The organism is Marinifilum fragile JCM 15579 (genome assembly GCF_001310955.1).
Lineage (GTDB): Bacteria > Bacteroidota > Bacteroidia > Bacteroidales > Marinifilaceae > Marinifilum > Marinifilum fragile.
On the sequence record NZ_BAZX01000024.1, the window covers coordinates 1 to 57671 of the forward strand.

The following is a 57671-nucleotide window of genomic DNA, read 5'->3' on the forward strand; positions in this document are numbered from 1 at the left end:
ATAAAACAAACCCGATTACAACATGTAATAAAGCAGTAACTAATATCCCACTAACTCCAAAGATTTGAGGAATAATAATTTCGGGGAAGAGCATTGCCATACCACTCGCTATTATTACGGGAAAACCAATATACATTGCCGTTGAGTAAATAAATCGCTGTAAGGGGTTGAACTTGTTCTCCATTGAAATTGGGAATGGAGGATTTTGCTTTTTAAACATTCCAAACAAGTAAAACACCGATTGATCGTATAATCTTTTGAACAAACCTTTGGTTTTCATTTTGTATTGCTTTCCATTTGATGTAAATAAGTTTCCAAAAACAAATAGGAGATAGTTAATACTAAGGGCAATACCACAAATGTTATGTAGCTGAACCGATGATTCAAATGATATAAGTAGTGGATTTTCAGGATTAGAGTACTGCATGCTTATCCCTGTAATCAGTAGTACAATAAAAATAGTAGCATTTAACCAATGCCAAATTCTAATCCATAATGGATACAAGTATAGTTTTTCGTTTGCCATAGTTATTTGCTTTTAAAAATTCGAAAAATAGAGTGAGTGAAAATTCCGATTAATACTAATCCAAATATAACTACACTTAAAATATTAAGATATTTATTTCGGTTTGCTCCAATTACATATGATTCATTTATAATAACAGCATTTAAAAAACCACTTCCTTTTCTAGACTCCAGACTTTTATAACGATACAAACTAGCCATAAGATGCGAGTTCTCAGAGTGACATGAGGTACATTCTCTAATTGCACTATCTTTTGCCATTACCACATGACTAACCAAAAGACTATCTGAAAGTTGTGTGTGACATTCAATACATCTCACTTTTTTAAAGTGAAGTTCCTGATTTGGAAGCCATTCATGAGACTTAAGAATATTGATATTTTCTCTCTCGGTTAACAATTCAAATTTGTTTACATCTGCGTGGCAGGATAGACAAATATTATTGTCGTAACTTACAGTCTCACTAATTTTGTCTCCTACGCGAGCCTGAGTTTTGTATGTATGGGGATTGTGGCAACTCCAGCAAGTAAATGCATCTGGCGAACGATTGTAATGCATACTTTCGTAAAAGGCTTCTTCTATTTTTTCAAAATGAAACTTTGCATATTCCGGGTCACCAGCATGGCAATCATTACATACATACATTAATCCCATTCTTAAATTGCCAGCATGTGGGAATGTTTCATATTCAGGGGAATGACAATCTGTACATTTAAACATGCCATGATTCGATTGTTGGTAGGCTAGGGTATCAATTATTCGGTTCGAACACATGGATTCCTTAATTTCCATACCAAAATCCTCATTCATGTATTTGTATGTGCGATGTGCATGACATTGAAGGCATGAATGATTTTTATTGGTTTCTTTTTGAGCGTGTACGCTGTAGGAAAGCAATAAAATTATACATCCCAATATTAATTTTGATAATTTCATAAAGATTAGGCTTATGGGTTTTGCTGATAGGTTGATATGACTAAAAAAGGGTATTATTCATTTTTAATACCCTTTTATAATTGAGATGATTACATCACTTTTTGAATGTTCTCAGATAATTTATCACAGCCCATTGGTCTTTTTTACTAGGAATTTTCTTTTCGTAATTTGGCATTTCGTCTCTACCAATTATCGATTTGTAAAATAATTCTCCATCGCTATGAGCTTGAAATTCAGTAGAAGTAAAATCTCCTGGGAAATGCTTCAATCTTGCAGCTTTTGGACCATCTCCTAAACCAGTATTACCATGGCATGAACGACAATGCTTCATATAAACCATTTTACCTTTATTTACACTAGCCTTGTCATTTGCCAATGGGTTCTCCATTTTTTTGTATTCTGCTGGAATTTCCCAAGGGCCTGCCTTTTTTTGTTGAATTGTAAAAGAAAAGCCTACTAATGCAATGGCAACTAAGATAAAAATCTTGAATGTTTTCATAACTAATTGTTTTTAATGAGGGATATTAGAATCTAACCAATATATTGAAGCCGACTAGAAAATCCCCATCTCCTATTTTATTTTTGTTGTATAGTATATTCCTCTGTGGGGTAATTCCCTCGTAGTTCGACATAAATACTTGGAATACGTGAGTACTAGTACCAATTTCTATACCAAAAGATAGATTTGCTTCCGGATCTTTCTCATCTGAAGCAAATTCTCTCATATCATCAATATTTAGAGGTTGATCATATTCGAAAAATAATGACATCGAAGAACTTACTTTGGCTCTACCTGCCAAAGAAAGAGCAATCTTATCATGTTCAACCAAAGTATCTGTTTTATTAAAATGAGTAAAACTTGGTCCAAACTGTAAGGAGAAATTGTCATTAAATTTGTGCGCTACTAATAGTTGAGAAAAGTACGACATTCTATCCGAGAATTTATAGTCATTTCCAAAAACCGATTTATCTTGAGAGTTGATTGCTAAATTTCCATATACCGCAACTGAAACGGGAATGGAATTTGATTCGGTTTGAGTTAGAACACGATATTTACCATGGAACTCCTGTAATTTAAATTCTTTGGTGTAACCATATCCAATCATAAATTTCTCAGTAATACCATAATTTAAACCCATTCTGATATTCGAAGTAGCATAAATTCCAAAAACATCCTCTAGTCCGTTTTCAATAAGACCAAATCGGTGTTGGATATGTAATTCGAATTCACCAGCAAATGGTGTGGCTACCGTTTGAGTTTCTGCAAGTAAACCAGATTCAAATGTTCCTGTTACTGGTTCATTTGCAAATTCATCGGTTTGCGCATTTACATTTAGTGAATTTCCTAAAATCAGTAAAATAACAAACAGTCCAGTTATAGATTTGAATATGCTAATGTTTTTAGCTTTTTTGTTAATATATTCTGTACGCATAGTCTGTAGTTTTTAGTCGTTGTTAGCACCTCTGGTTATCCATTCAAGAATCAGCTGTTTTTCATTTGCTGATGCTCTTGTACTATGAGATCCTTCTAATAATTTAGTATATATTTCACTATCAGAAGGGTTTTCAGTATTAATATAACCACCATTTACAAGAGAATTATAAGCATTAGATGCTCTCAAATCTGGATTTACAGCTCCATCATGACATTGAGTACAATTGGATGTAAAAATTGGAACAATGTCATTGCTAAAGGAAACTTCCTGATCAGGTGGAATAACAACTTCGTCAAACTCAACAGTGTCGTACTCACAAGAGACAAAGCAGAGCAGTGTCGCTAAAATCGTTAAAAGATTTACAAATTTGCTCTTTTGCATAGTATTAAGATTTTTAGATTATAAACTTTTTTCAGTTAATTAGGGCTTTTCTACTCTCTGCTAAAGGTAAAGATTTGCAAAGTGTGCAGCTATTCTCAGGTGGCGAGATATCTTTCAGGAGAAAAAGGAATTTATCTAATACAAATCGACATTTGTCAACAAAAAACTAGGCTTATAACTGTTATTTTTCTATCTTTAGAACAGATCATATCAACTAGAATTGTTTAATTAGATGTTTGATTTAGAAAAATGAAGTATGTACCCCTTAACCCTCTAACCCTATTATGGCAAAATTTACGAAAACTGACAATTGTAAGAATTGTATTGATTGCAACAAAAAAATTCCCCTATTTCAGCTTCTTTCTAAAGCTGAACTCACAGAGCTTAATACGAGTAGATATGAAGTGAAGTTTAAAGCTGGAGAAACTATTTTTAAGCAGGGAACGTCTGCAACTCATTTGTTAATTCTAACATCTGGATTGGCAAAGTTTTATGTGGAAGGTGTTCAAGAAAAACAATTAATTATTAGGATTATTAAACCTTGGGAAATTGTTGGGCAAGCATCATTGTATTTTGACAATAGGCACCATTACTCTATTGCCGCTTTGGATGATTGTACAGCTTGTTTTATTGAAATAGGATCATTTAAGAAAATGATTAGGCAAAATCCAAGTTTTGCTGAGGACTTTATAACTCAATGTACTCAAAAAGGTGTTTTTTCTTATGAAAAAATGGTTAGCCTATCACAAAAACAAATGCATGGCAGAATTGCTGATGGAATTTTATACCTTTCGAAGAAAATATATGAAAGCAATAAGTTTTCACTGCATTTATCACGACAGGATATTGCTGATTTAACTGGAATGTCGAAAGATAGTGCGATTCGAATACTAAAGGAGTTTCATCATGAAGGAATCATAGAATTGGATGGCAAAAACCTTAATGTGTTAAATGTAGAACAACTAGAAAGAATAAGTGAAACAGGATGAAAAAACGAGAGCTTTTGCTCTCGTTTTTTATGCTTTTAGATCTAAAAGGTTTTTTTCAATGACAGACTGATTTAAGTCCCTTCCAATAATTACAATTTTTGATTCGCGCTTTTCGTCTTGATTCCAGACTTTCCCAACTGTAGCTTGAATTTGGGTATGAACAGACTGTAGGATAATTCTGTTGTCTACACCTGCTAAATTCAAAATTCCTTTTACACGATAAATTGTGTCATGATTGAATTGAAGAAAAGCATCGAGCCACATGCCTATTTTCATTTGATCTAATGGCTCTTCACATTTAAACAACATGTTTTGTACTCCATGCCTATTTTCATTTGAATTATCTTTCATATTGGTTTCTAACCCCAAGATGTGTTGATAAATCTTTTCTGGTTTGTAGGAGAATTGATCAAGAAGCTGATGGTTTCCTAATATAGAAAATTCACTTTGAATGATTTCTGCATGCTGATTTTTCTCTTTGATCAGCTTTAAAACTGATTCTATTCCTTGTTCATCAACCAAGTCTAATTTGTTAAGAAGAATGATATCAGCAACAGCAATCTGCTTGGAAAGTACATTTTCTTTTTTCAAATCCGAACTTGCATTTTTTGCATCCACAAGGCAAATTACACTGTCGAGTTCGAATTGATTTTTGATAATTGGATCACTTACAAAAGAAGCCAAAATACTTCCAGGATCCGCAATTCCTGTAGTTTCAATAAGTAAATGATTGAAATTATGTTTAGATTGAACCAATTTTTGAAGTACAACAAAAAGTTCCTGGTTTAAATTGCAGCAGATACAACCGTTGCTTAGCTCAAAAATATCTTCGGATTGAATATTTTCCACAAGAGATGAATCAATATTTTCTTCTCCAAATTCATTTTCAATAATCGCAAACTTTTTATCTGGGTATTCGGCAATTAAATTATTGAGTAAACTTGTTTTACCAGCTCCTAAAAAGCCTGTGATAACGGTTACGGGTATCTTACTCATACTTCTTAAAACTTTTCCCAATGTACAATCTCGTTTAATGATTTACGCTTTTTGGTAGGAATCGTATCATCGCTAGGATAACCTAATGATAAGATTGCAATGGGTTCAATGTGTTCTGGCAATTGAAAGAACTCTCTACATTTTTCCACATAGAAATTACAAATCCAACATGTTCCCAATCCCAACTCGGTAGCTTGTAAAGTCATATGATCAATTGCAATTGTTGCATCAATATCGGTATGAACTTTACCGTCTTCCTTTCTTTTCCATGCAATGTTATGATCTCCACAAACTATAATATATACAGGAGCTTCTTTAAACCAATCTCTGTGATAGATTTCAGAAAATTTTGCATGATTATCAGGTTCACGTACCACTATAAAATGCCAAGGTTGGTTATTGACAGCTGAAGGAGCAAGCTGACCTGCTTCAAGTATTTTAATCAATTTTTCTTCCTCTACTTCTTTTTGTTGGTATGAGCGAACCGAGTAACGGTTTTCTATAATTGTTCTTAAATCCATGTAATGTAGGTTTGATTCGAATACAAAATTGAGAATTATTTAAAAAGAAGAAAAGAAGAACTTTAAATAATCTATTCTACGTGCCAAGAAACACTCGAATTAACGAGCATTTTAGTAACTTTGCCACTCATTTTTATAGAGAGCTTGGAATGACCAAAGATTTGAAGAAAAATATCATGTACCAGTATTTAATGTTGTTGGTAATTGCCGCAACAGCTGGGCATCAGGGGTGGAGAACTCTGTTTAATAATTTGGCAGTTGATGAAGTTGGAATCAATGGATTTCAAGTTGGTATCATTCAATCGGTAAGGGAAATTCCTGGTTTTTTGGCTTTATTGGTTGTTTACCTTCTTTTGGTAATTAAAGAACATAAACTTTCTGCAATATCAGTTTTATTTGTAGGTGTTGGCGTTGCTTGTACGGGCTTTTTCCCAAGTTTCTGGGGTTTGGTTTTTACTACGCTAATTATGTCGGTAGGATTTCACTATTTTGAGACAACCAACAAATCTTTAACCCTACAATATTTCTCTCTTGAGGATTCTCCTATGGTGTTTGCCAAACAAAAGAGCTGGACAGCAGTGGCAAATGTTAGTATGGGAGCATTCATTTTTGGTATTGCACATGTGATGTCACTTCAAGCGAGTTTTATTTTAATAGGAGCCGTTGTTTTTGCGCTAGGAATTTGGGCCTTTTTTTGGAAACCTGCAGATAAGAATATTGTTCCTCAGAATAAAGGAATGGTATTGCGCAAAAGGTATTGGCTGTTTTATGTCCTAAATTTTTTAAGCGGTGCGAGAAGGCAGATTTTTGTGGTTTTTGCAGTGTTTATGCTTGTTGAAAAATACAGCTATTCAGTGCAGGATATAGCAGTTTTATTTGTTGTAAATAATATCATTACCTATTTTATTTCGCCCTTTATTGCAAAGGGAATAAATAAATTTGGCGAACGAAAAATGTTATCAGCAGAGTATTTTAGCTTGATATTTGTTTTCCTGGGATATGCATTTATCGATAATGCATGGATTGTTGCTGGGTTATATATCATCGATCATATATTCTTTGGTTTTTCAATGGGGATAAACACATATTTCCAGAAAACCGGAGATCAAAAGGATATTGCACCATCAATGGCTGTTGGTTTTACCATTAATCACATTTCAGCAGTTGTAATTCCTGTTTTGGGAGGAATGCTATGGATGATTGACAGACAAATTCCTTTTTTGGCAGGAGCAGTATTAAGTGTAATATCTTTAGGATTTGTTCAATTAATAAAAGTAAAAAAAATCAGTATAAATGCAGACTAATAAAGAAACATATCAATCACTTATTGAATCGTATAATAAAGCTATTCAGGAGAAAAGCCCAAGTTTAATCAGAGAGTTTTTGGCTGATAATTCAGTAGAAAATTTAAAGGACGATGCAGCTTACTATTTGGAAATACTTCAATTGCGTGCAGGTGCATTTTCTTTGTTTGGAGAGTTGAGTGAAGCTGGAGAGGAATATCGAAAAGGCTATTCGTCTTGTTCTAAAAGTGGAAAATGGGTTTATGGATTGAATTGGGCTTTGCAATTTATGGCTGAGTTTTCTTTTAAAAGAGGCGATGAAAAGATTGTAAATGCATGAGTGAAGGAGTAAAGGTTCTTGACCAGGCTTTTCAGGATTTACCAGAAGACAAATATCAGGAGTTTTATCATTTGTGTTTGACAAATGTTAAGGCATTTATGCTGCTAACATCAGGAAAGAGGGAAGAGGCATTGGCTATGTTCAATGACTGCAAGTTTACACCAGTTCCAATTCCGGAATATAATGATAAGGAATCTCTACAAATGCTATTTGCCAACTTTACAAAGGGGTTTGCTGTAGCTATAGAACTTAAAAACCTTGATTTGTTGATGAATCTCATGAAAGTAATTTCTATAGATGATCAGGTTCTATATAGTCAAGGAAATTTATTCCGTGTTTTCTACGAAACTTTGGTATGTGCATTCGATATGAGAGCTGAATTTATTACAGAGTTCAATGCAATGTTTAAAATTAAGGACGCTCTTAACACAATAACTCCAGAGTTTTCAAAATTTTTGGGATTAATTGGAGAACAAGATTTCGATAAACTTGATGAATTCTTCCAAGGATTCGATAAAAAATAGTTATGAGTTCACCTTGTTATTGTGGCAAATCAAATTCCTACGAAGAGTGCTGTGGTGCCATTCATTCAGGAAATAAAAAAGCAGAAACTGCCGAGGAGCTGATGAGAAGTCGTTATTCTGCATTTGTAATTGCTGATATCGATTATATTTTAAACACTTACGCATCGAAAACTCGTCCTGTTAATCAGGCAAAAGAGATTTTAGACTGGGCTAAATCTGTAGAATGGCAACGATTAGAAGTGGTAAATACCAATAAGGGCAATTCAACAGATGATAATGGCCATGTTGAGTTTAAAGCTTATTATAAGGAAGATGGTATCGACCAGTGCTTACACGAAAATTCATTCTTCGAAAAGGAGAATGAGCAATGGGTATATGTTTCAGGGGAGTATCCAAAAGAAATAAAACCAAAGCTGCCTAATCGAAATGATCCATGCTATTGTGGTAGCGGTAAGAAATTTAAGAAATGCTGTTTTGGAAAAATTTAGGGGAATAATTAATTATTCCCCATATTTTTAAGAACTGAAAATGTTTTATCGATATCAGAATCGTGTACAACTAAGGTAAATTCATTGGTTGTAGAAACTACCTCTTCGATGTTAATCCCTGCCCATGCAATATTTTTAAGAATAAAATAATAGAATCCCAATTGCTGTGAATTGGTAGCAGGAAGCTTTAATGTTACCGAAGAGAGCTTTTCACTTTTGGCAACAAGCTCTTCGCCAACAAATGCATCTTCAACCTTTTGTTGTAAGGATCCGGAAACTACAAGGTTCGATTCAAAAACACCTTGTACCATGGTGTAGAAAAATTCCTGATTTGGACCAATGGAACGCAAGAGTTCGGTGTGCTTTTCAATTAAAGTATTTGAGTTTTTATAAGTGAAATCAACCAAATTAGAGCGTACAATAATATCACCTACATTGGTAATTACATCTTTTAAACCTGGATTGATCTTAACCTCAAGGTTTGGAGCCAATCTGTTTAAAGCCATAATTATTGCCCCAATTTTTACAGGTTTTTTTACGGTATCTTCAACTTGATTCTGTATTTTGCGTGCTAAAGAAGAAACGTTAATTAATCCTTCGACCAATGCCTCTGCCAAAAAAGGCTGAGTACTCACGATTTTCTCTACAACTTGTGGAATTGTTATCATGTTTCTTGATATTTGTTGAATTTCATCACAAATATGTTGAAATTATCACAAAATGTAGAATTTTTGAATAAATTTTCTAAAAATTTTATTGATTTATTTACTGCATCTATATTTGCACCCGTAAACCACAACCCTACATTAACCAAGTAGGATTTTAATCAAGGAGAATAATGCTGGTAATCTTCTGATTGAAGATTATGATTTTAGATATACGATTTCAGAAGTTTATCGGGATTATTTTTAATGCTCTTTTAACTGTATAAAAGAATAAAAAGTAAAAATGAGAATGAATTGGCAAGGATCAATTGTAGCGATTGTAACACCTTTTAACGAAGATGGAAGTGTTGATTACAGAGCTTTAGATGATTTGATTGAATTTCATATCGAAAATCAATCGGATGGAATCGTAGTTTGTGGAACCACAGGTGAAGCAGCAACATTATCTAAAGAAGAATATTCTGAGGTTATCAAATTCGTTATTGATAAGGTGAATAAACGCATCCCTGTTATAGCAGGGACCGGATCTAATTCTACAATTGCAGCTGTAGATAATTCTCGTATGGCTGAATCTTTGGGTGTTGATGCTGTATTGGTAGTTTCTCCATATTACAACAAGCCTACCAGAAAAGGTCTTAAAGACTATTTTACTCAGGTTGCAAGTGCAGTTTCAATTCCTGTAATCATGTATAATGTTCCGGGAAGAACAGCTTCTAATATACCAGCTGATTTAGTAGTTGAGCTAGCGAATGAGGTTGAGAATATTGCAGGCATAAAAGAAGCATCAGGAAATTTGGAACAAATGGCATGTATTTTACGCGATAAACCCATTGGATTTATGGTGTTTTCAGGAGATGATGCTCTTGCTTTCCCGGCAGTATGTTTGGGTGCAGATGGTGTGATTTCGGTTGTTGCAAATTTATTTCCAAAAGAGTTTCATGACTTAATACAAGCCGCATTGACAGGTGATTTAATTACTGCACGTGAATTGCATTTTAAATATCTAAATATCATTCAACTTTGTTTTATTGAGTCCAATCCAATTCCTGTAAAAACAGGATTAAGCTTGATGGGAAAAGTAAAGGAAGAGTTTCGTTCACCAATGTGTAGAATGGAAGATGAAAATAAAACCAAGATGATGGTTGAGCTTCAAAAACTTTTGGTACAAACAAACACTTATATGACAGAAATAGAAGAATTGTAAGTAATTCATTGATTATATTTCTCCCCCCTGAAATATATTTAAGAAACCATCTCGTTTGAGGTGGTTTCGATGTTTTCGTACTTTTCTATGATTGCTGCACCTACACTATCTCCCCAAACATTTACTGTAGTTCGGAATCGATCCAATAACCAGTCGATTGTTAGAATGAGTCCAATTCCCTCAATAGGAAGATGAACAGCTTTTAAAACAATCACCATAGTCACTAATCCAGCTTCGGGAATACCCGCAGCACCAATGGCTGCAAGAGTAGCGGTTAAAAAAATGATTATTTGTTGTGCAAAGCTTAAATCAAATCCATACAATTGAGCGATAAATATTGCAGCAACAGCCTCGTAAATGGCAGTTCCATCCATATTTATGGTCGCACCCAAAGGAAGAACAAAATTACTTGTCTTTTTAGATATTTTATTTTGCTGTTGCACGCCTTGTAGTGTAAGTGGGAGGGTGGCAGTGCTTGATGCTGTTGAAAAGGCATTCAGTAATGCTGCAGCGACTCCTTTTGCAAAACTGATAGGATTTCTTTTTCCAATAAATTTAAGGATCAAACACAAAACAAGTAATGCATGGATGGATAATCCTAAAAGTACAGTAAGGCTTAATTTACCAAGCGATATTAATTCAGGTAGAAAGCCTTCATAACCTCCTGCTTTGCCAATACGTGCAGTAATTAATCCAAAAATTCCAAGAGGAGCAATATACATTACCCAATTTACCAATTGCATGATTCCATCGTTTAAAACGGAAAGAAATTGAATGGTTTTCTTCGCCTTTTTGCCAAGAGAAGATAAAGCCGCTCCAAAAAACAAAGAAAAGACGATTAGAGGCAATATGTCCATTTTTGCCATGGCAAGAAATAAGTTGTAGGCTATTAAACCTTGTTGTTCTTGTTCTGAATTTCCAACAATTAGCTGTTTTAAAGTTTCAGATATTGTGGTGCTTTCCGAGATGTACCGATGCGAATCATCAGGCAATTGAATGTTTAATCCATTCCCAGGTTGAATCAAATTGACTAAAATAATTCCCAAACATACAGATATTGCTGTTGTGGAGAGATAATAAATTAGAGTTTTACTGCCGATTTTGCCTAAGCTACGAAGGTTATCCAATTTTGAAATACCAACCAACATAGATAAAATCACCATAGGAACGACTAGCATCATTAGAATATTCAAGAAGATTTCACCAAATATTGAGAATTTTAAAGCCATTTCTGGAAATATTCCTCCAACCAGAAAACCCAATAGAATGGCAATCATAATGCTGATCAAAAGAGTATTAGCACTATCTGAATGTGAGGTACTATTTTTATTTTTTAAAAACATTAGATTTAAATGAAACCAAATGAATAATATTTAGTACAATAGGTTTATAGGAAAAAGAAGCCTAGCTTATTTCTAAGCAAAAAATTAACTTGATTGAAGCATTATTTATAACATAAACTATTGAAATAAGAATGTCAATAAATTTTGATTAAAAAATATGTAAACTGTATTGTTTCAATATATTATGCTATTACTTAAGATTACCATATTCAATGAATAAAGATTTACTCTTTGCACTAATACAAAACCCCAATCTAATTCCAGGAATTTACAATTATTGTGATGGATGGTGTGAGCGTTGTAAGTTTAATGCCAATTGTCTTAATTTTAAGATGATGGAGGAAGGTGTGCCTGATCTAAAATCAACGGAACATGATACGGAAGCAGAAGCTTCATTCGCTATGGAGAATTTGGATGAGATGTTTCAATTGAGTATGGAGTTACTGAATCAGGCTGCAAAAGATTTGGGTATGGAGTTGCCCCAGCAATCTGAGAATTTTGATGCGGAAGAGGAGGAAGAAAAGGATGAGTTGATTTTTAAAGGTCAATTGATGCTTCAAGCGGATAAATATTCAGAATTAGTGGATGCTTGGTTCTCAGATTTCGAGTCACTTTTATACGTGGGGTCTCACTCTTTAAAAGAGATTTTTGATTTTAAGGAAGAAGAGGAGATGAATGATGTGGAATTGCTAGTTTTCGACAAATCAGAAATTATTCGTTGGTTTCAGTTTATAATTCCAAGTAAATTATTCAGAGCACTCCGGAGTAAAGCGAATACCGAAGAAACTGGCAACGATTTTTATGCTCACGATAGTATTGCTTCAGCAAAAGTAGCTTTGATTTCAATTGATAATTCGATTGATGCATGGACAAGTTATATGCATCAATTTCCAGGTGCAGAGGATCGAATGTTACCAATACTGCTGCTTCTTTCCGGATTAAGAACTTTAGTCGAGGAGATTTTTCCAGAAGCAAGAGACTTTGTTCGTCCTGGGTTCGATATTTAAGGAGTGATGGATTAAAAAAGAACTGATCTTTTGCTACTGAAACACTTTAAGGGATTAATAAATAATACAAAGCTTTCGTTTTTATACTAAAACTTTTAGTGATTTGTCGAAAGCCTTTCATAATTTTTTCAAAGCTTCTAATAAATGTATGAAACGTTTGATGATTTTACCAAAACCTTTCGTTTTTATACTAAAACCTTTAATGATTTGTCGAAAGCCTTTCATAATTTTTTCAAAGCTTCTAATAAATTTATAAAACGTTTGATGATTTTACCAAAGCCTTTAATGATTTATGCACTAAATCTATCAACCTAATCAACGTATTTTTTTGGAAATAATAATAATGTGTGGTTTATATTCCTTTGAGGTTTAATTTTAGAATCTTATCCCCAATTGCCAACCAAACCAAAATTGATTTTTTAAAGTACTAACTGCTTTGTCCAAATAATAGTTGCCAAAATAAGGAGAGTTTTTACTTGATAGACTGTTGTTTGCGACCTTCTTTTGTTCTTTATCCGGACTGCAAAAGTTGTAGGATGGTCCTGTTGTGATAACCATTTGATTCGATATCTTAAAATTAAAGCCAAGTTGAGCACGGAAGATGTCTCCAGCAAACACATCATAGTCAGAATCCATATTGAAAAGGGCAGAGCCTGACAAGTCTAGATTTACTGAAAATTTTCGATCCGGATTAGTGGTATAGCCAATTCCATAGGCAGCATTTAAATATTTGCCAGCACCAACTTTCAAAAAACTATATAGATTTTTACCTCCTGTTTTATAAGTGGTATTGATGTAGAATGTTTCATCGGTTGAGAACTCCCATTTTCGGTATCCATTTCTAATGATATTGACCAAACCAATTGGGAATCCATTTTCAATAGTGTCGGCATGGTTGATTAATCCAACCTGAATTCCTCTTAGCTTATAAGTTCGATTGTAAAGGCCAGATAATTGCAGTCCGTTGGTTGTACCTTTTACATAATTGATGGCACCAGAGACCTGAATCCCATCAACTGAGTTGGCCTGATTGTAAGCGCCAGCTACCTGTAGGTTGATTCGCTCTCCACCATGTAGGTTAATTCCTCCACTTACCTGACCATTCCAGCCTTTTAAAGATAGGCTGTCGGCTGATTTTACAGCAGCAGTATTTACGGCTCCACTAATTTGTAATCCTTTTATATCGCCTTTCACACGATTAATAGCTCCTGCCACTTGAACACCATTTATGCTTCCTAAGTTAGTGTTTATGGCACCTGCTACCTGCACACCATTTACATCTTCACCTACAACATTTACAGCACCACCAATTTGTATTCCATTCATTTCTTGACGAATGATGTTGGCTACTGCACCAATCTCTACACCATCGATATTGGCAGAATAACCAGCAATGATATTCAATGAGAATTTGTTAGTGACCAATCCGTTTGTTAGCCGGTTTGTTCCCCATGAGGGAATAAAGGAAACCTGAGCAAATCTAACCTCCTGTACATTTAGGTTGTTGGATACATAGAGCGATTTCTCAGGGATCATCAGATTAACCATGCCCAAATCTTTCAGTTCCTTTTCAGTATAGGCCCAGTTGATTGCTTTGTGTCTTGGACGTAAACTTTGTGAAAATGTTGGGTGCTCCTTGAAAATACTTTCGGCTTCCCATGGGTAAAGGGCAACATTTAATTTCTTTGATTGATCAGCACTAACATAGGCAATGGTATCCTGGTATCCCTTACAGCTAAAATTGATGCCTAAAGTCTGATCTCCTTCCAAGCGCAGAATGTATTTTCCATCAGGATTGGTGATGAAAGATGCTTGTCTGTTAACTTCGTATACAATCGCATTTTCCAGTGGATTCCCATCGGAGTCGGTAATGATACCTGATAATATCCACATGGTATTGCTCAGTCCATCTTTGTTTTTTGCTTGAAGAATGACATGCGATCCAATGACTTTATAGGTAAATCTACCCTGAAACAGTTCATCAAGAATTTCTTCCAAGCTAGCACGTTTGCCTTCGATCGATACCATTTTAGTGGGATCCAAAAGCATGGCATCATAAGAGAAGTTGAAGCCGCCTAATTTTTCCAGAATAAACATGGTTGATTCTGTACTCTGGTTCTTTACTTCAACCAGGATCTCTTTCTCTAAAAGTTCTGAGCCTGTATCTTCAAATTCAGGAAAATACAGGCGATTAATATAGTGATATATGATATTCTATTCATTGGTTTGATGGGCTAAATATCGTGAATATGTTGTCTTCTTTTTGGTAGGATAGCTTGTAGGTGTTTGATATGACTCTAATTACTTCCTCAGCATCATTATCTATGAAGGATGAGGTGTAATACATTTTATTGATTTCAGGAATATCTGATATAATTTCAATATCATAGCAGTCTTCCAATACTTTAAAAACTTCCTTTAATGGTTTGTTTATGAAGGATAGTCTTTTGTCTACCCAGAAGAAGGCTGAAGAGTTGCTGGATACACTTATAATGGTATCCTTCTCATTTGAAATAAGTCCTCCTTCATCCTTCACCAGAATCAAATGAAGTGTATCTGTTTTTGCTTTGTTCGGGCGGAAGAGTTCCACCTTGCCTGAGTTGACATCAACAGCAATGTCGCCATTATTCTTTCGTTTCACTTGAAAACTTGTTCCCAGTACTTTTACACCACCAATTCCTGCATTAACAATGAATGGGCGTAGGGTATCTCTTTTGACCTTGAAGAAAGCTTCTCCTTCAAGATTTACAATTCTTTGATTATCAATCGTAGTTTCATAAGTGATTTTTGAAGATCTATTCAAATAGAGCTTTGATCCATCTGGTAGTAATTCCTGAAGTGTCTCGCTTGTATTGTTAGCAAGTAAGAATTTTTCATTTTGAACAGATTCATCATTGTACCAGTTGAAAATTCCAATTAGAGCAAGAATTGATGCTGCTATGGAAGTATAAATTATGATCTTAAACCTTGAATGTTTACGAATAGAAGGAGAGAGGCCTGAGTCGTGCACATCCATTCGTTTGGATAGGATAGACCAAGCCAGTTTTGTATTGACAGGTATTGGGCGCGGTTTTAGTTTTCCACTTTCCAGCCAAACTGTTTCCAGTTGGTCAAGATGTTTGTGGTTTTCTTCCTTCTCATCGAGCCAATCTATAATAAGCTTTTGTTCCTTCTTGTTGGTTTCACCCAAAAGAAACTTAGTTAATAGGGTATCATTTATATGTTGGTTGTCACTTTTCATGTACAATTAATTTCTATTGGTGTATATAGCATAAGTATAAATGGTATCATTTGTTTCTCACAAGTAAGACAATTGGTAAGGGATTTAACCCTATTCGCCATTGAAAAAATGATTGAAAAACAATACAATCAATGGGAGATAGTCTGCAAGCTCTTCCCGAAGAAATTTCAGGGCCTTTCCCATTTGATTTTCTACCGTCTTAACTGATATTCCAAGATGTTCTGCTATTTCTCTGTATTTTAATTGTTCATATCTGCTCAATATAAAGATCTTTTTTCTCTGTTCGGGAAGTAGGTCGATGCTGGCTCTGATCTTCAGTTCCAGTTCGGAAGCATTTAAAGGATCTCTATCAATTTGTTCATCATACTCTATCTCTTCCTGATTGTACTCTTTATACTTTTCCCGAATGTTGATGTGCTTAATAAGGTTGAGGCTTGCATTTCGAACAGCACGATAAAGATATGATTCCATGGAACTTTCGATGACAATATCCTTTCTTTTGATCCACAATTTGAAGAATGCTTCCTGCACGATTTCCTCCGATGCTTCCTGTTCCTTAAGGAAGTTATAGGCATAGGCACACAAACGACTGTAGTGGTCGTTGAACAGGCTTTCGAAATCTTCTCTGCTAATGCAATCCGTATGTATGGTTTGCTCTGTGGTCAATGTTAAGCTAGTTAGTAGAAGCAAAGGTATATGATTTTTTAAGTTTGATAAAGTTAATATTTTTAAATGCAGAATCCACACAGGAAGAAGTGTACTATCATCCTTGTGTGGTTCAGGTCTTGTTTATGATTGAGCTTGTTATTTCATAGTAATCTAGAAATATAAAATGTAATATAAACTTGGTAATAGGGACAATTGCTCACCATTTTCTATTTCCCGGGTAGCCTTATTATATCGCTCCAAAATTTTCGCCTGATTATTGGTTGCATTTTTCAAGTCCAATTTGAATTCATGACGGATTTTCTTTCGGTTTATTTTATAGTTAAAGGTTAGATTCAAGATGAAAAGATCATCTCCCTGCTTTGAGAATTCACTGTTTTCCTTGTATATGGTTTCTCCAGCTTCTCGACTCTTTGTCAAATCAACAGGAGTATAATATTGACCACCACGATAAGTAATTTTCGCATTCCAGCCAGTTCTGTTTAACCCTTTCTTGCCTACTTTGTATTCCTTTCCAATTAAAAGGTTGGCTGTATAATTTCCGTTGTATCTCGAATTTCGTTCAATGCCATCCAATGCTGTAAATTTTGATTGGTACAACGATCCGGTAAACAGATAATAGAAATTGTTGAAGAAAAATCGTTCCAGCGAAAGTTCAACACCATAGTTTTTACCAGTTCCTTTGTTCACAAAGTCATAATCAGCCAGGCCTTCTTTTATATCTAGAAGTACGATTTTACTTTTAGGATCATTCTCAACAGCCAAATGGTATAAATCCTGATAGTAAGCTTCTGCCTTAAAATGTAAGTTGTGATTCAATTGGTTGTTATATCCAATGACATAGTGTTTGGCTTTACTCATTTTCAAATCTTTGTTGGGCTTATATGGAATATTGTTTTCATTATTCTGTTGAATGAAATAAGTAGAGAGACTTTCTAACTTGCTGTGAACACCGAATCCGAATGATATAGATTGGTTGGAAAGAAATTTGTACTTTAAGCCTGCGCGAGGTTCAATGCTGTAATCATCATTCAGAGCAAAATAACTGGCATGTACACCGGTTACCAGACTCAATTGGGATGTGATTCGATATTTCCAATTTACAAAGGATTGAATGAAATGAGAATTTCCATCTGAATCAACATCAGTAATAAATGAACCTGAATTTTTAAAATCATTCTTGCTATTGATATCAAAACCCAAACGAGTGAACTGTAATCCTACTTTCAAGCTGTTTTTAGCATTTAACTTCGTATTGAACGTAGAATTAAATTTTAGATAATCATGTTGATATTTTTCCTGTAAAGCGGAGAACATCATATTGTCATCACCTAATATTTCAGATTGATACTTACTGTTTGTTGCTGACCATGCAAGTGTATTTTTAAGGTAAGATTTCTTGCCTAGTGATAATAGATTTGTAACTCCAACTATATTTAAATTGGATTCGATTTTATTTTTACCCAATGTAATAGTCTCTTCATCATTTTCTTCTTTATTGATCATGTTACTTTTTCCAAACAAGCCAAAGAAAGTAAATTTACCAGCTTTTTTTGTGGGCAATACCAACTTAAATGAACCATCTTGGTATTTAGGAATACCATCAAAATCAATGACGCCAGCATTGTTCAAAAGCTCAAGAGAAGAGTAACGATAATTGGCTAAATAAGAACCGGAATAACCTTTTTTTAATGGTCCTTCAAGAGTGAAATCCATGCCCATAGTGCTAAACCCAAATGTCTGTTCGTGCTTGGCATTATTTCCCGATCGTAAATTGATATCGAAGATACCTGAGTAGGCATTGCCATATTCTGCAGTAAATGCCCCTGTGAAGAAATCAGAATTGCGAAGTAAATTGCTATTCAATGCATTTACAGCTCCTCCAGTTGAGCCTTCATCAGCGAAGTGATTAGGATTGGGAATTTCTACTCCTTCCAACCTCCATTGAATTCCCTTGGGAGAGTTCCCTCTTACGATAATTTCATTGGAACCTTCCCCATCTGAAGAGACCCCTGCATAGGCTGAGACCATTCTTGCTGGGTCGTTTAGCGCTCCGGAATATCTGCTTGTTTCCTCCACAGTAAAAGCTTGTCCACTCACGCTTGCCATTTTATTCAGTGTTTCATGTTTGGCTGTTTTGGGATAAACTTTAACCTCTTGTATGTTTGTTACCGATTCCACCAATTCAATTTCCAAAATTATTTGTTTGGCTGAACCAACTTCTATATTGGCAATAGTCTTGGCCTCATATCCCATACAACTAATGAAAAGAGAAACTCTACCAATTTTCACCTTCTCTAAAATAAAATTACCATCAATGTCACTGGCTGTTCCCTTAAATGGCTCTGAATTTAGGATAACAATATTAGCACCTATAAGAGCTTGCTTGGTTTCGTGGTCAATCAATTTTCCTCTAATTGTCTGGTAATATTGAGTGTTAATGCTTAATGCATTAGCTGGAATATTTCCCAGCAATATCAGTAGGTATATAACAATGCAATGTTTTGTTTTCATGAATCATTAATCAAGTGAATATTATAAAAATCAAGAGGAAGACAATTGAAATAGGAAGTACCCCCTACTTTAGGAATAATTTTTTGACCTGAAAGTGAAAATGTATATATTCGTGGCGGATTGAGCATTAAAACGTGGTGATATTCCATGCTATGGAAGACTTCGAATATTGCCAGAGCTCATCACAGATCTCCTCTGTGTACCATAGCTTCATTATAAATTCTATGATTTATGAAGCTATTGTTGTACAAAAAATTCAAATATATAGTAATGCTTATCTACAAGGCCTTACTTTCGAAATTTGTAATTCGCTCTCACTTTCTTCGAGGTCAAGTTTTTTTGTCTGTATTTGAGTTAACTGTTTATAAACTTGATTATTATCTTATGAATTTAAAAACGAAATCGATCTTACTCTTATTATTGGGAACCATTTTTTGGGGAATGACCTTTGTTTTTATCAAGGATGCAATCTCATTGATGAGTGTATCTGGTTTTCTGGGCTATCGTTTTTTACTGGCCGGAATAGTGCTTGGCCTTATTTTTATAAAACGCTTAAAGACGATAGATTGGAATACCATAAAATACGGAGCTATCATGTCGTTGCCTCTCTTGTTTAGTTTTCTCGCTCAAACAATAGGATTGCAATATACGAGTGCATCCAAAGGTGGATTCATCACTGGCTTGTCGGTGGTTTTTGTACCACTTATTTTGTCTGTAATGCAAAGAAAATTACCCGCGATGAATATTTTTATTGCTGTTGTTTTAGCTACATCAGGTCTTGCTTTGCTCACATTGGGTAGTAGTTTAAATCTTAATATTGGTGATAGCTGGGTGTTTCTGTCGGCCATTCTATTTGCTATCTATATCATTATGGTCGGAAATATTAGTAAAAAGTGTGATGGGATATTGCTGTCGGTTACTCAGTTTTTTATTGTAGGAGTATTGTGTACAGCTTATGCTGGAATTAAAGGTGATTTGTATATCCCAACGCAATATAAATTGTGGCAGGCAATATTGTTTACGGCCTTGTTTGCTACCGCCTATATGTATACAGCTCAGAATTACTATCAAAAGTACATTTCGGAAATTACAACCTCTATTATTTTTTCATTTGAGCCATTGTTTGCTGCCATAACAGCCTTTTTCTATCTGAATGAACAACTTACTGAACAAACCATAATTGGAGGATTGCTCATTTTCATTGGAATTCTTTTTGCAGAATTAAAATGGAGTGATGTAAAAGTCTTTATTTATAGGAAATAGGATAAACAAAAAAGTCGGGAACCACCCCGACTTTTCTATATTCACTTTATAACCCTATAACTCTATGAAAAAACCACTTTTCTGTTTTGTTATAGTACAAATTTAAGTTCAAAAATGGTTAAGCACTGCCAAAAAGTGTTAAAGAAGTTTAAAACTTTAATTATCTTGCTTTTTTAGATTCAATCAGAATAAAAATAGATGCTATGAAACTTTTTAAATATGGACTATTTATTGCCATGGGGATGTTATTATCATGCCGATTTAACCCAAGCAATGAAAACAAAATAAAAAAGGGATACAATGCTGAATTAGCAACTAAATTAAAGGCTGACCAGTATGGTATGAGCAAGTATGTTATGGCATTTTTAAAGCGAGGGCCAGTTCGTAATCAGGATTCTATTACGGCTGCTAATCTACAGAAAGCCCATTTGGAAAATATTGAAAGACTGGCTGAAGAAGGTAAATTGGTTTTGGCAGGTCCATTTTTTGATGATGGGGAGATCAGAGGGATATATATTTTCGATGTTGAAACCATTGAGGAAGCTCAAACTTTAACGCAAACAGATCCTGCAATAAAAGCAGGTAGGTTGGTAATGGAATTACATCCTTGGTATGGTTCTGCGGCTCTAAAGCAAATAAATGAGCTTCACAAGACCCTACAAAAGCAAAAATGTAAGTGAACAATAGAACTCAGGTTAATAATTTGTATAAGGAATAGTTTATTACATTTGCTACATAAAAAAGAATAAAGTTGGATATTTCTCTGGTTACTGAATACTCATTGTGGTGGATATTGCCGATATTTTTGCTTTCGACAGCAATTGTATATTGCTTGTATTTTTATAAACAAAGCTTAATAAAAGAAATAACTATCTGGAAGATTGCAATACTTGCCAGTTTACGTTTTTTAGTTGTTTTTTTCTTGTTGTTCTTATTAATAGGACCAAGAATCAGGTATCAAAAGAGAATTGAAAATAAACCGGTTTTAATTATCGCGCATGATAATTCATTGTCCATAAAAATGGGACTGGACTCATCTTATTATTTGAATCAATATCCTTCTGATTTTAATGAACTGATCGCTTCCTTACAAGATGATTATGATATTAGGTCTTTAAGTTTTGGTAAAAAAGTGTCGGCTTTATCGAAACTGGATTTTAATGCACCTTTAACTGATTTTTCTTCCTTGTTTCAGTTTGTAAAAGACAACTATGGAAATTTGGAAAATGTTCAGATGCTGTTAGCCAGCGATGGATTATACAATTCCGGTGCGAATCCTCGTTACTTAAGTTCAGATATGGGGATGCCAATTCACACTATTCAATTGGGGGATACAGCAGAAATTAAAGATGTATCGATTTACTTTTTAAAATCGAATAGAATTGGTTTTACAAACACCAAATTGCCAGTAAAGGTTGGAATTAAGGCTCTAAATTTTAGAGACAAAAAACTACTAGTTGAGGTAAGAAATAAGGCTAAGATCTTATTACAAGATGAAATAAATATAGCAGGCGATAACTTTTACTTGGAAAAAGATTATTTGTTAGATGCTAAACAAAAAGGATTGCAAAGGTATAATGTAAAAGTCAGTTCTGCTTTTGATGAATATACTTTAAAAAATAATACAGCTGATTTTGTTGTGGATATTTTGGATTCAAAAAGAAAAATTGTTGTTGCTTTCGATCAATACCATCCAGATATTGCAGCTATCAAATCAGCAATTTTGGAGAACTCTAATTTGCATTGTGAATTGGTTAATCTAAATCAGAAGCAAATAAACTTTGAAGAAACCAATTTGATAATATTGTACCAAATACCATCCAAGAATAAGAATTATCAAGATTTGTTCAAACAAATTGAATTGGTTAAGACTCCAGCATTAATTTTTGTGGGAGCAAATTCAGATTTGAATGTATTGAATTCTTTAAACCTGGGAGTTCGTTTAAATATTGAAAATGAATATTATCAGGATGCTGTTTATTTGGAGAATCAGAATTTCTCCTTATTTAATTTACAATCGAGAGAGAAGAATATATTTGAGAAGTTACCTCCGGTTTTAACTCCTTTTGGTGATATTAATTTGAACAATGAATCTCAAATATTAGCTTATCAGAAAATAAAAGGAGTAGATACGAAATATCCATTAATTGCATTTTCACCTGTACAAGATCGCAAAGTGGGGTGGATATTTGGAGAAGGAATATGGCGTTGGAAATTGAGTGAGTTTCAATTGTTTGACTCAAATATATATTTTAATGATTTCGTCAATAGAATTATCCAATATTTGGCCTTAAAAGAGAGGAAAGATCAGTTAATTATTAGACATGATAAAGATTTTTCAGAAGGAAGTCAAGTGGAAATTCAAGCGGAATTGTATAATAAGAGTTATCAATTGATAAACAATGTAGACCTTCAATTTGTATTAACTAATGAAAATGGCAATACATATAATTATCAGTTTTCTAGAAATGAGAATGATTATGGATTAACCATTAATAATTTGAAAAATGGAATATACAACTATAAAGTTCAAACAGCTGGATTAAGTGAGAATTTGGAGCGTTCAGGTGAATTTATAGTTCGCTTAAATAATGTTGAATCGAAACATCTGCAAGCGGATCCAATGGTACTAAAACAAATAGCAGAGAGTACTGATGGAATCTACTTTAATAGTTTTGATTCAAACAAGATTAAAACTCATTTTCAGAATAATTTATATAAAAAATCAACAATTTCTTATGAAACGAACTATGGTAATGCTGTAAGTTTAATATATTTATTAAGTTTTATTATCATATTAATGATTTTGGAATGGTTTTTGAGAAAATATTGGCTGGGAAATTAATCCTGACCACATGAAATTTTGCACTAATGACAAAACAGATATCTTTTGCAAAACCTAAATTTCGAAAATTCCTTTTATTAGGTGTTTTATCAATTCTTTTTGCAGGTTGTCAAACCATGGCTTTGTATAATTTTGAGGGCTTAAAAGCTCCCCAGGTAATTATTCCTCCTGATGTTAAAACCATTGGATTTGTAGATCGAAACTTGAGTTTTGATTCGGATACATTGTCCGATTATTATAAGTTAAATTTAATAACTTATAAAGATACAGCTAGCTATGATGAAATTCGTGCTTTAAATTGTCACTTGGGCTTTAGTGAAAATATATCCGAATATTTTTCATTGGATAGTGTATCATATATTCGCTTGCCAGAGCAACACATTTCAGGGGAGAGAAAATACGATCCAGTTTTATGGGAACAAATTGATAGCATTTGTAATGAGACCGGTTCTGATATTCTTGTATGTTTGGAAGATTTACAAATTTTCAATGAATTTGAGACCATTCTTGGAGAGGAATCTTGGGGGATTACTGATGTGAAGTATTTTGTGGTTTGGAGAATTTACGATCCGCTACTTAAGAAATACCATGATACCAGAATAATTGCGGATAGTCTTTACACTGAGGTAAGTGCGTACTCTTACGATAGGTTGATGAAGGAAAAAATGCCATCTCGTCAGAAAATAAATGCAGATGTTTCCTATGAAATAGGAAGAAATTATGCAGATTTAATTTCTCCCCAATGGGTTTCTTTCACAAGGAAATACTTTATTTCCGGGCATCAGGATTTTTCGCTGGCTAGTTATTATTTGAATAATAATAGCATTGACCAAGCAATGGAAGTTTGGAAAAAACATGTAGAATCAGACGATAAAAAATTGGCAGGTAGAGCGAGTTACAATTTGGCTTTGGCCTACGAATTAAAGGAAGAATTTCAAGAGGCAAGTCATTGGGCGAGAAGAGCAATTAAAAAGTATCAAGAGCTAGAAAAAGAACCTAAGGAATTTAAGTTTGTAAAAGAGTATTATAAAGAACTAATCAGTAGAACGCAAAATGATTATTTACTAGACAAGTTCTTTGGAAAAGAGAAAACAGAATAAAAAAGATCCCCTGAAAGTGTATAATTTCAGGGGTTTTTTAATTTTGTTTGGCAAATAAAAAATTGAGAAATGAATGCAACAACAATTTTATACATCATACTTATCATTTTGAGTTTTGATTTTATTCTTGAACGTATATTGGATATTTTGAATCTAAGAAATTGGTCTCCAACGCTTCCTAAAGTTTTAGAAGGCATCTACGAGAAAGAGAAATATCTAAAATCTCAGGAATATCAGAAAGAGAAATACAAGTTTAGTTTTATCTCATCTGTAATAAGTTTTTTAACAAGTTTTCTAATGATTGCTCTGGGCGGATTTGCTTGGGTAGATCAGTTGGTAAGAGAATATACCACCAATCCCATTTGGTTGGCTCTACTGTTTTTTGGAGTTATTATGCTCGCATCAAGCATCATCAGTTTGCCATTTTCGTATTATTCAACCTTTGTGATTGAAGAGAAGTATGGATTCAACAGAATGACACTAAAAACTTTTATGCTAGATTTGATCAAAGGAGGATTACTGGGCATGCTAATTGGTGGAGGATTGTTAGCCTTATTAATTTGGATATACCTCCAGACTACCGATAACTTCTGGTGGATGGCTTGGGCTGTTTTAGCCGCATTCATGATATTCATGACCATGTTTTATTCCTCATTAATTGTTCCATTATTTAACAAGCAGACTCCATTGGAGGAAGGTGCGTTAAAAGATGAGATTCAAAAGTTTGCCGACAAGACAGGTTTTAAACTTGATAATGTATATGTGATGGATGGTTCAAAAAGATCGTCGAAGGGAAATGCATACTTCAGTGGTTTGGGGGCTAAGAAACGAATTGTTCTGTTTGATACACTGATCAGTGAATTATCAACCAAAGAAATTGTTGCGGTTTTGGCCCATGAAATTGGTCATTACAAGAAAAAGCATACCCGAGGCGGAATCATTTTGTCATTACTGCAAACTGGATTGATGTTTTATATTTTTTCTCTATTTATTGGCAATGAAAACTTATCGGCTGCTCTCGGATCTGGACAGCATGGTTTCCATTTAGGATTGATTGCTTTTGGAATACTCTACTCTCCAATTTCAAGCATATTAGGATTAGGTATGAATTTATTATCAAGAGCAAATGAATATCAGGCTGATGAATATGCAAAACAAAACTACGATGGACAATCGCTGGGGGATGCTTTAATAAAACTATCGGTAAGTACATTAAGTAATCTTACACCACATAAGGCGTATGTGTTTTTCTATTATTCGCATCCAACATTATTGCAAAGGTTGAAAGCAATTAATTTTACCAGAAACAAAGACTAATTTTAAAAAAGGAATGCAAGCAGAAATTATTACCATTGGAGATGAAATATTGATTGGGCAGATTGTGGACACAAATTCTACCTGGATGGCGAAGGAGCTAAACAAATATGGAATAAGTGTATCAAAAATCACAAGTATATCGGATGAGGCGAATGATATTGTAACAACAGTTGAAGCAGCCTTGAAAAGATCTCCTCTTGTATTAATGACGGGTGGTTTAGGTCCTACAAATGATGATATCACGAAGAAGACTTTGAGTGATTATTTTGGAATGAAGCTTATTCAGGATGATGAATTATATCAGAAAGTTCAGGATAGATTGGCAAAGTATGGTATACCCATGAATCGATTCAATCGGGAACAAGCTCTTATTCCTGATGGTGCCAGAATCATTCCTAATAATTTTGGATCCGCTCCTTGCATGTGGTTCGAGAGAAACAATCGGGTTTTAATATCAATGCCTGGTGTTCCGTTCGAAATGAAAGGAATCATGCAGAACGGTTTAATTTCAGCAATTACCGAGCATTTTGAAACTCCTGCAATTGTGCATAAAACCATTATGACTGAAGGAATAGGAGAGTCGGTTCTGGCTGATATGTTGAGTGATTGGGAGGAAAATCTACCAAGACAAATGAAGTTGGCATTCTTGCCTTCACCAGGAAAAGTAAGGTTGCGTTTAAGTATTACTGGAGAGGATAAACCTACACTTGAAAAGATTGTTGATGAAGAAGTTGAGAAGTTGAAAAAGATAATTCCGGGTAATATTTTTGCTTACGACGATGTGGATATTGAGCAATGTATAGCCAAACTTTTACTAGCAAAAGGGAAAACGCTGGGAACTGCAGAAAGTTGTACTGGGGGGTATATTGCCCACTTGATTACTTCACAAGCAGGTAGTTCTGCTTATTTTAAAGGAAGCGTTGTTTCCTACTCTAATGAAATCAAAGAAAATGTATTGGGAGTAGATTCTAAAGATTTGGAGGAGTTCGGAGCTGTGAGTCAAGAGGTGGTTGAACAAATGGCTGTGGGAGCAAGGAAGGTACTAAATACTGATTATGCAGTAGCAACTTCTGGTATTGCAGGTCCTGATGGAGGAACCTATGAAAAACCTGTTGGTACGGTTTGGATTGCTATTGCTGGAGATTTTGGTGTGCGATCGGAAAAACTCGACTTATATAAAGTAAGAGAAAGAAATATTAAGGTCTCAGCTTTTAAAGTATTGAACTTACTCCGAAAAGAATTGGAAAAATAAAATGAGATAGGATGATTTGAAAGGCTTGCTTTATGGCAAGCCTTTTTTTGTAATTACATGTGTATTCAATTTAAAATATGAGATTAGATTTTAATCAGATAGATAATATTATATAAAGTATTTATTGGTTTTTGTTTCATAATTTCCTAAATTTCAATAGCTAATCTTAATTTATGCTTTAATCAACAAATTTAAATAAAACTACAGGTATCTAGATGTTTGGATATGTAGATTAAAGTATATACATTTGAACCGAAATCAATAAACAATCAATAAATAAACATGCGAAACATTATTTACCTATTGACTTTTGTTCTGACATTTGCAAATATCTCTAAGGTATTTTCTCAGGAAGCAGAACTAAAATTAAGTTTGAAGGATGCTTTGCAAAAAGCAACTCAAAATAACAGGCAAATCAACAAAGCAAAAGAACAGGGGAAGGCTGCAAAAGCAGAATTTCGTCAAACCAATTCGGTTTTTCTTCCCAATTTAAATTTATCTCATACTGCGGTTACCACAAATGATCCTTTGGCAACGTTTGGATTTAAGCTGAAACAGAAAATCACTTCACAAGCAGATTTTAATCCAGTCTTGCTAAATAATCCAGATCGAATTGAGAACTACAATACAAAAATTGAAGTTCAACAACCCATTCTTAATTTTGATGGTTTGTATGGGCGAAAGGCAGCAAATGCTAAAATGGAAGCGGTAGATTTTACAACCGAGCGAATCATTAAATTTACCAAGTTTGAGGTAAAGAAGGCTTACTACCAACTGGAATTGGCGCAGGAAGCCGTTAATGTAATTGAAAAATCCATGGAAGCGGCGAAATCTGCTCTAAAACTTACCCAAGACAATTTGGAGCAAGGATATGTAAAAGAGGCAGATTTGCTATCTGCCAAAGTTCGAGTGTTGGAATTGAATAATCAACTGGCTGATGCTAAGAATAATCAAAAACAGGCGGGTGAATTTTTAGCATATATTCTAGGTCTGGATATTCAAACTGTAATTGTGACTATCGAAAAATTAGATCAAAAGCCTTCTCTTTTACAAGCTATAAATAAGGATCAGAATGAAGATATGCGATCCGACATTATGGCTTATAAGAAAAGTTTGGAAGCACGTGAGAATATGTTAAAATCTGAAAAAATGAGGTTCTTACCTCGTTTGAATGCTTTTGGAACTTATGAATGGAATGATTCTCAACTTCTTGGTACATCGGCTAATAATTACATGATAGGTGCAAGTTTATCCTGGGATATTTTCAGTGGTTATAAAAATGTTGGAAAAGTACAGAAAGCCAAAGCAGAATTGAAAATTGCCAAACTGGATCTTGCGGACTATCAATCCAAATCGAGTATGGAAATACAAGGTGCTAAAAGAAACCTGAAAGTTGCCTTCGACAGAATTGAGATGAGTAAAATGGCCAAGAATCAGGCAGAAGAGGCTTTTAGAATCAGAACCAACAGGTACAAGCAAGGTTTGGAAAAAACAATTGATGTATTACAATCGGAGTCGATGGCGATGATGAAAAATCTGGATTATATCAACTCATTGTATCAATATCATGTAGCAGTTTTCCAACTGGAATTATTGCTTGAAAAGGAATTACAATAAACAAAACAAATCTCAAAAAAATAATAAATATGAACTCTAAGACAATATTATTGATCGTAATAACTGCCACACTTACTTGGGGATTCCAATCGTGCGGTAGTGAATCAACTGGAAAGGAAAATCACAAAGCTGATGTTGCGGTAAGCGTACAAACCGTTAAAATGCTAAACCAACCTGAACTATTTAACTTTTCAGGCAAGATCGAGGCAGAAACTCATTCAAACCTTAGTACCCGAATTATGGGTCAAATTGAAAGAATATATGTGGAGCCAGGTCAAAAAGTAAGCAAAGGCCAGTTGTTGGTTCAGATTAAAGATCAGGATATTCAAGCCAAAAAAGCACAGGTTAAAGCCAATATGATTAAAGCGGAAGCTGCCTTTGAAAATGCAGAGAAGGATTACAAGAGATTTACGGTTCTGTTCGAACAAAAAAGTGCTTCGCAAAAAGAAATGGATGATGTGACGACACATTATAATATAGCTAAAGCCGAATTGGAAGCAGTGAAACAAATGGAAGCTGAAGTAAATGAAATGCTGCGCTACTCGGCAATAAAAGCACCTTACCATGGTATCATAGCCAGAAAATATATGAATGTGGGAGATTTGGCTTCTCCAGGTATGCCATTGGTGGCCATTGAAAAACCAGGAGAGTATAAGGTGATGGCTAGAATTCCGGAAACAGAGATTTCTAAGATTCAAAAGAATGATGCGGTAAAGGTGAAAATTACAGCTTTGAACGAAATTGTGAATGGCAAAATCACGGAAGTAAATCCTTCTGCCTTATATACCGGGAACCAATTCGAAGCTAAGATTGTTTTGGAACCCACCAAAGAGCAAAAGGCAAAACTATATAGTGGCATGTATGCACAGGTGAGCATTGAAAAAGGAGGGATGCCAGGTATTTTTATTCCAAATGATGCGTTGGTAAGAAAAGGACAACTAATAGGTGTTTATACGGTTAGTCAAATGGGAACAGCCATGTTACGCTGGGTAAGAGTTGGCAAAACCAAAGATAATATGACAGAGGTATTATCAGGATTAAGCGATGGAGAACAGTATATCGTTTCTTATCAAGGTAAAATTTGGGATGGTGCAAAATTAAGCATCAAGTAGTACGATCGTGAAAAGAAAATTTGAGTTCAAAAATCAAATGTCTTAAAAGATGAAAACAGGATTTGCAGGCGGTATCGCAACTTATTTATAAATTCAAAATTGACTCCTCTGTTAATGGTTGCATTCATGATTATTGGAATGTACAGTGCTTATTTAACACCTAGAGAGGAAGAGCCACAAATAGATGTTCCCATAGCTGATATCTTTTTAATGTATCCGGGAGCAAGCCCATCGGAAATTGAATCTCGCGTAATGCAGCCACTTGAGAAAGTAGTTGCGAATATTCCGGGTGTGGAGTATGTTTATTCGACATCTATGCCGGGACAGGCAATGTTAATCGTTCAGTTTTATGTAGGGGAAGATGTTGAAAGATCTCTTGTTAAAATGTACAACGAGATTATGAAACACATGGATCAGATGCCGAAAGGAACGTCCATGCCTTTGATTAAAACACGTGCAATTGATGATGTACCTGTTTTGGGACTGACTTTCTGGAGTGAAACTTATGATGATTTTCAACTAAAGAGAATCGCACAGGAGGTAAACAATGAAATAGAAAAGGTTAACGAAGTATCGGAAACCAAAGTAATTGGTGGACGTTCACGTCAGGTTCGAGTAGTGTTGAATCGTGAACAAATGGCTGGTTACAATATTGATGCATTAAGTATCTCTCAGCAGATTCAGATATCCAATCAGCAAATTGGTTCAGGAGCCTTCAACAGTAACGATCAGGAATACCTTGTTGAAACGGGTAAGTTTCTGGAGAATGCCGAAGATGTATCCAATCTGGTAGTAGGCGTTTATAAAGGGAGTCCAATCTACCTAAAGCAGGTTGCACAAGTGATTGATGGACCTGAAATTGCATCGCAATATGTGAATTTTGGATATGGTAAAATCAATGATGCCAAAGCACAATTTAAGGGTGAATACCCTGCGGTTACTATATCGGTAGCGAAACGTCGTGGTGCTGATGCCATGCACGTATCTGAACAAATTCTAACTAAGATAGAATCACTTCGTAAAGATTTGATCCCCTCAAATGTGCATGTTGATGTCACCAGGAATTATGGCGAAACCGCTTCAGATAAGGTAGCTGAATTGCTTCTACATCTTCTTGGAGCCATTGTAGCTGTAACATTTGTGGTGATGCTAGCTATGGGGTGGCGTGGAGGATTAGTTGTATTCCTTTCGGTACCAATTACTTTTGCATTAACCATGTTCAGTTACTATTTTCTGGATTACACATTAAATCGAATTACATTATTTGCATTGGTATTTGTAACAGGGATTGTGGTTGATGATTCAATTATTATTGCTGAGAATATGCACAGGCATTTTAAAATGAGGAGATTACCGCTGATTCAGGCTGCTCTGCGCTCAATCGATGAGGTTGGAAATCCGACCATTTTGGCAACTTTTACGGTAATTGCCGCTGTTTTGCCAATGGTTTTCGTTTCCGGATTAATGGGACCTTATATGAGTCCAATGCCAATTGGAGCTTCCATTGCCATGATTTTCTCATTATTGGTGGCACTGACTATTACCCCTTACTTGGCATACCGATTACTTCATCATGAGGACAAGAAAGGAAAAGAAGAAAAAGTATTTAAGCTTGAAGATACGCGAATCTACAAGTTATATGCAGCCACTATTCGACCAATGTTGGAATCAAGATTAAAGCGTTGGGGATTTATTGGAATTGTGAGTGTATTACTACTGGCTTCAACAACATTGATTTATTTCAAAATGGTTGCCGTAAAAATGTTACCATTCGATAATAAGAATGAATTCCAGGTTGTGATCGATATGCCTGAAGGGACAACCTTAGAACGTACGGCAGTGGTGGCAAAGGAGTTGGCAGCTTATATTGCTCAGCAGGATAATGTGGTAGATTATCAGTCTTATATTGGGACTGCTGCACCAATTAACTTTAATGGTTTGGTTCGTCATTACGATTTGAGAAGAGGGTCAAATGTTGCGGATATCCAGGTGAACCTTACACACAAAGGTGAACGGGATTTGCAAAGTCATGATATTGCCAAGGCAATGAGACCGGGTTTACAGGAAATAGGCAAGAAATTTAATGCTAATGTAAAAGTTGTTGAAGTTCCTCCTGGACCACCAGTAATGTCAACCTTGGTAGCTGAAATTTACGGACCAAATACTGAAGGACAGATCGATGTAGCTAAGCAGTTGAAAGCAATTTTTGGAAAAACCCAGGATGTGGTTGATGTAGACTGGTTGGTTGAAGATGATCAGACAGAATTTCAGTTTAATGTAGATAAAGAAAAAGCTATGTTGGCAGGGGTTTCAACTCAGCAGGTGGTTCATACTTTGAACATGGGATTGAGTGGACAAGAGGTTTCTCAATTGTATCAGGAACATGAACATGAGCAGGTTGGAATTGATCTGAGACTTCAGGAAGAGGATAGAAGCAGCTTAACGGATCTGAAGAAAATAAATATTCTGACTCAATCAGGAAATCTGATTCCTTTGGGTGATATTGTTGATATTCAGAAAAAAATAAAGGAGAAGAGCATCTATAGGAAAAACCAGAAAAGAGTGGTGTATGTAACAGCTGATGTTGCTGGAAAATTGGAAAGCCCAGTTTATGGTATCATGGAAATCTCCGATCATTTAAGTGATGTGAAGGTACCGGAAAGATATGAACTATTGGAAGAGTATACACAACAGCCATTTTTCGAAGACAATTACAGCTTGAAGTGGGATGGAGAATGGCAAATTACCTACGAAGTTTTCCGTGATTTGGGTGCTGCATTTGCGGTTGTGTTATTGGTGATTTATATGTTGATTATTGGATGGTTCCAGAATTTTAAAGTTCCGTTTGTGATGATGGTTTCAATACCACTTTCCCTTGTAGGATTTTAATTGGTCATTGGTTAATGGGTGCATTCTTTACTGCAACTTCAATGATTGGAATGATTGCCCTGGCAGGAATCATGGTTCGTAACGCCATTCTGTTGATTGATTTTATCAACTTGAGACTGGCCGAAGGAGTACCATTGAAAGAAGCTGTGATTGAGGCTGGTGCAGTTCGAACAACACCAATTTTATTAACCGCAGGAACCGTGGTTATTGGAGCGGTAGTTATCTTGTTTGATCCTATCTTCCAAGGACTTGCGATTTCATTAATGGGAGGTTCGATTGCTTCTACATTTCTTACTTTGGTAATTGTTCCATTGATTTATTATATGACTGAGAAGAAGAAGTATCCTGAAGTAAAAGAAGAATTAGAAGTTTCAAATGAATAATCACATAATACGGAAAATATGAAACGATCATGAATTTTAGCATTCTAAATTACAGACATTAGAATGATTAAATTCATCGAGAGTTCCATCTAGCCAATAAATAAAATTTAAACAGATGAAAGTTGTTATCATTTTTTGTGTGAAAGCATTTTATGAAGAGTTAAAACTGATTTATAATAAAGCAGCTATTGATGCTTATAGTGAGTTTGATGTGAAAGGTTATACTAATAAACGTAATGAGCAATGTGAGGCTCCAAACTGGTTTGCCTCCAGTAAAGACTATTACGATTCTATCGCTACTTTTTCTTTTTTAGATCAGGGAAAAGGTGATGAATTGATGAAGCAAATCGAAGAATTCAATGAAGGAATTGATTGTTGTAGTCCAATTCATGCATACATGTTAGATGTTGAAAAATTTATATAATAAGTAAAACAATGAGAGAGAGAATTATAAGAGCAATTGCCGGGACCTTGGTATTGGTTAGTATATTGCTGGCAGTCTATGTAAACATTTACTGGTTATTATTAACAGCCTTTGTAGGTTTAAATCTCTTACAATCTTCAATCACAAAATGGTGTTTGATGGACGATATTCTTAGAAAAGTTTTTAAAGTGGATAGTTAATCCGTAGTTTGAGTTTTTATTGATTGGAATCCCGAATCTATTTATAGTTTCGGGATTTTTTAAATATTCAAATGTAGATTTATTTGCACGGGTTACACTTTGGTGAAAAATACTAAAGGTAAGATTGATTTTACTGAAATTGCTCTGGTTTGATAGTGGAATTGAAACACAAATCAAAAACTTAGTATACTAAGTCTCCAACCAGAAGCATACTAAGTTTCCGACAAGAAGCATACTAAGTCTTCAACCAGAAGTATACTCAAATTTTAAATCGTCTATCACCTTTTTATATAAAAGTGATGTTGTAGGCCTAAAAGTAGTAGGATTCATATAGATTATATGTTTTGTTAAACATTCATAATAGATTCTTTTTGTCAGATTATCAGAAACTAATGATGTGTTTTGGGCCTTTTTAATGTACTGAGAATTTAATGAAATATTATGCATGAATGATTGAGCGTGATTTTTACATGGAGAGATGATCTTAAATGTGTTATATTTTGAAGCATGTAAAGTCATGTGAATATTGAAAACACTTGGAGTAAAATTCTGCGATGATATTTATAAAACTCCTTTATTTATTGACAAAACCTGATGTTTAATTTAATAATACACGTAGAATTAGATAAATGTTAAATTGTGTTAAAGAATTGTTAATGTTGAAATATATTTTAAATGCATGTTGATGAGCATGTTTAAGAAATGATAGTAGTAATTTAATTTTAACAATTCGGTTTTTATAGAAAATTATGATGCTAAACATAGTTTTTAAGTCTGATATACAGTCTTTTGCGGCTTAAAAATTTTACATCAAAACCTTTGTATTTTTCACGGAACTCTTATTTTTGCCATCCAAACAATAGATATTCTATATGATTCGAAAGATAAGATACCTGTTTGCTCTTACCTCAAAGAAACGATTCCATCGCTACCTGAAAAAAAAAGGTGTTATAATGGGAAAGAATATTCACTTTAAAAATAGGAAGACAATTGATCTTGACTTAACAAGACCATGGTTAATCGAAATTGGCGACAATGTATATTTTAATAAGAATTTTACACTTTTAACTCATGATGCTGTCTCAAGATTGTATAAAATTAAATACAATGATTTCTTGCCTCTTCATTCTACTGGGAAAGTTAAAATAGGGAATAATGTTGCGTTTGCAAGAGAGGTAACAGTTCTAAAGGGAGTGACTATTGGTGATAATGTATTTATAGGTCATGGCTCATTAGTGTCTAAGGATATCCCTTCAAATTGTATTGCTGTAGGCAGACCGGCGAAAGCCGTTTGTACAATCGATGAATACTACGAGAAATCTAAGAAAAAATATGCCGAAGAAGTAAAGGATAATTACCTTCGAATAAAGAATGAGCTTAGACGCGAACCTACCATTGAAGACTTTAAAGATGAGTATTCGCTGTTTGTAAATGGTAATAAAATAGATGATTTTTTGGATTCATTGGATGAGAAAGCTCAAAAGAAAATGAGAAAACAGATGGGAGATTCATATGAAAATTATAAAAAGAATCACCAATCAATGTTTGATGGATTTGATCATATGGTTGCTAATTTTTAGAGCTTACTACGTACCATATTTTAGTCGAAATCAGATTTCCAATAGGAACTAGAGAAAATAATAATTAATAAAAAGAGCCATTGATATTTCAATGGCTCTTCTTGAATTAAATAACAGTAATAAAATCTTTAGTCAAGATATATTTTCAATTGTTTACTTTTTCTTATCGTAAACATACCAGTAAGCTGTTCCAACAAATAATGCTCCACCCACGATATTTCCCAAAGTGGCCGGGATTAGATTTTTTATTACAAAATCCATCCAAGTAATATCAGCCCCATGAAAAATAGCCACAGGAATAAAAAACATATTGGCAACACAGTGTTCAAAACCCATTGCAACAAAAGCCATAACCGGGAACCAAATCCCTAAAATTTTACTCGCAATATCTTTTGATGCGTATGCCAACCACATTGCCAATGCAACCATCCAGTTACAAGCTATTCCTTTTAGGAAAGTTTTGTAAAATGGATTTGATGTTTTTGCAATGGCAATATTAATGGCGGAATCCACCGATGGAGAATGCATAATTGCCTGAGTTAAATAAACCAGAAAGTAGGCGACAATGATTGATCCAATAAAATTACCGAAATAAACAATGGCCCAATTCTTTAAGGGCACCTTAACAGACATTCTCTTTGAGAGTACCGAAGGAATGAAATAAGCTGTATTTCCAGTAAATAATTCAGCTCCAGCAACAGCACAAAGTATTAGTCCTAATGGGAAAACAGCTCCGAAAAAGAACTTTTGTAATCCCGGGTTGCTTGCTGCTAAGCCTGGCATCGCACCACCAACAACCAAGGCTAATAAGCTACCCATAGCAATATATCCTCCTGCTAAAATGGCCAATACAAAGGTTTTCTTGGCAGGCATTACTTTCTTTGCCTCAGCTGTATGGTTAACTTCTTCAACGGTTTCTTTTGGAGAATAAAATCCTGTTGAAACCTGCGGCGCTACTACAGCTGTAGCAGATTTAGGTTTTACCACCTCAATGACTTCTGTTGTTTCTTGAAATGACATATTTTTATATTTAGTAGTTCAGCTTATAGTAAAGTGTTTATCAAATTTTTTACTTCTTCTTGATGTTTTTTCCTTACTATCTACTCAGTACTAGGTTCTATTTACTAATTAATAATTACTTCTTTAAAATACTGGCTAAGAATATCTTTTGCAGTTTTTAACTGCTCAGCTGTATTTTCAGGAACCCCTTCAAGTTTATATTCCCACTTTAGGTGTTCGTATTTGTGAACCCCAAGTTTGTGATAGGCTGAATTTCTAGTTTTTCAATATTTCCATATTCCTGAAAATGCTTACCCATTTCATGTAAATATTCTGGTTGATCAGAATATCCTGGAACCAAAACGTAACGCATCCAAGTACGAATATTTTCATCACGCAGATGTTTGGCAAATTTTAGGGTAGTATCGTTTCGCTTACCTGTAAGCTTTACATGCCAGTCTGGATTAATATGCTTTATATCAAGTAAAACCAAATCGGTACTTGAGATTAATTCTTTTACATCATCGTTAAGAACATTGCCATTGGTATCAATGCATGTATTAAAATTTTCCTCTTTTAGCTGTTTGAATAATTTTTTCAATTCAGCAGCTTGCCATAATGGTTCTCCTCCTGAGATGGTTACACCACCCAACTTGCCAAAGAATGGACGTTGGTTGCGTGCTTTTCTCATGATCTCCTCAAGTGGAGTAGGAGTCCCTCCTTTAAAAGTTATTGTGTCTGGGTTGGCGCAATACAGGCATTTAAATGCGCACCCTTGAAGGAATACAACAAGACGAATACCCGGACCATCGTAAGTGCCAAGGGATTCGAATGAATGAACGTTTAACATAGTTGAGTGCTAGTTGTTTAGTTAATGAATCCATCTATTTTGACTTAGATTCATATCTTAAATAAAAAACGAGTCCGGAAAGCACAAAGTACTCCCGGATCTCGGTATATAAGTAGAAAAACGTTCTTACATTTTTTCGAAGAAGCTACGAGAGATTACCTCAAGCTGCTGCTCGCGAGTCAAACGTACAAAGTTTACAGCATATCCTGATACACGGATAGTTAGCTGTGGATACTCTTCTGGACGCTCCATTGCATCTTCCAACATCTCACGGTTCAATACATTCACGTTCAAATGGTGAGCTCCTTTGATGAAATAAGCATCCATCATAGTTACCAAGTTATCCTGACGGATATCAGCAGTTGCACCTAACGATTTAGGAACGATTGAGAAAGTGTTAGAGATACCATCCAATGAATCTTCGTAGTTGATTTTTGCTACAGAATTCAAAGAAGCAATTGCACCGTTAGTATCACGTCCGTGCATTGGGTTTGCACCTGGCGCAAATGGTACACCAGCAGCTCTACCATCAGGAGTAGCACCTGTTTTCAAACCATAAACTACGTTAGAAGTAATGGTTAAAATAGACATGGTTGGCTCTGCATTCTTGTATGTGTGAAGTTCTTTTAATAATCCGTTAAAGATCTTAGGAATCTCAACAGCGAAACAGTCTACACGGTCATCATCGTTACCGTAGTATGGGAAATCACCTTCAATTTTAAAGTCACAAGTTAATCCTTCTTCATTACGAACTGCAGTTACTTTTGCGTTCTTAATTGCAGAAAGAGAGTCAGCTACGATTGAAAGACCAGCAATACCATAAGCAAGGTTGATTGCAGGATTTGTATCTACCAATGACATTTGTGCCTTTTCGTAGTAGTACTTATCGTGCATGTAGTGAATGATATTCATAGAATCGTTGTAAACACGAGCCATTTCTCTCATTGCGATAGTGTAATTAGCCATCACTTCTTCGTAATCTAACTCATCACTCTTCAATGTAGGAATACCATTGATCAACTGAGTGCCTGTTTTTTCGCAACGACCACCGTTCAAGGCAAGCAATAAGGTTTTAGCCAAATTACAACGTGCACCGAAGAACTGGATTTGCTTACCAATTTCCTGATATGATACACAACAAGCAATACCATAGTCGTCAGACTTACGAGTATCACACATCAACTGGTCGTTCTCGTACTGGATTGATGAAGTATCGATAGAAACCTGAGCACAGAATTTCTTGAATCCTTCAGGCAATTGATCAGACCAAAGAACTGTCATGTTTGGCTCTGGTGAAGGACCTAATGTGTAAAGTGTATTCAAGAAACGGAAAGAAGTTTTGGTAACTTTTGATCTTCCGTCCAAAGTTCTACCACCAATTGATTCAGTTACCCAAGTTGGGTCACCTGCGAAAATCTCATCGTAAGCATTCATACGTAGGTGACGAACCATACGCAATTTCATTACGAATTGGTCGATCATTTCCTGAGCAAATTCTTCAGTAATTGTTCCTTCTTCCAAATCTCTTTGGATGTAGATATCAAGGAAAGTAGAAACGTTACCTAGTGACATTGCAGCACCATCTTGCTCTTTTACAGCAGCAAGGTATCCCATGTAAACCCATTGGATAGCTTCCTGCGCAGTTTCAGCAGGACGACCTAATTCCAAGTCATACTTAGCACCTAATTCTTTGATTTGACCTAAAGCTTTGATTTGCTCAGCAACTTCTTCACGCAAACGGATAGTTTGGTCGGTCATTGGACCATTTAAGCCTTCCAAATCTTCTTTTTTTGCTTCGATCAAACGATCGATACCATATAGAGCTACACGACGGTAGTCACCAATGATACGACCACGAGCATAGTTATCTGGTAAACCAGTAAGGAATCCTAATGAACGGAACTTACGGATTTCAGCTGTATAAGCATCAAAAACTCCATCGTTGTGAGTTTTTGCGTAGTTACGGAAAATATCTTTAACACGATCTGAAACTTCAAGACCTTGTTCTGTACAAGCTTTTTCAACCACGGCGATACCACCATATGGTTTCATTGCTCTGCGAAGCAATTCGTCTGCCTGTAGTCCTACGATAACCTCTAAAGATTTGTCAATATATCCAGCACCGTGAGAAGCGATAGTTGAAACAGTTTCAGTATCGATAGAGCGAACACCATTGTTTGCACGTTCTTCTTTTACAGCATCAAGACATATTTGCCACAATTGCTTAGTACGTTCTGTAGCTCCTGTTAAGAATGATGCATCCCCAGTGTATGAGGTTAAATTGTTACTAACGAAATCTCTAACGTTAATTGTCTTTTGCCATTCGCCGGCTTTAAATTGCGTTTTTACCATTGCAGTTAATAGTTTTCTTTGATTGAATTTCTTCAATCATGATTAATTCAAATCCTTAATGTTGAATTTGAACTCGAAATGGTTGTGTTTAAAATTATATTTTGTGTTTGATTATCAAAATTGACAATCTAGCCATAGAAAATAAACAAGATAAACTTGTCCGTTTTCCTTTCAGAGCGCAAAGGAACAGACTATTTTTTTGTTGCGCAATACCAAGATGTAATGATGTTGCTAATGCAAAGCTTTTCAGAAGGCCAAAGTTTCTGGTATTCTTGGAGTTTTGCAATGTAGAGATTACAATGTGAAAATAGTCAATTTAGAATCAATCTAGTTGAAAAGAGTTCTGTTTTTATAATAATTGGATAATTCTGCGAAAAACATTATTTAACACTTATGTGTTAAGTAGAAGTGTTGTTGAAAAATGAACAGGCTATACTAAAAAAACTCTTAGAGAAATTGGAATTGATATTAGAAGAGAACTGTATAAAATAAACAGCCTCGTTTGTAGAAAAACGAGGCTGTGGCAAATAGGCTTAATTTTTTAAGTTGATTTTATTCAAATGTAATCCATCAGATTGAATTCCTCGGGCATATTTTACACCCGCTTTTCCAAATATCATGGTGTAACCTACAGAATGATCCTGTGGGATTCCAATCAGATCTCGTAGCGAAGGATCAATTTCTTCAATAACCCAAGTAATCATTCCATTCCAAAGCGTAGCAACATTATTCGCATTGGCGGCAAATTCAAAATAAGTTAAGGTAATTATTGAATCTATTTTTGGAGATGCATCTTTAGCTGGAGCAGTTGCAATGAGCATGTGAGGAGCATTTCTAAAAATGATATCAACACCAGCTTTTTCCCATAGTTTTTGGAATGAAGCAAGCATGGCATATTTTTTAGGAAGATTCCCTTCGACAGATGCTTTTTTGATGGCCTTATAAACTGCATCTCGGAAAATCAGGATGTCTTCCTTATTGTCTATTAATGAAAATAATACGGCATTGTCATTGTGTCCAGTTGGCGCATGAGATGCTGTTTCCATCAATTCCTGTATCAATTCCTGATCCAAATTTTCATCTTTAAATTTGCGAACTGATCTTCTGGTTCTAATGTGATTATTCATGGCCTGAGCTGATGGCATTTCAGCTTTATAAGAAACCGAATCTTCAGGCTTTTTTCCTAATATAGAAATTGCAGCAGTTGGGCAAATGGCCAAACAATGCTGACATTTCATACAGTTCTTTTCTTTTTCTTTAGCAATGGAAGCCTTGGGAGTAAGGTTGATAATTCCTACCGGACAATCCTCTTTACATAGGCCACATTCAATACACTTGTCTTCTGCAACTTTAAAGTCGATCATTTCTTTTGATTTTCAATTCTTGTATCTTCCAAATGGAAATTCGCGACAAAAATAGAATACTTATTTTATATGGGAACAATCTTTTTATAATTAAAATGCTGATCGAATTGCATAAAAAAAACCTGCCCAAATGGACAGGTTTAATATTTTATTGTTGTAAAATATTAGAAAGCAACAGATACTCCTAACTGGAATACTGAGTTTTGAACTTTCGCTTCGTCTACATCAACAACCTTTGATAATCCCCAATTGTAACGAAGACCTATAGCTACATTGTCTGCAATATCATATTCTAGTCCTAATGCAAGTGCTAAATCAAGGCCTTTCATATTATCTGCATCCACAGAAACATCTCCATCGTCAGCTTCAGAATTCAAATGAATTCCTACCTGAGGCCCAAAAATAGCATGAAATTTATCAGCCATTTTAGCACGCATTAACAAAGGAATGTTTAAATAGTTTGATTTAAACTTTACATCAGAACCCATATCTACTTTCATTCCTTGGCGAGAGTACACCATTTCAGGCTGAAAAGCAATATTTTCATTAATTGCAAACCTTGCGAATACTCCTAAATGAATATCTGTTCTCATATCAGTTCCATCAGCATCATCACCAATCCAATTTGCAAAGTTTAAACCTCCCTTTGCTCCAAATTGTACATCTTGAGCAAACAAACTTGTACCAGCAAATAGTACAACAACTAGTAGTAAAAATTTTTTCATGTGATTTGATATTTTAAATTAACATAGCTAACATACGAAATAAACTTGTTTTGGATTATAATGTACAATATAAATATCCTATTAGTTGATGAATAAATGATAATTCTTTGTCAAGATAAATATTCTTAATGTTAATTTGTGAGATGTAATTAATCCTTAGATTGTAGTAAAATTATCAATTGCTATTTCCGATATCGACTTCTTTTTACCTCATGTTTTCTTGAAGAATTTAAACTGTTTTCATTTTCCTCTGTTGTTTCCGGATCATCGCTAAGGTAAATGGCTTCTTCACCTGTTGCAGTGATTTCGAGAACCTGTCCATATTTTTCTGGAAGGCCTAATTCTTTGGCCTCCTTCCATTCTCCATGACCGTATACGGCAATCTCTTCATCTTTTCCCAAAATTCCCTCTTTGCACCTAAGGGTTTTGTTAAAGCCAAACAAACCAGTAGTATCAATTCCTTTGCAGCTTAAGAAAGATTCCATATTCTCGGTAGGATCATTCAAAAAACCTGATTTGTACTTGGCATCCTCAACAATGTATAATTTCAAGAGTGTATCGTTAATGTAAGCATATTTGCTGCCATCTTTAATCAAGTATTTGCAGTGTCTTTCTTCATCAACAAGAGTATCCCAGGTTGAGCTTTTTCCTGTTGATCTTTCTTGTTCAATCAGCACATGATAATGGGAGCACTTTCGTCCTGAAAGTGGAGCAATTAAAGGAGAATCAACAAATTCTACTTTTCCTACTATTTTAGCTGTTTCTCCACTTCTGAAACTAGAGAGCCTCTTAAGTTCAGAATTCTTTAGTTTACGTTTGATAATTGCTTTTTTGCTAAAATAAAATACTAACCCAAACACAATGGCAGTTATTACTACAAAGGCGATGATGATGATTTCTCCTTGCATTCTAATTTATTTTTAATGTTTACTTAACCATACAACACTTTACAATTCCTTTTTCCTCGGATGCCAAATAAAGATTGTCTTTGTTGTCAACAATCATAGGAATGTAAGTACAACCTTTTACCAACTCTTCAATGCCATCAATTTGTTTTGCACCTTTATTGCTGTATACTTTTATTCTAGTGGGGTCTTTTTCAACCGTAACAATGGCACCACTCGAAAGGGTAGCAACACTAACAGGGTTACAGCATCCATGAAAATCAAGCACTTCTTTCCCGCGCTTACCAAATGCCATTAAGCTGTTTCCATTGTAATCGAAACCTTGAACTCTGAATGCTCCTAGATTGGCAACAATAATCTCCTTTTTTTGGTTTACAGAGAAGTCGAGAATACCACAGCAGGCACGCATATCGTCTATTTCCTTTAATAGTTCGCCTGATGTTCTATCATGAATCTGAATCTTTTTTAGTTTGCAATCTGATACGATCAGGTGTTGATCTACAACACGACTGCCCGATGCAATATGAACTCCAGATAAGTTATATTTGTTAATTGCTTCACCTTCTTTCGAGAAAATTTGACATTCTACGCCAACAGGCAATTCTTTCGATACCATTCTACCACGAATCTTCTTCTTTACAAGTTTCATTTCGCTTGAGAATACATAGATATTGTCTTCGATATCCACAGAAATAGCAGTAGGTTTCCCTGAAATGGTAGGTTTAAATCGTTTTGTAACTTTTCCAACTTCATCTAAAATAATGATGGTTCCATCTTTTTTAAGCGCACATAGTTCGTTATTCTTAAAGCTTGCCAGGTAAATTACATCCAGAACACGTTTTCCTTTGTATTCTTTATCTACCTGATACGAAACCGGATCCACTCCATCCATGATCTTGTCCAGACCTATTTCGAGTCGACGCATGTTTTCAACTTTGCTGATTACCTTGGCTACATAAGGTTGTTTTTTTAAATCAGGATGCAAATCTTTCACCAATTCGTATAGTTGTTCATAGGATCTGAAAATGGTTGCTTTTTCAAATAAGTAGCTTGAGTAAAGTGCATTGGGATTCTTCTGCATAAAATCTTTCTCGTATTGCTTAATTGCAGCATTAAGCTTCTTTTTATGTTTGGCATATTTTGCCTGTAATGCCTTCTTATCCTCATCACTTGCATTGGGGTTGTACTTAGGAAAGCTCTGTTTTATTCTTTCGTATTTTAAGCGAATTTGTTTTTTGCCTTCTTTGCAGCGTTCGTAATCGTCGTGAATACCAGAACCGGTAATTTTGGCATTTTCAAAATCATTAACCGATCCATTAAAATTCATTTTTACATTCTCAAGCATTATCTGTTTCTTTAGAACCATCTCTTCGCCATTACGTTTTAGTTTCAATCGCAATGTTCCCATAATTAGTTTTGGATAGTAACCCTTAAATTGAAAATTTCCATTTACAATTTCACTGGTGTCTGTTTGATAGCCTTTTTCCGCAAATGTTAACAATACAATCTCTCCTTTACTTATGCCACTTATATGACCATTAAGGATAAAAGGATTATTGTTTTCGACGGATTTTCCAGCTATAAATAAAGCCATCAGTACTGATAAAATTAGTAGAGTATTTTTCATGTTTTGGGTGTTTTGGTTTGTGATTTGATTATAAGAATTGCTTCAGTTTAAGATTAATATTTATCTCAAATCACTAAATGTAGACAACTTACAACCTATATGCAAGAAATCATAAAAATAAAAACGAAACTTTTAGTAATATCAATTCATTCAAAATAATATTAACAAAATTAATGTTAAAATATTTGCTAGTTTGTTACAATAATTATAACTTCATTATCGTTTTAAAAAAGAATATGTTGGATAGAGGGAAGGGTGAATTAATTAATTGACTTATCAAGCTGCAGTAAATTAAATTTGGGAATCAATAAAATCTAATCGTAAAGTTTGAATATACAGGCCGATAAATTGTATGAAAAGACAGGGGAATAAAAATGCAAATTGATTTTCAATTTTAATTAGGGCTTGTGATTTTGTTTGAGGATAATTTTGAGTATAAAATATGTTTGCAATTTGGTTTGAGAGGTATGTGTATTATATAGGAGATATGTGTTCTTGTTAGAAGTTATTTTCATAATTAAAAATGGGTGTAAAATTTCTTCTAGGAAGCGTATGTGTAGACTGAAATACACATAACAAATAGTGAACCAATGGGAATGGAAACCCAAAGGTCCACTAATGTCGAAAAACAAATGTGCTCTGTTGATTGTTTTTAAAAAACCTATGGTAAATGTCAGTAAACCAAAAAATGCAATGCATAGAAACACAACAAAGCCATTTGCTTTGTAAATCTAATAAATAAAGTTAAATCGTCGAAGAATAAAACAATAGAAAACTTACAGATTAATTTAAAATATATGACCTGTACAAGATATCTGCTAGCAATTGATAACACCATTGACATTTATCTTGTTCTTCAATTTCGTAAAATAATCTGTTTTAAAATATAATTCATAGATAAAAACATTACCCTTAACTGATTATAAGAGAAATGAATTTACAATTGATACGATACAGCATGTCGGAAAGCTCTACATTGGGCATGTTGTTTATTGATGGGTATTTTTCTTGTTATACACTAGAAGATGCAATGAGAGAAAAGAAAATACCAGGGGAGACATGTATACCGGCAGGGATTTATGGGATTACCCTTAGAACAGAAGGTGGACAAAATCATCGGTACAGTCAGAAGTTTCCCAATATGCACAGGGGAATGCTGCACTTGTTGAATGTGCCTAATTTCAAATATGTCTATATTCATTTTGGCAATACAAAGGAAGATACTGAAGGATGTATATTGGTGGGAGATGGTGCCAATAACAACCAAATAGAGGAAGGATTTGTTAGTAGCAGCGTTAAGGCATACCAAGGAATCTATAAGATTATTGTAGATGCAATTGAGGATGGAGAAGGAGTTTGGATTGAGATTGTTGATGGTATTCCTGCTCAGAACAATCAAAAACAATTGACCAATGCTGTTGTAGCCGCCAATAAGCTTAATTTACGCAAAACGCCAAGTGGGGAAGTGGAAGGAGTCTTAAATCAAAAAACACGAACCAAAGTTCTTGAATCGCATGATGGCTGGAGCAAGGTTTTGATAGAAGGTTGGGTGGATGAGGAATATTTGGAAGAGGCGTAGAATGTCTTGAATAGTAAAAAAGTTGAATAGTTTATTGCCTTAAAATAAAATAACCCAGTGGATGGTTGCTCGACCTGACTGGGTTATTTTATACTTGTTCCATTATAAATAGGAACACTAAAATAATTATTGCAATGCTACTTTTACCGATTCAGAAATTGGAGTTGTTGGTCTTCCTAAAATAGAAGAAAGTGTGCGTGAATTATCGAATAAAGCTCCATGAGAAGCACTTACATCCCAACTTGCCAATCCAATAGCCAATCCCTCAGGAAGACCAATGTTTTTTAGAATATTGGCATATTCTTCTTCTGGCAAATTGTTGTAAGGGATATTTTTCCCTGTTTGCTCTGATATCATAGCAGCCAAATCGGTTAAAGTGTAAAAATCATCACCAGCCAATTCATAAACTTTACCCTTATGAGTTTCATTTGCAATTACAATTGCAGCAGCTTCGGCATAATCAGCTCTTGCCGCTGATGAAATTTTTCCATCCTTAGCACTTCCTAAAAATGCACCTCCGCCAACAGCTCCAGGAACCGATGCGGTATAGTTTTCACTGTACCAACCATTTCTTAGAATGGTAAATTCAAGACCTGAATTTGTAAGGATTTCTTCTGTTTCTACATGCTCTGCAGCAAGATTTAGATGCGAAGTATCGGCATGAAGTAAACTTGTATAAACAATCCATTTAACCCCAGCCTCTTTAGCTGCATTAATTACATTTTTGTGTTGTGCACTTCTTTGCCCAAATTCCGTACCCGAAATCAATAATAGGCGATCAATACCATTAAGTGCCTTCGAAAGATGATCTGGTTTACTGTAATCAAATTCACGGATTTCTACTCCTAAATTTGCAGCCTTTTCAGTATCTCTTACCAAGGCTACAATATTTTCATTTGAAACTCTGCTTTTAAGTTGTTCAACAACTTGGCTACCTAGTTGACCCGTAGCCCCTGTAACTGCTATTTTCATATCCTATACTTTAATTGATATTTGTTTGTTAATCTTATACTGCAAATGTATAGGAGCAAGAAGGCATGTGAAAGGTAAAAAAGTTCACATGAATGGTAAAATCAGAATTTACTGTTTTAATGTTGTTTTTTGATATTCAGAAGGAAGCATGTTTACTCTTGATTTAAAGTACTTGGTAAAGTTGGTAGGATCTTCAAAACCAATTTTGTATGCTATTTCTTTTATGGAAAGGGCAGTATAGCCCAATAAACGTTTAATTTCCAGCACCAATCTATCTTCTATAAATTGCTTGGTATTAGTGCTTACATATAATTTAATGGCAGCATTTAGTTGCTTTGGAGTAACTTTTAGTTCATCGCAAATGTCACTTACTCGCAGTTTATAGGATACTTTTTCTTCAACGATTTTTTTGAACTTTATATATATGGCAAAAGAGTCATTACATATAATATCTACTCTTTCGCGCTTGTTTCTTTCTATCTGAATCAAGAAATTTTTAAGAAGATTACGTTGATATTCAGCTGTGTCAAATTGTAAATCTTTGCTTTGCTCTGCAATCATTTCATCTAAGAGCGCATATACTTCCTTATTGGCAAAATTGCTGATGGGTTTTAATGAATGTGTAAAAATGGTGTAGTCATAAAGATATTGATAATCGGCTCCTCCTTTGATGATGAAATCAGGAGTAAACACCACAGCAAATCCTTCGGTTTGTTCATTGGCAGAAAAACGCTGGACTTGTCCCATTGCAATTGGGATCACTGTGTTTTCAGAATAAGCTATCTTCTCAAAATCTACTTCGTGCGTACCTCTTCCTTTGGTAAAGATTAATATCTGATAGAAGTTTAATCGATGCGCTTTGTGATTATTCTTTTGGGAATGTTTTAATATTCTTTGCAAAGGAATTATTTCTAAGCCCAATTTGGTACTTCTATTGTTGAAATTATATCTGGGTATATTGACTTCACTCATTAGGATTCCTGTTTTGATTTGAACCTTAAAAATAACAAAAGAGTCAGTTTAACTGACTCTTTTGTTATTGGATTTTTCTAATCTTGCTTTTTCCCCTTTTCCATAACCAGACCCATTTTACTCATTACATGATCATAGCCATTCTTTGAGTGCGGCAAGGTGCATTCGCTACAGTTTTTAATGCCATTATCGGTATAGGTAAAGTTTCCACCACATTTGTCACCCAACATGTACAATGGGCAAAAGCAGAATAAGCAGTTAAAATCTGCTTCGTTTTTAACTTTATGGCATGGGAAATATTCACATTTTGTATTCTGAACGAACTTGTAATTTTCTGACATGATATGTTGTGTTATTTTACTGTTGACAATATTAAGATTTTTGTTTTAGAGTTTTACTTTATTGGATAAGTTTAATAGCATATCTAAAATGTATATAGGGCTTTTATAGCAAAGACATATTTATAAAGACCAAAACATTATTACATCTGGCTAAATGCATTGCTTATCGGAGAATATCTTCAATGATCTAAAATTTACAAGATTGAATGTTATCCAGACATAAAATCAGGTAATATCGCCATATATTTGCCTTAATGGGAAAAAATTAACTATTAATAACTTTTAAAAAATGAACACTAAACTAAGGAGTATAGGAAGAATTTTTACTTTAGCTCTTCTTATTTCATGTACTGTGTGGCAAGCTACAGCACAGGTAAATTATAAAACGCGAGAAGAAATTCCAGCGAAATACAAATGGAATTTCTCTGATATCTACGAAAATTGGGAAGCTTGGGAAGCCGATTTTAAAGCTATTTCCGTGGATATGGAAAAAATTCAAGGCTTTAAGGGCAAGCTGGGAGAAAGTTCTGAAAACTTAGCAGAAATGCTGAAGATTCAGGAAGATTTAATGAAGAAGGCTTACAAAGTGTACCAATTCGTTTCTTTCCAAAGTACAGTTGATCAAAGAAATATGGAGCTAATGGCTAAGCTTCAGCAGGTTCAATTGCTATTCGCTCAATTTGGAGTGGCTACTGCTTGGATTTCTCCTGAAATGATCCAAATTCCAGAAGCAACAATGAAAGAGTGGGTTGCTTCTAATCCTGCTTTGAAAGATCATAAATTCGATTTAATGGACATGTATCGTTTACAAAAGCATGTTCTTAGCGAAGAAATGGAGCAATTGCTATCATATTACTCACAGGTAACTGGTACTGCTGGTAGTGTATTTAAAGCGATCTCTACGGCTGATATCGAATTCCAGGAAGTGGAATTGTCTGATGGTAAAAAGGTAAAAGTTACTCCAGGTGTTTACTCACAAATTGTTACCAACAACCTAAACCAGGAAGATCGTAAAAAAGCTTACGAAGCATTGTACGATGTGTATTACAAAAACAAGAATACATATGCTGCTATTTATAATGGTATCGTACAGGCAAACTGGGCAGGTGCTCGTGCTAAAAAATATGAATCATGCTTAGATGCAAGATTGGAAGGAAATAACATTCCTAAGGATGTTTACTTGAACCTGATAAAGACAGTGAAGGAAAACACTGCTCCAATGCGCAAGTATATCGAATTGAGAAAGAAAGTTCTTGGTCTTGAAAAATATTATGGTTTTGATGGTTCTATTAGCTTGACAGATTATAGTAAGAATTATCCTTATGAAGATGCGGTTAAAGTGGTAACAGAATCAGTGCTTCCTTTGGGTAAAGAGTATCAGGCTAAACTGAAAAAAGCCACTGAAAGTGGTTGGTTGGATGTTTATGAGAATCCAGGAAAGCGTTCTGGTGCTTTTTCAGCAGGAGTATACGGTGTTCACCCATACATGCTATTGAATTACGATGGAACCTTGGATTATGTGTTTACTTTAGCACATGAACTGGGACATACAATGCATACTACTCTTTCTAACGAAAATCAGCCATTTGCTACTCATGGTTATACAATTTTTGTAGCAGAGGTTGCATCTACTTTTAACGAGCGTTTGTTGTTGGATCACATGATGCAAAATACCAAAGATCCAAACGAAAGAATTGCTTTGTTAACTCAGGCTATTGAAGGTATTATTGGTACTTTCTATGCACAAACCATGTTTGCTGATTACGAATATCAGGTTCACTCAATGGTAGAACAAGGAAAACCAGTAAATGCTGATGTGTTGACTAATGTTTGGGGAGATATTGCCAATGAGTATTATGGTGATGCAACTGAAAAAACAAAGTATTCAAACTACCCTTGGACAAGAATTCCTCACTTCTACAATTCACCATTCTATGTATACCAGTATGCAACTTGTTTTGCTTCATCGGCTAAATTGTACAAGGATGTAATGGAAGGTAACAAGAAGGATAGACAAGATGCTTTGGAAAGATATATTACCCTATTGAAATCAGGAGGTAATGATTTCCCAATGGAGCAATTGAAAAAAGCTGGTGTTGATTTGTCGAAACCAGAAACTATTATGGCAGTTATTAATCAATTAGATGAATTGGTTGATCAATTGGCTGCAGAGCTTGAAAAAGTGAAGAAAAGCTAATTAATTGGCATCTAGAATAAAGAAAGCAGCTCTTATGAGCTGCTTTTTTTGTGCCTGGTTATTTATGAGAAAAGCAGGCGAATGGGATAAGCTTTGTTGTTTGATTATTTAGATGTCATATTCGGTATAGCCAACCGTAAAGCTATCATTACCGCTGGAGTGTTCCTTTTTATTTTGATTGTTTTATTTGTTTCATACCACTTGTAAGTCCTTCCTGACCATCTGGCAATATCACATTCCTGTCCGGGAAGTCTTACCCCAATGTCCGGGAAGAGCTGCCGCTTATCCGGGATATCATAAATCAAATGATTAAGGAGTTAAAAGGAATCATTCTCTTATTATAAGCGACCTAAAATCTTGTCCATTACCCAGGCAGTATGACTGGCTGATTTTCCTGTAGATGTATGATTAAGCTTTCCAAGCAAGTGTTCTCTCATATTTTGAACATGATATAGTTGTATGTTTTCAGGATTCTCGATGAATTCTTCTCGAATACCGTTTTCATTTTCTAGTTGGATAGGTAGTTCATCGAAAACGGAAAATGTCATTTTTCCTTTACCTCCATAAATTTCAACCTTATCTTCTCGGGTGTTACAGCCAAAATTCCAACTTCCGGTTCCGGTTATTCCATTCTGGTGTATCCAACAAGCTGCGACGGCATCTTTGGCAGGGTAGAGTTTTTGTTGATTTGTTGCGATTCCAGATGCGTTTTCAATATCACCAAGCAAGAAAGTGAACAGATCTAAGCCATGACCAGCCAAGTCGTCGAAATATCCTCCGAGAGCAATTTGCTTATCGGTGCGCCAATTGTATTCTCCTGATAGATCCAATGGGTTTGGTGCTTTACTTAAATGCCAGCTAATGTGTCTTATTTGGCCAATTGAATTGTCATTGATCAATTGTTTTACCTTATTAAACCGCGGAAGTGAACGTCGGTAATAGGCAACAAAAAGAGGTAAATTCTTTTTTTCGAAAGTACTTGTAATTTCAATACAGTCGGAGTAGGATGGAGCCATTGGTTTTTCGATACAGCAAATTTTTCCGGCTTCAGCAACCTTTAAAGCATATTCTTTGTGAGATTCGGGAGGAGTGGCAATATAAATTGCATCAATATCACTATCATGAATTATTTCGTCGGCATTTGTGGTGTATTTTGAGATGTTATGTCTTTGTGCATAACTGCGCAATAAGTTTTCATCACGACGCATTACGGCTAAAAGTTCAAATCCTGGAGTGTTCTGATAAGCTGGTCCGCTTTTGATTTCAGTTACTTTTCCACAACCAATAATTCCCCAACGTATGATTTTATCTGACATATCTTGCTTTTTTATGTCACGAAGATAAATGTTTTTTGGATTTTAAAAGTTGAAGACCTTATAATAAAACAGCATCAATTCAAAATGAACCGATGCTGTAATTGATATGCTAAATGAAAGGTAAAATACGATAAAAGTGTGACCAGATCATTTTGATTGAAGAACCACCAACAATCTTTATACCCACTATTGATCTGGTCACTTCATCCCACTTTATTTTTGTTTCCAGCCTCCGCCTAAAGCTTTATAAAGCTCAACCACGGAGTTTAACTGGTTGAATTTTGAATTGATCATGTTAATCTCAGAAGAAAGAGCATTGCTTCGTGCTGTTAATACTTCCAGATAAGTTGTATTGGCATATCCGCTGTTTAGGAGTTCCTCAGAGTAACTCACCGCATCGGTTAAAGCTTGCAATTCCTGCTTTCTGATTTCATATCTTTCCTGTTCTGTTTGGTAGCTGTACAAGGCATCCGATACCTCTTTGCTGGCAGTTAATAAAGCTTTCTTGAAGTTGTATTTTGCCTCGGCTTGTTTTGCCTTTGCCACCTCATACTGGGTTCTGATATTTCTTTTGTTGAAAAGCGGTTGAGTCAAGTTTCCAATTACATTACTGAAAATGGAAGAAGAATTGAACCAATCTTCAAATTTTAAACTTTCAAATCCGGCTGAAGCGCTCACGCTAATGCTTGGGTAAAAATTGCTTTTCGCAACATTGGTTAATTCAAAAGCATTCTTTAATCCAAATTCTGCCGCCATTACATCCGGACGGTTGCTAAGCAATTGAACAGGGAAACCAGTTTCCAGCTGGATATTGATTTCTTGTTCTGCCAACTTACCTCTATTGATATCACCAACAGCTCTTCCCAGAAGAATGGAGATAGTATTTTCCAATAGCGATACGTTTTGTTTCAGGTCAAGCAATAAAATTTGAGTGCTGTACAATTGCGCCTCAGTTTGCTTAACAGCTGCTTCGGTAACCTGTCCGGCCTCTTTCAGGCTCATCATGGTTTCCAGACTCTCTTTGCGGTTGGTAACCGTTTTGGTAGCCACTTCAACTTGTGCATCAAGTGCTACTAGTTGATAGTAAGCGGAAGCCATGTTGGCAACCAACGCACTTTCAATAGCTCGTCTTGATGCTTCAGACTGTAAGTAAGCCGCCTGAGAGGCTCTTTTGTTGCTTCTGATCTTTCCCCAGATATCTGCTTCCCACGAAATGGTGCCGTTTAGCTGGTAGTTTTCATAGCTTGGACTATTGCCTCCAGCCGAAACGCCAGACATGCTATTGTCTGACAATTCGTATTTTCCACCGTTGGTACCCAAGTTCAAGGATGGGAGATAGCCCATTTTCCCTTGCTTGTAATAGGCTTCAGCAGCATTAACTTTCTCCACTGCCATCAGAAGATCAAGATTGGAATTTAGTGCCTCACGAACCAAGTTGTTGAGCTTGGCATCTGTAAATAATTCCTCCCAAGGCATGTTGGCTAATGTGACCGAATCAGTTGTTGATAAATTTCTGTATTGATCCTGAATTTCGATATCAGGTTGTTGGTATTTTCTAGCTACAAAGCAAGATTGCAGGCTTGTTGTAGCAAAAGCTAAAAATACCATTCCATATATAATTTTCTTTGTTCTCATTGATCGTACTCTAATTATTGAACCTTAGCCAGTTCTTCAACTTTAATCTCTTCTGTATCCTCAACTTTTGGAGCTCCGCTAATTTTCTCTTGAATAATTTGGAAAATCACAAAGAAGGCAGGAATTACAAATACTCCAAATACAGTTCCTATCAACATACCACCAACGGCTCCTGTACCAATGGAACGGTTCCCCACTGCTCCGGCACCACTTGCAAGCATCAATGGCATCAAACCAAGAATAAAGGCAAAGGATGTCATCAGGATCGGACGCAAACGTGCTTTTGCACCTTCCGCAGCAGCTTGCAATAGTTCCATTCCATGTCTGCGACGCTGAAGAGCGAACTCTACGATCAGAATGGCATTCTTCGCTAGCAAACCAATCAACATGATTAAGGCAACCTGGAAATAAATGTTGTTCTCCAAACCAATAAGCTTTACAAAGAATATGGCTCCAAAAATCCCGATAGGGAGTGACAATAGAATTGAGAATGGAAGAATATAACTTTCGTACTGCGCAGCAAGAAGGAAATAGACAAAAATCAAACTCAATATAAAAACAACTACTGCCTGGTTACCTGCTTTTTCTTCCTCGCGGGTCATTCCTGAGAATTCATATCCATAAGTTGAAGGAAGAGTTTGCTCCGCTACCTCGCGAATGGCTTGAATTGCATCACCAGTACTGTAGCCTGGGTTTACATTACCATTAATGGTTGCTGAGTTAAACAAATTGAATCGGTTAACTACATCAGGACCATTTACCTTTTTCATATTCACGAATTGGCTTACCGAAACCAGTTCATTATTCGCATTACGAACAAATACGTGGTTCATCGATTCAATGGTTTCTCTATCTTCAGGCGAAGCTTGAATCATCACACGATATTGCTTACCAAAGCGGTTAAAATCGGCTGCATACCAGCTTCCGTAATATCCCTGAAGGGTTGAAAACAGTCCGTTAAGAGAAATACCAGCTTCTTTTACTTTCTCAACATTTACTTCCATTTCGTACTGAGGGAAACCAGTGTTGAAAGAAGTAATGGCATATTTAATTTCTGGTCGTTGATTTAATGCGCCCAGAAATTGTCCGCTTTTTGCCATTAAGTCGTCAAATGAGCCATTCGATTTATCTTGCAGCCTCATTTCGAAACCATCAGAGTTACCAAAACCACGAACGGTAGGAGGAGCGAAGAACAAAATTCTAGCCTCATTGATTCCTGAAGTACGCCCAAACAATTGTCCGATTATGGCATTTACTTTTTGGTGATCTTCTTTTCGCTCGTGCCAATCTTTAAGCTTGATAACAGCAAATGCTTTCGATCCACCTTTTGAACCACTCATCAAACTAAATCCAATCACGAACATACGCTCCTGCACAACATCAATTTCCTCAATGATGCTTTCCACCTTTCCTGCTACTTCGGCAGTTCTGTCAAGAGTACTTCCTGGAGGCAAAGTGATATCACAAAAGATGATCCCCTGGTCTTCATTTGGAATAAAGCCTGTAGGAGTGGTTTTAAAGAACCATCCTGCCAATAAAGTAAAGGCAATCAGTATTGCTCCAGCTAACCATTTTCTATTGATAAGAAACTTCACTGACTTGGTATACCTTTCGGTGATTGCATCAAATCCTGTATTGAAAGATGTATAGAATCTATTCATCAATCCTTTTTTGTGATCTTCACTTGGATTATGAGGTTTCAATAGCAAGGCACAAAGGGCAGGACTCAATGTTAATGCGTTGATTGCTGAAATGACAATGGCTACCGCTAAGGTGATTGCAAACTGTTGATAGAATGCACCTGTTGGTCCTTTCAAGAAGGAAACCGGAATAAACACTGCAGACATCACAAGGGTGATTGAGATAATCGCACCAGTGATTTCACTCATGGCAGATACCGTAGCTTTCTTGGCACTTTTTGCTCCATTGTCCAATTTGGCATGAACCGCTTCCACAACAACAATGGCATCATCAACCACAATACCAATGGCCAATACAAGGGCAAACAAAGTCAACATGTTAATCGAGAATCCAAAAAGATTCAGGAAAAAGAAGGTGCCGACAATCGCCACAGGAACAGCAATTGCTGGAATCAGTGTTGATCTAAAGTCCTGTAGGAAAAGGAATACCACTAGGAAAACCAAAAGGAATGCTTCAATTAATGTTGAAATTACCTTTGAAATAGAAGCCTCAAGAAAGTCGTTTGTATTAAAAGGAATCACATAACCGATTCCCTTAGGAAAATCGACACTTGCTTTTTCCAAGGTACGTTCTACTTCCTTGATAATTTCCTGAGCATTGGAGCCTGAGGTTTGATATACTGCAATGGCAACAGATGGATTTCCATTCGTAATGTTCATTGTTGCATAGCTAAATGCACCAAGTTCAATTTTTGCTACATCTTTTAATCTTAGAAAATCACTGTTTCCTTCAGAGCGAAGAATAATATTTTCATACTCTTCTTGAGTAGAAAGTTTCCCCTTATAGCGAATTACATATTCAAATGATTGGCTTGAATTTTCTCCAAACTTACCGGGAGCAGCTTCCAGATTTTGCTCGTTTAAAGCAGCTACTACGTCCTGAGGTGTTAAGCCAAAGGCAGCCATTTTTTCAGGTTTCAACCAGATTCTCATGGAATAATCTCGTGAACCAAAAACATTGGCATCACCAACTCCATTAATCCTTTTAACCATTGGGATTAGGTTGATACGAGCATAGTTTTCAATAAAGGTGGCATCAAAATCATCATTCTCTGAGTACAGAGACATGAACATCAACACACTAGTTTGAACCTTTTTGGTGGTTACCCCGGATTGAATCACCTGCTGAGGCAGTTTACTATTTACAGTTGCTACACGATTTTGTACGTTTACAGCTGCAATGTCCGGGTTGGTTCCCAATTCAAAGTATACACTAATGGTTGCTGTTCCGTCATTACTTGAGGTTGAAGACATGTAGGTCATGTTCTCAACACCATTTACTGCTTCTTCAATAGGTACAACAACACTTTTTAGCAATGTTTCCGCATTTGCTCCAGGGTAGGTTGCAGAGATTTGCACTGTAGGAGGTGCAATTTCCGGGAACTGTTCCCTTGGCAGAGATGTAAGTCCCAATACCCCTAAAATTAGGATAAGTATGGATATTACGGTCGATAAAACCGGCCGTTCAATAAATCTTCTTAACATGATTTTTGTTTAATTTTTAAAACTGAAAGAACTGCTTACTTTTGAGAAAAGGCAACATTACCTTCTGCTTGCGATTGTCCCTTTTGAGATGATCTGCATACCATCACGAAGTTTTATCAAGCCATCAATGACATATTGCTCACCAGGGTTTACTCCAGCTTTCACAACAAAATGATTGTCAATAGTATTGGCTATTATTACCTCCTTCGATTCTACTTTGTTTTCTTTCCCTACCAGGTAAACGAATTTTTTTCCTTGTAATTCGTAAGTTGCTTTTTGAGGAAGCAAAACAATGTCATTCATGTTGGATGGCATTTTCACTTTTCCACTAATACCACTTCTAAGAAGATTATTAGGGTTAGGAAAGATGGCTCTGTAGCTGATACTTCCTGTTCTAGGATTTACCATTCCGTTAATTGTTTCAATTTTCCCTTTGAAATCGTACAATGAACCATCGGCTAATACAAGCTCAACTTCTGGCATTTTCTTGATTTTTTCATTTGCAGTATTACCATTTAATTGGCGATTAAATTGTAATAATTGCTTTTCATTCAGTGTGAAATAGGCATATACATTTTTAATGTTTGAAACTGTAGTCAAAGGTTTAGCTTCGGTACGTCCAACCAAACTTCCAACTTTGTATGGCAAGCTTCCAATAATGCCATCAACTGGACTTTTGATCATTGTATAATCCAGATTTTCTTTGGCATTTTGATACTGAGCTTTTGCAGCAGCTAGCTGTGCCTTTGCAGCATTCAAATTGCTTTTTGCAGTTTTAAGCTGAATGGAACTAATAATGTTTTTTTCAACCAGCGGTGTAATTTTGTCAACTTCCACCTGTGCTGAAAAGACTTGAGCTTCGGCCACTTTAATATTTGCCTTTGCAGCTTTAACCTGTTGGCTTAAGGTTTCTGCGCTAAGTTTAAAAAGTAATTGCCCTTTTGTTACCTGATCACCTTCGTCGATATAAATTTCATCAATGAATCCATCTACTTTTGGTCTGATTTTGATGTTTTGCATCCCCTCAATATTGGCTGCATATTCATTATATGTAGTGACATTGGACTTTTCAACAGTTTGAACAGGAAAAGGCATCGGGCCATGTCCGGCTTGAGCTTGATTTCCTTTTTTGCATGATGTAAATCCTAGTAGGAGGATTATAATACCAGCGAATAAATAGTTTTTTCTCATGTGATATTCTTTTAGTTCTAAAAGTTCGGACTGAAACGAACTTTAGGGATGTTGATTTTTAATGTTTTTTGGTAATTCCTAATGTTTAAATAATCTTAGGTTTGGTAAGTTCGAGCGTAAACGAACTATGAGTGCGTCAAGTTTTATGAATTTATAATGTCAAAATTTATTTAGAAAAATGATCGAAAAGTGAACATTTGGCTTCAATGTTTTTGTGAAGTTGTTCCAAAAGGCTGATTGTGTTTGTTAAAAAATCTAAATAAGGCATATCATGATCGATGGTGTACTTTTTATCATTTGACACCTCATTTGCTAGTTTCTTGTACTCTCTAACTTGAATTAATAATTTCTGTTCGGTTCTATACATTTTAATGCTCTCATTAATTCTGGTCAAGAAACCAACAGGGTTTAAGGTGAAAT

At 35.3% G+C, this 57671-nt stretch carries 50 protein-coding genes (1 of these 50 running past the window's edge); 22 read left to right on the forward strand and 28 right to left on the reverse strand.

The features are described from left to right. The 5 genes from JCM15579_RS15135 to JCM15579_RS15155 all read right to left on the reverse strand — a co-directional run. A partial coding sequence (locus JCM15579_RS15135; protein WP_054721282.1) for a cytochrome b/b6 domain-containing protein occupies nucleotides 1-526 on the reverse strand: 526 nt, incomplete at its 3' end. 2 nt (nucleotides 527-528) lie between these two features. Next, on the reverse strand, nucleotides 529-1461 hold the full coding sequence (locus JCM15579_RS15140) for a cytochrome c3 family protein (protein ID WP_054721283.1): 933 nt from the start codon (nucleotides 1459-1461) through the stop codon (nucleotides 529-531). Between the two features lie 94 nt (nucleotides 1462-1555). Further along, nucleotides 1556-1960, reverse strand: coding sequence for a c-type cytochrome (locus JCM15579_RS15145; protein WP_054721284.1), 405 nt, complete (start codon nucleotides 1958-1960; stop codon nucleotides 1556-1558). Between the two features lie 25 nt (nucleotides 1961-1985). Then, entirely contained in the window at nucleotides 1986-2894 is a 909-nt protein-coding gene (locus JCM15579_RS15150) for a DUF5777 family beta-barrel protein (RefSeq protein ID WP_054721285.1), read from the reverse strand. Nucleotides 2895-2906: 12 nt separating this feature from the next. After that, nucleotides 2907-3278 carry a hypothetical protein gene (locus JCM15579_RS15155; protein WP_054721287.1) on the reverse strand — a complete coding sequence of 124 codons (372 nt, stop codon included), beginning with the start codon at nucleotides 3276-3278 and terminating at the stop codon, nucleotides 2907-2909. A 284-nt stretch (nucleotides 3279-3562) separates the two neighbouring features. On the opposite strand from JCM15579_RS15155, the gene JCM15579_RS15160 reads away from it, so the two are divergent. Further along, a complete protein-coding gene (locus JCM15579_RS15160) occupies nucleotides 3563-4267 on the forward strand; it encodes a Crp/Fnr family transcriptional regulator (RefSeq protein WP_054721289.1) in 705 nt (234 codons plus the stop codon). A 27-nt stretch (nucleotides 4268-4294) separates the two neighbouring features. Here JCM15579_RS15160 and JCM15579_RS15165 read toward each other — a convergent pair whose 3' ends face one another. Together JCM15579_RS15165 and JCM15579_RS15170 are read right to left on the reverse strand one after the other, a co-directional pair. Beyond that, the gene (locus tag JCM15579_RS15165; protein ID WP_054721365.1) at nucleotides 4295-5263 is read right to left on the reverse strand and encodes a CobW family GTP-binding protein; all 969 of its coding nucleotides are present in this window, start codon (nucleotides 5261-5263) and stop codon (nucleotides 4295-4297) included. A 5-nt stretch (nucleotides 5264-5268) separates the two neighbouring features. After that, nucleotides 5269-5784 (reverse strand): nitroreductase family protein, encoded by a 516-nt coding sequence (locus JCM15579_RS15170; protein ID WP_054721291.1) that lies wholly within the window; start codon nucleotides 5782-5784, stop codon nucleotides 5269-5271. A gap of 80 nt (nucleotides 5785-5864) precedes the next feature. On the opposite strand from JCM15579_RS15170, the gene JCM15579_RS15175 reads away from it, so the two are divergent. Genes JCM15579_RS15175 through JCM15579_RS15190 form a run of 4 tightly spaced genes read left to right on the forward strand, consistent with a single transcriptional unit; the run spans nucleotide 5865 to nucleotide 8419 of the window. Beyond that, nucleotides 5865-7088 carry an MFS transporter gene (locus tag JCM15579_RS15175; protein WP_218186194.1) on the forward strand — a complete coding sequence of 408 codons (1224 nt, stop codon included), beginning with the start codon at nucleotides 5865-5867 and terminating at the stop codon, nucleotides 7086-7088. Further along, nucleotides 7078-7407 (forward strand): hypothetical protein, encoded by a 330-nt coding sequence (locus tag JCM15579_RS15180; protein ID WP_054721293.1) that lies wholly within the window; start codon nucleotides 7078-7080, stop codon nucleotides 7405-7407. Before JCM15579_RS15175 ends, JCM15579_RS15180 begins: the two co-directional genes overlap by 11 nt. Next, nucleotides 7404-7931, forward strand: a complete 528-nt coding sequence (locus tag JCM15579_RS15185) for a hypothetical protein (RefSeq protein ID WP_054721295.1) — start codon at nucleotides 7404-7406, stop codon at nucleotides 7929-7931. The genes JCM15579_RS15180 and JCM15579_RS15185 overlap by 4 nt, the downstream gene beginning before the upstream one ends. A 2-nt stretch (nucleotides 7932-7933) precedes the next feature. Then, nucleotides 7934-8419 (forward strand): YchJ family protein, encoded by a 486-nt coding sequence (locus tag JCM15579_RS15190; RefSeq protein ID WP_083464710.1) that lies wholly within the window; start codon nucleotides 7934-7936, stop codon nucleotides 8417-8419. Nucleotides 8420-8427: 8 nt separating this feature from the next. On the opposite strand, the gene JCM15579_RS15195 is transcribed toward JCM15579_RS15190, so the two are convergent. After that, nucleotides 8428-9087: a hypothetical protein gene (locus tag JCM15579_RS15195; RefSeq protein ID WP_054721297.1), complete on the reverse strand. Its 660-nt coding sequence runs from the start codon at nucleotides 9085-9087 to the stop codon at nucleotides 8428-8430. Nucleotides 9088-9373: 286 nt separating this feature from the next. On the opposite strand from JCM15579_RS15195, the gene dapA reads away from it, so the two are divergent. Continuing rightward, complete coding sequence (gene dapA, locus JCM15579_RS15200) at nucleotides 9374-10288, forward strand: 4-hydroxy-tetrahydrodipicolinate synthase (protein ID WP_245625934.1); 915 nt, start codon at nucleotides 9374-9376, stop codon at nucleotides 10286-10288. A gap of 38 nt (nucleotides 10289-10326) precedes the next feature. On the opposite strand, the gene JCM15579_RS15205 is transcribed toward dapA, so the two are convergent. Next, a complete protein-coding gene (locus tag JCM15579_RS15205) occupies nucleotides 10327-11631 on the reverse strand; it encodes a dicarboxylate/amino acid:cation symporter (protein ID WP_054721301.1) in 1305 nt (434 codons plus the stop codon). A gap of 212 nt (nucleotides 11632-11843) precedes the next feature. Between JCM15579_RS15205 and JCM15579_RS15210 the strand changes: the two genes are divergently transcribed. Continuing rightward, nucleotides 11844-12638: a hypothetical protein gene (locus tag JCM15579_RS15210; protein ID WP_054721303.1), complete on the forward strand. Its 795-nt coding sequence runs from the start codon at nucleotides 11844-11846 to the stop codon at nucleotides 12636-12638. A 375-nt stretch (nucleotides 12639-13013) separates the two neighbouring features. Here the strand turns inward: JCM15579_RS15210 and JCM15579_RS15215 are convergent, their stop codons facing one another. The 4 genes from JCM15579_RS15215 to JCM15579_RS15230 form a co-directional block, all read right to left on the reverse strand. Then, nucleotides 13014-14666, reverse strand: a complete 1653-nt coding sequence (locus tag JCM15579_RS15215; protein WP_172677448.1) for a carboxypeptidase-like regulatory domain-containing protein — start codon at nucleotides 14664-14666, stop codon at nucleotides 13014-13016. Nucleotides 14667-14856: 190 nt separating this feature from the next. Beyond that, nucleotides 14857-15879 (reverse strand): FecR family protein, encoded by a 1023-nt coding sequence (locus JCM15579_RS15220; protein WP_054721307.1) that lies wholly within the window; start codon nucleotides 15877-15879, stop codon nucleotides 14857-14859. A 90-nt stretch (nucleotides 15880-15969) separates the two neighbouring features. Next, nucleotides 15970-16569: an RNA polymerase sigma-70 factor gene (locus JCM15579_RS15225; protein ID WP_054721309.1), complete on the reverse strand. Its 600-nt coding sequence runs from the start codon at nucleotides 16567-16569 to the stop codon at nucleotides 15970-15972. A 129-nt stretch (nucleotides 16570-16698) separates the two neighbouring features. After that, nucleotides 16699-19059 carry a TonB-dependent receptor gene (locus JCM15579_RS15230; protein WP_083464711.1) on the reverse strand — a complete coding sequence of 787 codons (2361 nt, stop codon included), beginning with the start codon at nucleotides 19057-19059 and terminating at the stop codon, nucleotides 16699-16701. 384 nt (nucleotides 19060-19443) lie between these two features. Between JCM15579_RS15230 and JCM15579_RS15235 the strand changes: the two genes are divergently transcribed. The 13 genes from JCM15579_RS15235 (at nucleotide 19444) to JCM15579_RS15285 (ending at nucleotide 35041) form a co-directional block, all read left to right on the forward strand. Then, nucleotides 19444-20322 (forward strand): DMT family transporter, encoded by an 879-nt coding sequence (locus JCM15579_RS15235; RefSeq protein WP_172677449.1) that lies wholly within the window; start codon nucleotides 19444-19446, stop codon nucleotides 20320-20322. 203 nt (nucleotides 20323-20525) lie between these two features. After that, nucleotides 20526-21002 (forward strand): YciI family protein, encoded by a 477-nt coding sequence (locus JCM15579_RS15240; RefSeq protein WP_083464712.1) that lies wholly within the window; start codon nucleotides 20526-20528, stop codon nucleotides 21000-21002. Between the two features lie 341 nt (nucleotides 21003-21343). Next, a complete protein-coding gene (locus tag JCM15579_RS15245; RefSeq protein WP_157471505.1) occupies nucleotides 21344-23167 on the forward strand; it encodes a hypothetical protein in 1824 nt (607 codons plus the stop codon). 26 nt (nucleotides 23168-23193) lie between these two features. Then, on the forward strand, nucleotides 23194-24267 hold the full coding sequence (locus tag JCM15579_RS15250; protein WP_054721318.1) for a DUF6340 family protein: 1074 nt from the start codon (nucleotides 23194-23196) through the stop codon (nucleotides 24265-24267). 69 nt (nucleotides 24268-24336) lie between these two features. Next, nucleotides 24337-25584, forward strand: a complete 1248-nt coding sequence (locus JCM15579_RS15255; RefSeq protein WP_054721320.1) for a M48 family metallopeptidase — start codon at nucleotides 24337-24339, stop codon at nucleotides 25582-25584. Between the two features lie 13 nt (nucleotides 25585-25597). Then, the gene (locus JCM15579_RS15260) at nucleotides 25598-26836 is read left to right on the forward strand and encodes a competence/damage-inducible protein A (protein WP_054721322.1); all 1239 of its coding nucleotides are present in this window, start codon (nucleotides 25598-25600) and stop codon (nucleotides 26834-26836) included. 282 nt (nucleotides 26837-27118) lie between these two features. Then, entirely contained in the window at nucleotides 27119-28453 is a 1335-nt protein-coding gene (locus JCM15579_RS15265) for a TolC family protein (protein WP_054721324.1), read from the forward strand. Between the two features lie 29 nt (nucleotides 28454-28482). Next, nucleotides 28483-29565, forward strand: coding sequence for an efflux RND transporter periplasmic adaptor subunit (locus tag JCM15579_RS15270; protein WP_054721326.1), 1083 nt, complete (start codon nucleotides 28483-28485; stop codon nucleotides 29563-29565). A 114-nt stretch (nucleotides 29566-29679) separates the two neighbouring features. Further along, the gene (locus JCM15579_RS15275; protein ID WP_218186195.1) at nucleotides 29680-32454 is read left to right on the forward strand and encodes an efflux RND transporter permease subunit; all 2775 of its coding nucleotides are present in this window, start codon (nucleotides 29680-29682) and stop codon (nucleotides 32452-32454) included. Nucleotides 32455-32468: 14 nt separating this feature from the next. Then, on the forward strand, nucleotides 32469-32837 hold the full coding sequence (locus JCM15579_RS22015; RefSeq protein ID WP_218186196.1) for an efflux RND transporter permease subunit: 369 nt from the start codon (nucleotides 32469-32471) through the stop codon (nucleotides 32835-32837). A 115-nt stretch (nucleotides 32838-32952) separates the two neighbouring features. Next, nucleotides 32953-33261, forward strand: a complete 309-nt coding sequence (locus JCM15579_RS15280) for a hypothetical protein (protein ID WP_054721328.1) — start codon at nucleotides 32953-32955, stop codon at nucleotides 33259-33261. A gap of 11 nt (nucleotides 33262-33272) precedes the next feature. Further along, the gene (locus JCM15579_RS20085; protein WP_083464713.1) at nucleotides 33273-33461 is read left to right on the forward strand and encodes a YgaP family membrane protein; all 189 of its coding nucleotides are present in this window, start codon (nucleotides 33273-33275) and stop codon (nucleotides 33459-33461) included. An 872-nt stretch (nucleotides 33462-34333) separates the two neighbouring features. Beyond that, a complete protein-coding gene (locus JCM15579_RS15285) occupies nucleotides 34334-35041 on the forward strand; it encodes an acyltransferase (protein WP_054721330.1) in 708 nt (235 codons plus the stop codon). Between the two features lie 153 nt (nucleotides 35042-35194). On the opposite strand, the gene JCM15579_RS15290 is transcribed toward JCM15579_RS15285, so the two are convergent. The 7 genes from JCM15579_RS15290 to JCM15579_RS15325 form a co-directional block, all read right to left on the reverse strand. After that, entirely contained in the window at nucleotides 35195-36061 is an 867-nt protein-coding gene (locus JCM15579_RS15290) for a formate/nitrite transporter family protein (RefSeq protein ID WP_083464714.1), read from the reverse strand. Nucleotides 36062-36269: 208 nt separating this feature from the next. Beyond that, nucleotides 36270-36890, reverse strand: coding sequence for a pyruvate formate-lyase-activating protein (gene pflA, locus JCM15579_RS15295; RefSeq protein ID WP_218186197.1), 621 nt, complete (start codon nucleotides 36888-36890; stop codon nucleotides 36270-36272). A 126-nt stretch (nucleotides 36891-37016) separates the two neighbouring features. Beyond that, entirely contained in the window at nucleotides 37017-39278 is a 2262-nt protein-coding gene (gene pflB / locus JCM15579_RS15300; RefSeq protein WP_373280240.1) for a formate C-acetyltransferase, read from the reverse strand. A 497-nt stretch (nucleotides 39279-39775) separates the two neighbouring features. Then, nucleotides 39776-40606 (reverse strand): nitroreductase family protein, encoded by an 831-nt coding sequence (locus JCM15579_RS15310; RefSeq protein WP_054721333.1) that lies wholly within the window; start codon nucleotides 40604-40606, stop codon nucleotides 39776-39778. Between the two features lie 164 nt (nucleotides 40607-40770). After that, nucleotides 40771-41331, reverse strand: a complete 561-nt coding sequence (locus tag JCM15579_RS15315; protein WP_054721336.1) for a porin family protein — start codon at nucleotides 41329-41331, stop codon at nucleotides 40771-40773. A 182-nt stretch (nucleotides 41332-41513) separates the two neighbouring features. After that, nucleotides 41514-42239: a hypothetical protein gene (locus tag JCM15579_RS15320; protein WP_157471506.1), complete on the reverse strand. Its 726-nt coding sequence runs from the start codon at nucleotides 42237-42239 to the stop codon at nucleotides 41514-41516. A gap of 19 nt (nucleotides 42240-42258) precedes the next feature. After that, nucleotides 42259-43863, reverse strand: a complete 1605-nt coding sequence (locus JCM15579_RS15325) for a DUF4369 domain-containing protein (RefSeq protein WP_054721338.1) — start codon at nucleotides 43861-43863, stop codon at nucleotides 42259-42261. 931 nt (nucleotides 43864-44794) lie between these two features. Here JCM15579_RS15325 and JCM15579_RS15330 point away from each other — a divergent pair. Continuing rightward, the gene (locus tag JCM15579_RS15330) at nucleotides 44795-45442 is read left to right on the forward strand and encodes a DUF5675 family protein (protein WP_157471507.1); all 648 of its coding nucleotides are present in this window, start codon (nucleotides 44795-44797) and stop codon (nucleotides 45440-45442) included. A 126-nt stretch (nucleotides 45443-45568) separates the two neighbouring features. Here JCM15579_RS15330 and JCM15579_RS15335 read toward each other — a convergent pair whose 3' ends face one another. The 3 genes from JCM15579_RS15335 to JCM15579_RS15345 all read right to left on the reverse strand — a co-directional run bounded on the left by JCM15579_RS15335 (nucleotide 45569) and on the right by JCM15579_RS15345 (nucleotide 47727). Further along, nucleotides 45569-46414, reverse strand: a complete 846-nt coding sequence (locus tag JCM15579_RS15335) for an SDR family oxidoreductase (protein WP_054721342.1) — start codon at nucleotides 46412-46414, stop codon at nucleotides 45569-45571. A 108-nt stretch (nucleotides 46415-46522) separates the two neighbouring features. Then, complete coding sequence (locus tag JCM15579_RS15340; protein WP_054721343.1) at nucleotides 46523-47386, reverse strand: AraC family transcriptional regulator; 864 nt, start codon at nucleotides 47384-47386, stop codon at nucleotides 46523-46525. 77 nt (nucleotides 47387-47463) lie between these two features. After that, nucleotides 47464-47727: a cysteine-rich small domain-containing protein gene (locus JCM15579_RS15345; RefSeq protein WP_054721345.1), complete on the reverse strand. Its 264-nt coding sequence runs from the start codon at nucleotides 47725-47727 to the stop codon at nucleotides 47464-47466. A 289-nt stretch (nucleotides 47728-48016) separates the two neighbouring features. Here JCM15579_RS15345 and pepF point away from each other — a divergent pair, with 289 nt between their 5' ends. Continuing rightward, the gene (gene pepF / locus JCM15579_RS15350) at nucleotides 48017-49924 is read left to right on the forward strand and encodes an oligoendopeptidase F (RefSeq protein ID WP_083464715.1); all 1908 of its coding nucleotides are present in this window, start codon (nucleotides 48017-48019) and stop codon (nucleotides 49922-49924) included. Nucleotides 49925-50262: 338 nt separating this feature from the next. Here the strand turns inward: pepF and JCM15579_RS15355 are convergent, their stop codons facing one another. The 5 genes from JCM15579_RS15355 to JCM15579_RS15375 all read right to left on the reverse strand — a co-directional run. Beyond that, on the reverse strand, nucleotides 50263-51240 hold the full coding sequence (locus tag JCM15579_RS15355) for a Gfo/Idh/MocA family protein (protein ID WP_157471508.1): 978 nt from the start codon (nucleotides 51238-51240) through the stop codon (nucleotides 50263-50265). Nucleotides 51241-51453: 213 nt separating this feature from the next. Then, nucleotides 51454-52875 carry an efflux transporter outer membrane subunit gene (locus JCM15579_RS15360; protein ID WP_054721349.1) on the reverse strand — a complete coding sequence of 474 codons (1422 nt, stop codon included), beginning with the start codon at nucleotides 52873-52875 and terminating at the stop codon, nucleotides 51454-51456. Between the two features lie 14 nt (nucleotides 52876-52889). Beyond that, nucleotides 52890-56060, reverse strand: coding sequence for an efflux RND transporter permease subunit (locus JCM15579_RS15365; RefSeq protein WP_054721350.1), 3171 nt, complete (start codon nucleotides 56058-56060; stop codon nucleotides 52890-52892). A 57-nt stretch (nucleotides 56061-56117) separates the two neighbouring features. Then, nucleotides 56118-57251, reverse strand: a complete 1134-nt coding sequence (locus tag JCM15579_RS15370) for an efflux RND transporter periplasmic adaptor subunit (protein ID WP_054721352.1) — start codon at nucleotides 57249-57251, stop codon at nucleotides 56118-56120. A 166-nt stretch (nucleotides 57252-57417) separates the two neighbouring features. Beyond that, nucleotides 57418-57671 carry the end of a GbsR/MarR family transcriptional regulator gene (locus tag JCM15579_RS15375; protein WP_054721354.1) on the reverse strand. The gene runs 262 nt beyond the window's last position, so the window shows 254 of its 516 coding nt (coding positions 263-516); its start codon lies off the right edge, out of view; it ends in the stop codon at nucleotides 57418-57420.

Bases quoted from the DNA above. Each gene is read 5' to 3' on its own strand.
- JCM15579_RS15210 (WP_054721303.1), top strand. From the start codon at position 11,844: ATGAATAAAGATTTACTCTTTGCACTAATACAAAACCCCAATCTAATT.
- pflA (WP_218186197.1), bottom strand. From the start codon at position 36,890: ATGTTAAACGTTCATTCATTCGAATCCCTTGGCACTTACGATGGTCCG.
- JCM15579_RS15150 (WP_054721285.1), bottom strand. From the start codon at position 2,894: ATGCGTACAGAATATATTAACAAAAAAGCTAAAAACATTAGCATATTC.
- JCM15579_RS15140 (WP_054721283.1), bottom strand. From the start codon at position 1,461: ATGAAATTATCAAAATTAATATTGGGATGTATAATTTTATTGCTTTCC.
- JCM15579_RS15280 (WP_054721328.1), top strand. From the start codon at position 32,953: ATGAAAGTTGTTATCATTTTTTGTGTGAAAGCATTTTATGAAGAGTTA.
- JCM15579_RS15255 (WP_054721320.1), top strand. From the start codon at position 24,337: ATGAATGCAACAACAATTTTATACATCATACTTATCATTTTGAGTTTT.
- JCM15579_RS15205 (WP_054721301.1), bottom strand. From the start codon at position 11,631: ATGTTTTTAAAAAATAAAAATAGTACCTCACATTCAGATAGTGCTAAT.
- JCM15579_RS15155 (WP_054721287.1), bottom strand. From the start codon at position 3,278: ATGCAAAAGAGCAAATTTGTAAATCTTTTAACGATTTTAGCGACACTG.
- JCM15579_RS15160 (WP_054721289.1), top strand. From the start codon at position 3,563: ATGGCAAAATTTACGAAAACTGACAATTGTAAGAATTGTATTGATTGC.
- JCM15579_RS15145 (WP_054721284.1), bottom strand. From the start codon at position 1,960: ATGAAAACATTCAAGATTTTTATCTTAGTTGCCATTGCATTAGTAGGC.
- JCM15579_RS15235 (WP_172677449.1), top strand. From the start codon at position 19,444: ATGAATTTAAAAACGAAATCGATCTTACTCTTATTATTGGGAACCATT.
- JCM15579_RS15250 (WP_054721318.1), top strand. From the start codon at position 23,194: ATGACAAAACAGATATCTTTTGCAAAACCTAAATTTCGAAAATTCCTT.
- JCM15579_RS15335 (WP_054721342.1), bottom strand. From the start codon at position 46,414: ATGAAAATAGCAGTTACAGGGGCTACGGGTCAACTAGGTAGCCAAGTT.
- JCM15579_RS15240 (WP_083464712.1), top strand. From the start codon at position 20,526: ATGAAACTTTTTAAATATGGACTATTTATTGCCATGGGGATGTTATTA.
- JCM15579_RS15275 (WP_218186195.1), top strand. From the start codon at position 29,680: ATGGTTGCATTCATGATTATTGGAATGTACAGTGCTTATTTAACACCT.
- JCM15579_RS15285 (WP_054721330.1), top strand. From the start codon at position 34,334: ATGATTCGAAAGATAAGATACCTGTTTGCTCTTACCTCAAAGAAACGA.
- JCM15579_RS15365 (WP_054721350.1), bottom strand. From the start codon at position 56,060: ATGTTAAGAAGATTTATTGAACGGCCGGTTTTATCGACCGTAATATCC.
- JCM15579_RS15320 (WP_157471506.1), bottom strand. From the start codon at position 42,239: ATGCAAGGAGAAATCATCATCATCGCCTTTGTAGTAATAACTGCCATT.
- JCM15579_RS15355 (WP_157471508.1), bottom strand. From the start codon at position 51,240: ATGTCAGATAAAATCATACGTTGGGGAATTATTGGTTGTGGAAAAGTA.
- JCM15579_RS15265 (WP_054721324.1), top strand. From the start codon at position 27,119: ATGCGAAACATTATTTACCTATTGACTTTTGTTCTGACATTTGCAAAT.
- JCM15579_RS15345 (WP_054721345.1), bottom strand. From the start codon at position 47,727: ATGTCAGAAAATTACAAGTTCGTTCAGAATACAAAATGTGAATATTTC.
- JCM15579_RS15170 (WP_054721291.1), bottom strand. From the start codon at position 5,784: ATGGATTTAAGAACAATTATAGAAAACCGTTACTCGGTTCGCTCATAC.
- JCM15579_RS20085 (WP_083464713.1), top strand. From the start codon at position 33,273: ATGAGAGAGAGAATTATAAGAGCAATTGCCGGGACCTTGGTATTGGTT.
- JCM15579_RS15245 (WP_157471505.1), top strand. From the start codon at position 21,344: ATGGGACTGGACTCATCTTATTATTTGAATCAATATCCTTCTGATTTT.
- JCM15579_RS15260 (WP_054721322.1), top strand. From the start codon at position 25,598: ATGCAAGCAGAAATTATTACCATTGGAGATGAAATATTGATTGGGCAG.
- JCM15579_RS15370 (WP_054721352.1), bottom strand. From the start codon at position 57,251: ATGAGAAAAAACTATTTATTCGCTGGTATTATAATCCTCCTACTAGGA.
- JCM15579_RS15270 (WP_054721326.1), top strand. From the start codon at position 28,483: ATGAACTCTAAGACAATATTATTGATCGTAATAACTGCCACACTTACT.
- JCM15579_RS15230 (WP_083464711.1), bottom strand. From the start codon at position 19,059: ATGAAAACAAAACATTGCATTGTTATATACCTACTGATATTGCTGGGA.
- JCM15579_RS15310 (WP_054721333.1), bottom strand. From the start codon at position 40,606: ATGATCGACTTTAAAGTTGCAGAAGACAAGTGTATTGAATGTGGCCTA.
- JCM15579_RS15360 (WP_054721349.1), bottom strand. From the start codon at position 52,875: ATGAGAACAAAGAAAATTATATATGGAATGGTATTTTTAGCTTTTGCT.
- pepF (WP_083464715.1), top strand. From the start codon at position 48,017: ATGAACACTAAACTAAGGAGTATAGGAAGAATTTTTACTTTAGCTCTT.
- JCM15579_RS15220 (WP_054721307.1), bottom strand. From the start codon at position 15,879: ATGAAAAGTGACAACCAACATATAAATGATACCCTATTAACTAAGTTT.
- JCM15579_RS22015 (WP_218186196.1), top strand. From the start codon at position 32,469: ATGGGTGCATTCTTTACTGCAACTTCAATGATTGGAATGATTGCCCTG.
- JCM15579_RS15215 (WP_172677448.1), bottom strand. From the start codon at position 14,666: ATGGTATCGATCGAAGGCAAACGTGCTAGCTTGGAAGAAATTCTTGAT.
- JCM15579_RS15340 (WP_054721343.1), bottom strand. From the start codon at position 47,386: ATGAGTGAAGTCAATATACCCAGATATAATTTCAACAATAGAAGTACC.
- JCM15579_RS15190 (WP_083464710.1), top strand. From the start codon at position 7,934: ATGAGTTCACCTTGTTATTGTGGCAAATCAAATTCCTACGAAGAGTGC.
- JCM15579_RS15315 (WP_054721336.1), bottom strand. From the start codon at position 41,331: ATGAAAAAATTTTTACTACTAGTTGTTGTACTATTTGCTGGTACAAGT.
- JCM15579_RS15185 (WP_054721295.1), top strand. From the start codon at position 7,404: ATGAGTGAAGGAGTAAAGGTTCTTGACCAGGCTTTTCAGGATTTACCA.
- JCM15579_RS15325 (WP_054721338.1), bottom strand. From the start codon at position 43,863: ATGAAAAATACTCTACTAATTTTATCAGTACTGATGGCTTTATTTATA.
- JCM15579_RS15195 (WP_054721297.1), bottom strand. From the start codon at position 9,087: ATGATAACAATTCCACAAGTTGTAGAGAAAATCGTGAGTACTCAGCCT.
- JCM15579_RS15165 (WP_054721365.1), bottom strand. From the start codon at position 5,263: ATGAGTAAGATACCCGTAACCGTTATCACAGGCTTTTTAGGAGCTGGT.
- JCM15579_RS15290 (WP_083464714.1), bottom strand. From the start codon at position 36,061: ATGTCATTTCAAGAAACAACAGAAGTCATTGAGGTGGTAAAACCTAAA.
- JCM15579_RS15180 (WP_054721293.1), top strand. From the start codon at position 7,078: ATGCAGACTAATAAAGAAACATATCAATCACTTATTGAATCGTATAAT.
- dapA (WP_245625934.1), top strand. From the start codon at position 9,374: ATGAATTGGCAAGGATCAATTGTAGCGATTGTAACACCTTTTAACGAA.
- JCM15579_RS15330 (WP_157471507.1), top strand. From the start codon at position 44,795: ATGAATTTACAATTGATACGATACAGCATGTCGGAAAGCTCTACATTG.